Origin of the sequence: Streptomyces daqingensis, assembly GCF_014645895.1 — a bacterium.
GTDB lineage: Bacteria > Actinomycetota > Actinomycetes > Streptomycetales > Streptomycetaceae > Streptomyces > Streptomyces daqingensis.
Map to the genome: position 1 here is coordinate 114,440 of NZ_BMMP01000001.1, position 55,366 is coordinate 169,805.

Here is a 55,366-nt window from a genome sequence, read left to right on the forward strand (position 1 = left end):
GCACGCGGGCGCCCAAGTGCACCCAGGTGCGTACGGGCTCGTCGCTGTCCAGCCTGTCCACGACCACGAGGCCCTGGTCTCCGCTGTAGCTGAGCAGGTGGATCGTCTCGTGGGTGGCGTCCCGCAGCCGGTGCATGGTGGGCAGCGCGGCCTCGCGCAGACCGCCCTCCACCGAGGCGTGTATGCCCACGGAGAGGGCGCGGCCCGTGAGCACCCACTGCGTCCGGTCCGTGCTGGAGGACGTCAGCCAGTCCGCTTCGCGCAGAGTGACGAGGCAGCGGTGCACGGAGCTCTTGGGAATCCCGGTCGCTCTCGCGATCGCCGAGACGCCCACGGGCTGCAGCTCCGCCACGGTCTCCAGGACGCGCAGCGTCGTGATGACGGCGCGCATCGCATGACCGCTCGAAGTCATGGAGGTTCCGGTCCCTTCACGTCAGTGGTCGGTGAACGGCGTATGCACACCCCTTGACAGCGCGGCAACGCTTTCACCAGGGTGAACGCGCAACGTACCGCATGGCGGTACATGTTCCATCTTACGGAACGGGAGCGCTCATGTACGTCGGACGGGCAATGCTGTTCGTCCCCGGCGACCGGCCGGACCGCATCGTCAAGGCCCTCGGCACCGCTGCGGACTCTGTGGCCGTCGACTTCGAGGACGCCGTCGCCGACGCGCACAAGGCGACCGCCCGCGCCCGCACCGCCGAGGTGCTCGACGGGCTGCCCGAGCGTCCTGGCCCCGCCGTGTACGTCCGCGTCAACGCGCTCGGGCACCCGGAGTCGCAGGCCGACCTGGATGCCGTCGCCCGGCTGTCCGGCCGCGGCCGCGTGGACGGGGTGATCCTCCCCAAGGCCGAGTCCGCGGCGCAGATCGAGGAGGTCGACCGGGCGCTGTCTGCCGCCGGAGGTGCCGCCGAGGCCGAAGGCGGACTGCCCCTGGTGCCGATCGTGGAGACCGCCCGCGGCGTGCTCGCCGCCGCCGCCCTCGCCTCGGCGGCGCCGCGCGTGCAGGCCCTGATGTTCGGCACGCTCGACCTCGCACACGAACTGGGCGTGGAGCCCTCCGTCGAAGGGCACGAACTGCTGCACGCCCGTTCGCAGGTCGTGCTCGCCTCGCGGGCAGCCGGTCTCGCGGGCCCGCTCGACGGCCCGTACCAGGCGCTCGACGACGAGGAAGGACTCGTACGCTCCAGCGCCGCCGCCCGCCGGCTCGGATTCACCGGCCGCGTCGTGCTCCACCCCCGCCAGGTGGGCCCCGTGCGGGACGCCTTCGCGCCCGCACCGCACGAACTCGACCGCGCCCGCGAAGTGCTCGCCGCGTACGAGGCGGCGCAGGAGCGGGGCGCCGGGGCGTTGCGGCTGGCCGACGGGACGTTCGTCGACAGGCCGGTCGTCGCCCGGGCCGTCGCGCTGCTCGGCGCCGCCCAGAGCGGCAAGGGCGCCGAGAACGGCCCGCCGGCGAGCGGGGTCCGCGGTGCGGAGGCGGCGCGATGACCGCCCCGGCACGGCTGCCGCTGGAGGACGTGACCGTCGTCGCCCTCGAACAGGCCGTCGCCGCGCCCCTGGCCACCCGGCAGCTCGCCGACCTCGGGGCACGGGTCATCAAGGTGGAGCGGCCCGACGGAGGCGACTTCGCCCGCGGCTACGACCGGGCCGTGCACGGCGGCTCCAGTGCGTTCGTCTGGCTCAACCGCGGCAAGGAGTCCGTCGAGCTCGACCTGAAGGACCCCGGACGGATGGCCGCTCTGCACCGGTTGCTGGAGCGCGCGGACGTCCTCGTGGCCAACCTCGCCCCGACCGCGCTCGAACGGCTCGGACTCGGCGCGGACGCGCTGCGCAGCCGCCACCCCCGGCTCGTCGTCTGCCGGATATCCGGCTACGACCCGGAAGGGCCCCAGCCGGAGAAGAAGGCCTACGACGCGCTGATCCAGGCCGAGGCCGGCGTCATGTCGCTGACGGGCGCCCCCGGGGAGCCCGCGAAGACCGGGATCTCCATCGCCGACATCGCCGCCGGCTCCTACGCCTTCAGCGGCGTCCTCGCGGCGCTGCGCCACCGCGACGCCACGGGCGAGGTGCTTCCCGTGCGGGTCTCCCTCTTCGACTGCCTCACCGAGTGGATGGCGCACCCGCTCTACCAGACCCTCTACGGCGGCACCGCTCCCGTCCCGATGGGCACCTCGCACCCGGCCATCGCCCCGTACGGGGCGTACGTCACGGCGGACGGCGCGTCGGTGATGATCGCGGTGCAGAACGAGCGGGAGTGGGCGCGGCTGTGCGCCGACGTCCTCGAAGAGCCTGCGCTCGCCTCCGACCCGCGCTTCCGCTCCAACTCGGAGCGGGTGGCCGCCCGTTCGGAGATGGACGCGCAACTCGTTCCCCGCATCGGCGCGTTCACCGCGGCCGCCCTGACCGCCCGGCTCGACGCCGCGGGCATCGCGTGGGGCCGTCTGACCGAGCTCGCCGACCTCGCCTCCCACCCCGAACTGGGCCGTCCCGGACGGTGGCTGGACACCCCGACCGAGCACGGAACGGTACGCACCCTCTTCCCGCCCGGAGCGCCGGGCGGACGAGTCGCCGGGGGCGGTGCCGTGCCCGCCCTCGGCCAGCACACCGATTCCGTACTCGCGGAACTGGACTTCGCGGAGGAGAACCGATGACGACGCACACCGGCTGGCAGGGGCGGTACTACGAGGACTTCGTCGTGGGCGACGTCTTCGAGCACCCCCTGGGCCGCACGGTGACCACGACGGACAACATCTGGTTCACCATGCTCACGCAGAACACCGCGCCCCTGCACTTCGACCACGAGTACGCGCGGCGCACCGAGTTCGGCAAGCCGCTGGTCAACTCGACGTTCACGCTCTCGCTCGTCGCGGGGCAGAGCGTCACGGACGTCTCCCAGAACGTCTTCGCCAACCTGGGCTGGGAGGACATCACCCTCCCCCGCCCCGTCTTCGAGGGCGACACCATCCACTCACGCTCCACGGTGCTGCGGACGAGGGAGTCGGCGTCGCGGCCCACGCTGGGCGTCGTCACCGTCCGCACGACCGGCGTCAAGCAGACAGGCGAGGCCGTCATCGAGTTCACCAGGACGCTGCTCGTCTACAAGCGCGGCCACGGCCCGCGCCACACCGCCGGGACGGAGGCGGGGGCCGCCCAGGCGGCCCAGCCGGACGACGCACCGGGCGACGAAGCCGGGAACGCTGTTGCCGGCGGAACGGAGGAGACCGCATGACGTCCGAACTCCGCAAGGACTTGCGGCAGTTGACCGAGCGCATCTGCGCGGACCACCCGGACGAGTACTGGCGGGAGGTGGATGCCGCACGCCGCTACCCGGAGGAGTTCGTCGACGCCCTGACCGCGACGGGCTGCCTCGGCGCCCTCGTACCCGAGGAGTACGGCGGCCTGGGCCTGGGCCTCGGCGACGCCTCGGTGATCCTCGAGGCCATCAACGGCGCGGGCGGCAACGCCGGGCCCGTTCACGCGCAGCTCTACACCATGGGGTCGCTGCTGCGGCACGGCAGCGAGGAGCAGAAGCAGCGCTACCTGCCCGGCATCGCCTCCGGCGAGGTGCGGCTCCAGGCGTTCGGCGTGACGGAGCCGACCGCCGGTACCGACACGACAGCCATTCGCACGACGGCGACGCGCACCGCGGACGGGTACGTCGTCAACGGGCAGAAGGTCTTCATCTCCCGCGTGCAGCACTCCGACCTGATGCTGCTGCTCGCCCGGACGACGCCCCGGGAGGAAGCCGCGAAGAAGTCCGAGGGCCTGTCCCTGTTCCTCATCGACCTGCGCGAGGTCGACGGCGTCGAACTGCGGCCCCTGCGGACGATGGTGAACCACGAGACGAACGAGGTCTTCTTCGACGACGTCCACATCCCCGCCGACAGCCTCATCGGGGAAGAGGGGAAAGGTTTCCGCTACGTCCTGGACGGCATGAACGCGGAACGCATCCTCATCGCCTCCGAATGCATCGGCGACGGCCGCTGGTTCGTGGAGCGAGCGGCCCGCTACAGCAGCGAACGCGTCGTCTTCGGCCGCCCCATCGGACAGAACCAGGGCGTGCAGTTCCCCATCGCCCGGGCCCACGTCAACGTCGAGGCCGCCGACCTGATGCGCTGGCGCGCCTGCGACCTGTTCGACGCGGGCAAACCCTGCGGCGCCGAAGCCAACATGGCCAAGCTCCTCGCCGCGGACGCCTCCTGGGAGGCGGCCAACGCGGCGCTGCAGACCCACGGCGGCTACGGCTTCACCGCCGACTACGACATCGAACGGAAGTTCCGCGAGACGCGGCTGTACCAGGTCGCCCCCGTCTCGACGAACCTCATCCTCTCCTACATCGGCCAGCACGTACTGAAGATGCCCAGGTCGTTCTGAGCCCGTAGAAGCACCGCACGAAAGGGAAGCAGGAGCACAGATGGACGGATCCCCCGAGTACGGCCTCGTGCTGTGCAGCCAGTTCCTGCCCGGCGAGGACACGGTGGCGCGCTTCGACGAGCAGCTGGAGCAGGTGCGCTACGCCCGGGACGCGGGCTTCTCCTCGGTGTGGGCGACGCAGCACTACCTCGCCGACCCGTTCCAGTACCTGCACCCGCTGGCCGTGCTCTCCCGCATCGTCCCCGAGTCCGGCGACATGCGGATCGGCACCGCCATCACGCTCATGGCGCTCGGCAACCCCGTCGACATGGCGGAGGAACTGGCGACGCTCGACATCGTCAGCGGAGGCCGCCTGACGGTCGGCGCCGGACTCGGCTACCGCGACGTGGAGTTCGACGCGTTCGGCGTGCCCAGAACGGGGCGGCTGCGCCGCTTCCTCGACAACCTCGACGTCGTACGCCGCCTGTGGACCGAGGACGAGGTGACCTTCAGCAACGACGCCGTGCGGCTCGACGGCGTGCGCCCCGTCCTGCGCCCCGTGCAGCGGCCCCACCCGCCCGTCTGGCTCGCCGGTCACACCGACCGGGCGCTGCGGCGTACCGCCCGCATGGGATATCCGTGGCTGGCCGCGGCGGCACACGTGGAGAAGGAGTACCTGTACCAGCAGGTGGCGACCTTCCGGAACGCCTGCGCCGAGGCCGGCCGCGACGACGCCGAGGTGCACGTGCTCCAGGAGATCTACGTCGGGGAGACCGACGAGTCGGCCGTCGAGGACGTACGCGCCGCCCTGACGGTCAAGTACGACGCCTACCGCGCCTGGGGCCAGGACCAGGTGCTGCCGCCCTCCCAGAGTTTCGACGTGGAGTTCGACAAGCTGCGCAAGGGGCGCTTCATCCTCGGCAGTGCCGAGTCGTGCCGCGCGCAGCTCGCCGAACTCGTCGACCGCGTGGGTCCCGGGCACATCCTGCTCCGCCCGCAGTGGCCGGGGATGCCGCAGGAGCAGGTCATGGCCAGCTTGGAACGCCTTACAGACGAGGTACTGCGATGAACAGAGACGGAATCGGGCGGCGGGGCTTCCTCGCGGCAGCGGGACTGGGCGGACTGGGCCTGGCGAGCGCCGGGCTGACCGGCTGCGGCGCTCCCGCGAGAGCGGGCGGCGGCCGGGAGTCCACGGTGGCCACCTACATCCCCTCCTCCTACGACGACCTCTACCCCGGCATCCAGAAGTTCGTCGACGTGGCGACGGAGCGCAGCAAGGGCCGGCTCTCGCTGGACCTGTTCGACTCCGGCAGCCTGCTCGGCGCCGAGCAGCTCCTCCCGGGCCTGCTGGGAGGCGTCGCCGACGTGATCTTCCAGACCAGTTCGTACGTCTCCTCGACCTACCCGGTCCTGGGCGCCATGGAGCTGCCGTTCGTCACCGAGGACTACGACAAGCTCCGCCGCGCCATCGCTCCGGGCGAGGAGCCGCACGAACTGATCAACAGGAAGCTGGCTCCGAAGGGCGCCCGCAACCTCGGCGGCATGCCGACGACCTTCGAGTACCTCTGGACCGTCGACAAGCCGATCCGCAGGCCGGAGGACGTGCGCGGGATGCGGCTGCGCGTCGCCGGCGAGATCGAGGGAGAGACCGTCAAGGCCCTCGGAGGCGCGCCGGTCACCATGGGATCCGCGGAGGTCTACGAGGCCATCGAACGCGGCACCATCGACGGGCTCGTCAGCTACATCGGCACGGTGGTCTCCCGCGATCTGCAGAGGATCGTCAAGTACGGCACCGCCGGCCACTTCGGCGCCTACACGGTCGACGCGTACTGCCGCTCCGACTGGTACGAGCAGCAGGATTCCGTGGTGCGGAGGGCTCTCGACGCGGCGGGCGAGGCCCTCTACCGGGACGGCACCGAGACCATGTTCAAGGTCCACACCGAGAAGTACCTGCCCCAGGTCGAGAAGGCCGGCGTGGAGCTCGTCGAGCCCGACGAGGCCGGAATGGCCGCGTTCCGCAAGGCAGTTCAGCCGGTGTACGCCCGGTGGGAGCGCCGCCTCGGCGACGCCCGGACCGCGAGCCGCGCCGTCGAGACCATCCGGAAGGCGTGAGGGCCCCGACATGAAAGCACTCGACCACATCCGCAAGTACGTGCTGGCGTGCTCCCTCGGGCTGGCCGTCGTCTCGATGAGCGTCGTCGCGCTGATGATGCTCACCATCACCTACGACGTCGTCGTCCGCTTCACCTTCGCCGCCCCGACGGACTGGGCCTACCCCGTGAACGCCGCCGGGGTACTGCTGGTCACGGCGCTCTCGGTGCCGTACCTCTACGCCAAGGGCCAGCACATCTCCATGGACCTGCTGTACCGGGCGCTGCCGAAGCGGACGCGCCGCCTCGCGGACGGTGTCACCGCAGCGGCAACGGCCTTCCTCGGCCTGATCCTCGCCGTCACCGCCTACCGGGCGATGGCCGTCGCGATCGAGGGGGGCCTGACCGGGTCCGGCACCTTCAGCATCCCCCTGTGGATCCCCGACGCCGCGCTGCTGGTCACCGGGGTGCTGCTGACCCTCGTCGCGGTGCTCTTCCCGCCGGGCGGCCAGGCGGAGCCCCCCGTCCAGACCGAACCCGAACCGTCGCCGGCGGAGGCCGCGGCCTCCGGAACGGGCGGACGGGACAGTGCCGGAGACGGTGGCGCGGAATCCGCCTCGTCCGGTGAAGGAGAGGCCAAGCCATGATGTCCGACGCCGGTATCGCGATCCTCGCGGTCGTCCTCCTGCTCTTCCTCATCGCGCTGCGCACCCCGATCTTCGTCGCGCTCGCCGTGTCCGGCATCGCCGGCCTGATCGGGCTGCAGGGGCTCCAGGGAGTCGAGCTGGTCCCCCTGTCGCTCGTCGCCCAGCTGCAGAACTACGCACTCGTCGCCGCGCCCCTGTACATCCTGCTCGGTGAAGTGCTCGCCGTCAGCGGCCTCGGGCGTGACCTGTTCGCCGCCGCGCACCGCTGGTTCAACCGGATACCCGGCGGACTCGGGGCGTCGGCCATCGGTTCCTCGACCGTCTTCGGGGCGATGTCCGGAGTGAGCATCTCCTCGGTGGCCGTCATCGGGCGCATGGCCGTGCCCGAGATGCTCAGCCGGGGCTACCGGCCCGCGTTCGCCAGCGGAACGGTCACCGCCTCCGGCGCGCTGGCCATGCTCATCCCGCCCAGCCTCATGTTCATCCTGTACTCGTCGGTGACGGGCGTGAGCATCGCGGAGCTCTTCGCGGGCGGACTGGTGCCGGGTCTGCTGCTGGCCGCTGCGATGATCCTGTACGTGGTCCTGCGGGCGAAGTCCGCACCGGCCAACGCGCCCGTCGTCCAGGAGACCTTCACCTGGGGAGAGCGCCTGAAGGCGCTCGGGAAGATCTCCCCGGCGCTGCTGCTCATCCTCCTCGTGCTCGGCTCGATCTACACCGGCTTCGCGACGCCCACCGAGGCGGCGGCCGTCGGCGCGCTCGCGGCCTTCGGGGTCACGGGAGGGATCTACAAGAAGCTCGGCTGGAAGAACCTGCGGCTGATCTTCGTCTCGACGGCGACGGTGACCGCTTCCGTACTCGCCATCGTCGGTTCGGCGTTCGTCTTCACGCAGATGCTGGTGGCCGCCCGGATCCCCGATGCGGTGACCGGGTTCGTCGTGGGCCTCGACATCTCGCCCTACCTCGTCATCGCGGCGATCATGTTGGTCCTCGTCCTGCTGGGCTGCCTCGTCGACGCCGCCTCGCTCCTGCTCGTCGTCACGCCGATCCTCGTGCCGGCGATCGAGGAACTCGGCTTCGACCCGCTGTGGTTCGGCGTGCTGCTGGTCATCAACCTGGAGATGGCGGTCATCACGCCGCCCGTCGGGCTGAACCTCTACACGATGAAGTCCGTGGTGCCGGAACTCGACCTCGCCGACATCTTCCGCGGCATCCTCCCGTATCTCGCGATCGAGGCCGCGATGCTCGCGCTGGTGACGGCCGTTCCGGAGATCGCGACATGGCTGCCGGGGCTGATCCTGTGATCGCGGACCTGGCGGACTGGGCCGCCTCACTCGAAGTGGACGACGCGGACCGCGACGTCGCGCGCACCGCGCTGGTGGACACCGTCGCGGTGACCCTCGCGGCGGCCGACGATCCCGTCGTCGAGCTGACCGAGGACCTTCCGGAAGCGCTGCGCTGGGCCGCGGTGGGGCACGTCCTCGACTTCGACGACGTCCACCTGCCCTCCACCTCGCACATCAGCGTCGTGTGCGTCAGCGCGACGCTGGCGGCCGGAGGCGGCGCCCGCGCGTACCTGGCGGGTGCCGGCGTCATGGCCCGGCTCGGGACGGCACTGGGGTGGAGCCACTACAGCAGCGGCTGGCACGCCACCTGCACCGCGGGCGCACCGGCCGCGGCCGTCGCCGCGGGCGTCGCTCTGGGCCTCGACGCCGACGGACTCAAGCGGGCCATGGCGCTCGCGGTCCCCGCCGCGGGCGGCGTGCAGCGCGCGTTCGGCACCTCCGGCAAGTGCCTCCAGGTGGGCTTCGCCGCGGACGCCGGCGTACGGGCTGCGCGCCTGGCCGCGGCGGGCGCGTCCGCGGATCCGGCCGCGCTCGACCAGTGGTTCGCGCTGGCCGGCGGCAGCACGGAACCCGATCTGTCGGGTCCGGCCCTGCCGGAGAAGCCGGCGGTGAAGCTGCACCCGTGCTGCTACGCGATGCAGCGGCCCATCAGCGCCGCCCGGACGCTGCGGGACGGCGGCCTCGACCCGGCGGACGTGGAGCGGATCGTGGTGTCCACGCCCGAAGCCGGCATGCAGCCGCTGATCCACAGCTTCCCCCGCACCGGGCTGGAGGCGAAGTTCAGCATGGAGTACGCGGTCGCCACCGCCCTGCTCGACGGCTTCCCGGGCCGCGCCCACTTCACCGACGCCGCTGCCGCCCGCCCCGCCGTGCGGCGGCTGCTGGAGCGTACGGAGGTGCGGACGTCGCCCGGCGGCGGGGACGACCTGATGGCGGGGGAGACCGGCATCCGCGTGGAGCTGGCGGGCGGCGGAGAGGCCGAGACGGCACTGGACCTCCCGCGAGGCCACCCCGGCCGCCCCGCCTCCGAGCAGGAGCTCACCGCGAAGGTGGCCTCGTGCGTCGGAGAGGAACGCGCCGGAGAAGTCGCCGGCATCTCCTGGGAGGAGGCCCCGGGAGTCCTGCGCGCCGCGTTTCCCGCTCCCTGACCGGGAGTTCAGCGGGCACCGTCCGGGCAGCCGCCCCGGCCGGTGCCCGCAGCGCGCGTGATCCACGCGTACGCCCGGTCCGCGTCGAACTCCTCCTGGCCGCCCGCGAAGAGCAACCCCGCCGCGGCGAAGTCCGCGTCTCCGTCCGCCGGCCGGACGTACGGTACCGCCACGCAGCGCATGCCCGCCCGCCGGGCGGCCTCGACCCCGGGCGCCGCGTCCTCGACCACCACGCAGCAGGCCGGGTCGGCCCCCACCAGCCGCGCGGCCTCAAGGAAGACGTCCGGCTCGGGCTTTCCCCGCGCCACCTCCTCCGCCGAGACGCGGACGGGCAGCAGGGCATGCAGGCCTGTAGCCCCCAGCACCGCCTCGACGGCCTTCCTCGACGAGCCCGAGGCGACGGCCAACGGGTGCCCTGCCGCGTCCAGCCTCTCCACCAGGCCCAGCATCGCGGGGAACACACGCGCGGAACGGGTCGCCAGCTCCAGGTAGGCGCGGTCCTTCTCCGCGACGAGCTGCTCGACAGGTGCGTCCAGGCCGTACTCGCGGCGCAGCGCAGCCATCGTCTCCACGGTGCTGATGCCGATGAAGCGGGCATGCTCCTCCCACGTGAACTCGCCCGCTCCGTGCGCGGCGAGCACGCCCCGTGCCGCCTCCCAGTACAGGGGCTCGCTGTCGACGAGAGTGCCGTCGAGGTCGAAGATCACAGGCCTGGCCGCGGAGTTGTCCATGCAGGCCAGCGTGCCAGCACGAGCCGATTGTTGAGCTGCGGGGGGAGGTACGTGCGGAGCGCCCGCGCCGCCGTATCCCCGCTGCTACCGTCGGCCATGATCGCGAAGAGTCCACGGCCGGGTCACCGGCCCCGGCGAAAGGGCGCAGGGCAGTGAGCGGTTATGCAAGCGGCGGTGCGAACAGCGGCTCGGAGAACGGCCGGAGGGACGGCCGGTACGGGGACGCGGCCGAACAGCGGGCGGACCGGGCCTACATCGGGTCGTTCACGTCGGCGGGAGGCCGAGGCATCACGACCGCCGCGATCGACTGGTCGGACGGGGCCCTCACCGAACTGCACCACACCGAGAGCGCCGTACCCGACCCGTCCTACCTCGTCCTCGCCGAAGGACCCCGCGGAGCAGGAGCCCCCGGCGGACACCTCTACGCGGTCAGCGAGCGGGACACGGGCGGCGCCGCGGCTCTCTCCCTCGACGACCGGGACAGACCCGCGCTGCTCGGCGAACCCACACCGGTCAGAGGCGGCGGGCCCACCCATCTCACGCTCGCCCGGGGGCACCTCGTCACCGCCAACTACGGCTCGGGCAGCATCAGCGCGCTGCCCGTCCGCGCCGACGGCACCCTCGGCAGCCGCGCCTCGGTGCACGTGCACACCGGCAGCGGCCCGGAGACGGCCCGTCAGGAAGGCCCGCACGCGCACGCCGTCGTCCCGGACCCGTCGGGCCGCTGGCTGCTGGCCGTCGACCTCGGCACGGACTCGGTGTGGATCTACGACCTGCGCGGCGGCTGCGAGGACGGCGAGCCGCTGCCGCACTCCGAGGTGAGGCTGCGGCCGGGGACCGGGCCGAGGCACCTCGCCTTCCACCCTCGCGGCGGCCTCGCCTACGTCGTCAACGAGCTGGAGTCCTCCGTGACGGTGTGCCGCTGGGACCAGGAGACAGGCACCCTGGAGCGGCTGACGGAGGCGCCGACCATCCCGGGGAACGCCACCCAGGAGCGCAACTACCCGTCCGGACTGGCGGTCTCCGCCGACGGCCGGTTCCTCTGGGCTGCGAACAGGGGCCACGACAGCATCGCCGTCCTGGCGCTGTCGGCCGCCGGCGACTCGATGGAGCTGACGGGCACCGTCCCGTGCGGCGGGCACTGGCCCCGGGACCTGGCGCTGCACCCCTCCGGCCGCTGGCTCTACGCCGCCAACGAGCGGTCGGGGGACGTCACCTGGTTCGGTATCGACCAGGCATCCGGCACCCCGCACCGTGCGGGCAGCCTGGGAGCTCCCGCCGCCAGCTGCGTCGTCTTCGGCTGAGCGGCCTCCGCCCCCGCCGCGCAGTAGTCCGCTGCGGCGGGGCAACGTACCGGCGCGCGCGTACGCGGCGCGGGCACCGGTCAACACGGCCCGGCGCGAGCTGAACGCGCGGGGCGGCCGTGCGGAAGCCACCCGCCCCCACCCTGCCCGGGCGGCGTTCCCGCGCTCTCCCAGAACCGCCGCCCACCGCGTACCGGACGTCGAACGCCGCGTCTTCAGCAGAGGGGCCCTACGACGTGCGCGGGCCGTCCTCCGTCAGCGTGCCGCCATGCCCTGCGGCGCGTTCTGCTGCCCGATGCCCAGCTTGGCGGCGTACGTGGACGCCACGAGCTTGCCGACGGCCGGATAGGCGCCCAGCGGCTCCGCGACCGAGCAGCCCGCCTCCTCCGCGGCGGCGTCCAGCAGGCCCTCGGGAACCTCGGGGCCGATGAGGCAGGGAGCCACGGCCAGTTGCGAGGAACCGGCCTCGCGCAGCTGCTCGGCGATGCGCGCGACGGCGCCCGCCTCGTCCAGCCCCGCCGCCAGCACGGGGACGGCGAGACGCGCGGCGAGCAGCATGCCCGTGATCCCGGCCGCCTGCACCGCCTCCTCGCCGCCCACGGTGGCGAGGATGATGCCGTCAGCGGCCGTCGCGACCGTGAACAGCCGGGCACGGTCGGCCCTGGCCAGCCCGGCCTCCGACAGCTTTACGTGGACGCCCTCGGCGAGGAGCGGGTGGGGCCCCAGCACGTCGGTGAGTTCCGCGCCCGTGCCGCTGGAGAGCACCGCCTGCCGTATCTGCCGCATCTGCGCCGCGTCCGGCCCTGCCAGCAGGGGGACCACGACAGCGACGAGGCGCTCCTCGGAGGTCTGCGGCGGAGGCGTGGCGGCGGCCGCAGGGGCCTCACCGCCCGATTCGTCGTCGGCCTTCGCCTCGGCGGCCTCGGCTGCCTCGAGTTCGGCGAGCTCGGCAGCGCGTGCGGCGGCGGCGTCCTGTTCGGCGGCGGCCTGGGCGAGGACCCCGTCCAGCGTCGGGTACTCCTCGCCGTCGCCCTCCACGAAACCGATCCGCGCATCCATGCCCGGCAACTCCGAACGGGCGATGCTCAGCACCTCTTCGGAGAGGTTGCGGACAGCACTCGACGGGGTGCCGGGAACGGCGAGTACCAGCGCAGGGGCGTTCTCAGGCGCGACGACAGGCTCCGGCCGGCGGTGCCGACCGGGCCTGCGTGGACGCGGCATTCGTACAGGCAGGCCGTGGTCCGGGTCAGTGGGGGAGCTCATGCGCCCGCATGTTAACGCCTTGCGGTGCCCCGCTGTTCAGGCGGGGGAGAGTGGACCTATATGCCCGTTTCCCGGCGGCGCGGCCTATGGCTTTTTGTCCGTTATCTCAGGTCAGCGACAGGAGAGCGGGATCCTGGGGCAGACGCAGCGCATCCGACGAGAGCCGCGCCGCGATGAGCAGCGCGCCGTCCAGCGGGTCGCCGGCCGGCTCGGTGAGGTGCGCGTGGGGCGCGCGGCGGTGCAACTGCTCCCGCAGGGGGGCGAGCAGCGGCTCGCCGATGCGGAAGAGCCCTCCCGTGACGGCGACCGAAACCCCCTCCTCCGCGGGGCAGACGGCGGCCGCCGCCGTGGCGATCTCCTGCGCCGCCGCCCGGAGGATCTCGCTCGCCGCCGTGTCGCGGTCCGCGCAGGCCGCGACCTCGGGCGCGAACGAGGCGAGCACAGCAGGCCTGTCCGTGCGGGGATACAGCTGGGCGGGCAGCCCGCTGAGCGGGGCACCGAAAACGGCTTCCGCACGCTCCCTCAGCGCCGCCGAACCGCCCTCCCGGCCGTCGTAGGCACGCATCGCCGCCTGCAGACCGGCCTGGCCGATCCAGGCTCCGCTTCCGCAGTCGCCCAGCAGATGGCCCCAGCCGTCGGCGCGGCGCCAGTTCCGCAGGTCCGTCCCCATGGCGATGAGGCCCGTGCCGCCGGCGACGACGGCACCCGGCAGCTGCCCCAGCGCTCCCGCGTAGGCGGTCACCGCGTCGGCCGCCAGCGCGATGCGGCGGACGCTGAACTCGCGTGTCAGGGCGGCCGGAAGCTCGGCGCGCAGCTGCCCGCCGAGTGTCGCCATGCCCGCCGCCCCCACGCACACCGACCGCAGGCCCGCGGCCTGTGCCCGCTCGCCCGCCCGTTCCAGCAACTCCCGCGCCGCGGGTACCAGTTGGGCCAGCATGTGCTCCGCGTCGATGCCCTGCGCCCCGGTCCGTACGGGCTCCGTGGACGTCACTGTGCCGACGGTCTGCGGGGCTCCGCCCTCCGGCACCGCGGCCAGCGTGATGCGCAGGCCCGAACCGCCGGAGTCGGCACCCAGCACCCACGCGGAAACCGGGGCGTCCGCCGGCTCGCCGTGCCCGCCCGTTCCGTGCGCCGCCGTGACGCCGTCCGTCATGGGAGCCGCCAGTCCACGGGCTCCGCTCCCTGCTGGGCGAGGAGCGCGTTGACGCGGCTGAAGGGACGCGAGCCGAAGAACCCACGGTCCGCCGACATGGGCGACGGGTGCGAGGACTCCACGACGGGACGGCTGGAGAGCAACGGGCGCAGATTGCGCGCGTCGCGCCCCCACAGCACCGAGACCATCGGGCGGTCACGCTCCACCAGAGCCCTGATCGCCTGCTCGGTCACCTCTTCCCAGCCCTTGCCCCTGTGGGCACCGGGCTTTCGCGGTGCCGTGGTGAGCGCCCTGTTCAGCAACAGGACGCCCTGCCTCGTCCACGGCGTGAGGTCGCCGTTGGACGGCCGGGGCAGGCCGAGGTCGCCGTGCAGCTCGCGGAAGATGTTCTCGAGGCTGCCCGGCAGCGGACTGACGTCCGGCGCCACCGAGAACGAGAGCCCCACCGCGTGGCCGGGAGTCGGATACGGGTCCTGCCCGACGACGAGGACGCGCACCTCGTCGAAAGGCTGCTGGAACGCACGCAGTACGTTCTGGCCGGCCGGCAGATAGGTTCTCCCCGCCGCGATCTCCGCGCGCAGGAACTCGCCCATGGAGGCGACCTTCTCAGCCACCGGCTCCAGCGCCTTGGCCCAGCCCGGTTCGACAATCTCGTTCAACGGTCGTGCAGCCACGGGCCGTTACTCTACTGGCTCCGCCGCACCGCCCCGGGTGTCACGCTCACATCAGTCGATCACCGTCGCCCTCACGCACAGCACGTCCGGGAAGTGCCCTGCGAGCTGCTGCCAGGTCTCGCCCTCGTCCGCGCTGGCGAAGACCTCGCCGTTGCGGTTGCCGAAGTAGATCCCCGCCGGATCGGCGTCGTCCGCACACATCGCGTCCCGCAGAACCGGCCCGTAGTGCGCCGACTCCGGCAGCCCGGAGCCGAGCTCCTGCCACGTCTCCCCGGCGTCCTCCGTGCGGTGGACGCGGCAGCGGCGCCCGGCCGGCACTCTGTCGGAGTCGGCGTTGAGGGGGAAGACGTAGGCGACGCCCGTGCGGTGCGGGTGGCTGACCACGGGGAAGCCGAAGTCCGACGGGAGGCTCTCGCCGATCGGCTGCCAGCTGGTTCCGGCGTCGTCGCTGCGGTAGACGCCCCAGTGGTTCTGGAGGTAGAGCCGGTCGGGGTCGATCGCGTCCCGGGAGATCTTGTGCACGCACTGCCCGTAATCCGGGAACTGCTGGTTCTCCGGCAGGAAGACAGCCTGGACGCCGCGGTTGCAGGGCTCCCAGCTCTTGCCCGCGTCGGCGGTGCGGTACGCCCCGCCGGTGGAGACCGCCACCGTCACCCTGCGGGCGTCCCTCGGGTCCACCAGGACGGTGTGCAGGCCGAGGCCGCCGCCTCCCGGGACCCACTCCTCGCGTGTGGGGTGCTCCCACAGGCCGCGTACCAGCTCGAAGCTGCTCCCGCCGTCCTCCGAGCGGAAGAGCGCGCCCGGCTCGGTGCCCGCGTACACGACGTCCGGCTCGCCCGCGCCGCCCGGCTCCAGCTGCCAGACGCGTTCGAGGGAAGTGCCCGTGTCCTGCGGGAACCTGACGGCGGGCTCGGGCGGCTCCGTCCACGTCGACCCCAGATCGTCGGAGTGGAACACCGACGGGCCCCAGTGCGCGCTGTCGCCGCCGACGAGGATGCGGGGCCCGGAGGGCCGCCTGGTGTCGATCGCGACGGAGTACACCGCCTGGGCGTTGAAGTGCGGACCGTCGAACTCCCAGCCCGGCGCACGCCGTTCGCCCACTCCACGCCTGGCGAGGAAGAGCCCCTTTCGCGTCCCCACCGCAAGAATCACGTCTGCCATGCCGGATTTCGCCTCCCTTGACGTCGTTGTCCGAGGTGGGCATAAGTCTGCACCCGGCCACTGACAATGGCGCCGTGCCGCCGGCGGCGACGGTCAGAAAGGTGCCGGAAGACGACAGGAGTGCTGCCCGCAGCGCCGGGGTCGCCGCACGTCAGGACTCCGCTGCCCCCGCCGCCTCCGCGCTCTCGCGCGTCTCGAACGGCAGCCCGCAGGCCGTGGTACCCCCGCCGCAGCACCCGGCTCCGTGCTGCGGCGGGGGAGCAGGTGCCCGCAGGGTGACCGACGGCTGCTGGACCGGCATCTGGCGCGCCCCGGCGGGCGGCGCCTCCTGCGGTGGGCGGCCCAGCCGCCACTCCAGTTCGTAGCGCGCGAACAGCTCGGCGCGCAGCCTCGCGACGGGCATCGGCGCGCCCGGCAGCAGCACGGCGACGACGGCGCCCATCAGCAGCGCACGGAGCAGCGGGTAGTCGGTGTCCGGATCGGGGGATCCGTACCGTTCGATGGTCTGCTGCAGCAGTACCGCGAGGCGCTGCTGCTCGGGGCACTGGACGAAGCCCTCCTGCTGCAAAATCCCCGCCATGTGCGCCCGCATCAGCACGGGCCTGTCGACGGCCAGGCCGAGAATCGCGTCGATGGCGCGCGCGAGCTGCTCGTTCCCGGCCTCGGTGCCGGCCGGCTCGGGCGCGCGCCCCAGCGCCTCGTCCAGGGTCAGATGCATGAGCCGGTGCACGGCGGACTGGAAGAGCTGCCGCTTCCCCGCGAAGTAGTACGAGATGAGTCCGCGGGCGGAGCCGGCCCGGTCGGCGATGTCGCCGAGGGTCGTCGCTTCGAAGCCGCGCTCGCCCACCAGCTCCACAGTCGCCTGAAGCAATCGTTCGCGTGAGCGTCGGCGCAACTCTTCATTGACCGAAGCGCTCCGAGGGGACATCCTGTAGCTCCTGTTGTTGACTGGCCCACAGCCAATATACTCAGGACGACTTCGGACGCACGCCCCGACCAGGCTGCGCCCGGCTGGCCACCGGTATTGGGCGACACGGGGGATCGCCCAATACCGGTCGCTCTGCCGTCCCTCGCGACTCCTTCTCGGAGTGCGGGGGCCTTTTCGTTCGCCGATCAGGCAGCTGATCGGCTCTACGGGCTCGCCTCAGGGCTTCGGAGCCCTGCCAGGAGTCGGGCCCGCCGCCGGCTGGGGGCACGGCGACGGGCACAGCTCGCGAGGGCCGTCGGGCTATCGGATGGGACCCGTCCAGTTGGGTTCGGCGGCGAACACGTCGACGTCGCCGTCCGACGGCATGTAGGCGAGGGTGACGAGGGCCTGGGTGCCGTACTTCTTGTCGAGGACGCCGTCCTCGGTCTTGTCCGCGGTCACGCCGGGCGCGATCCTGCCGCCCGCCATTTCGGAGGCTCCGTTCTCCCACGTGGTGATCTCGGCGTCGCCGCCCTTGGTGGCGCCGCTGACGAGGACGCTCATGTCGTCGAGGCTGACGGGCTTCTTGCTCCCGTTCGTGATCTTCAGGTGGACGCGGAACGCGTTCTGCGCGGGGGTGGGCTTCGAGTCGTACTCGTGGAAGTCGGCGAACCTCTCCACGCGCGTGACGGTGACCTTGACGCCGTCGTGGAAGCGGAACCCGTCGCCGAACTTCAGCTCCGTGTCGGGGGCTTCCTCTTCGCCGGCGCCCTCTGCGCAGTGCTTCGTCCAGTCGGCCTGGGAGGTCTCCTGGGAGGTGCAGTCGACTTCGTCCTCGTCCGCCTTCGCCGCGGCGGCGGGCTTGTCCGCTGCGCGTTCGGCGGTGCCCTGGCTGCCGCAGGCCGCTGCCAGCGGCAGCGTGACGGCTATCGCCGCAGTGACCGCAATGCTACGGATCTTCATGGGATCCCCCCTTTACATGTGGCCCGGAGCGGATCCGGCGGAATGGTGACTGTCGAGATCACGTAAAGATTGTGGCGGTTTTGTGTTCAACCTTCGTGTGGGGGCGCGGGTTGGGTCGGCAGAAAGCGGCCGCCCCGCCGGCAGGATCTCGGCGGGGCGGCGTCGTCGGTGTCCGGCGGTGCAGGGGTGTTCAGCCCGTCGCGGTCCGGGCGGGCGACTGGGCTGGCGTGCCCTGAGTCCCCCTCAGATGGGCAGGCTCTGGTTGTGCAGAAGGAAGTTGCACAGACCGCCGCCCGCAAGGACGGCGAGCCCGATAGGCGCGGCGGGCAGGTCCGGTCTTCTCCCGGACTTGAGGCACCACAACCCCATCAGGGCGGGTGGAGTCCAGCCGGCGAAATAGACGGCCCAGGCCGCCATATTGCCTCCGTAGTCATGCGGTGAGAGGAAGAGGGAAAGCGAGACGAAGACGAACAGGACCGGAGAGGCCCATATGTTGTCGTAGACGGCCTGGGCGCACGGCGTATCGCTCTGCTTGTTCTGCTCCTGCATGTACCCTCCGGACGGACCTTCGCCTTCGCCGGCAAGAGCCGGTCGGCTCACCCCTGCTGCGCCGCCTCCCCGGGCTGCGATGTGAGTCCGGACAAGGCGGGGCCGTCCTCTGCTGCCTGGTCGCGTACGGTGGCGAACCGCCGCCGCAGTCTCCCCCTGCCGCTGGAATACCCGGCCCCGCAGGAGTGCACCACGCGGGGGTCCGCCGGTATTGAGTAGGACTTACTCAAGCGCGAGTGGCGGGCCCTCGTGTTCCACAGCCTGCGCACGAATACCGGCGGGGACTCGACGGAGATCGACCGCTTTCTGATACGCGGTGGACTTCCGCAATCGGTGTCCGGACGGCGGGCACGCACTCACGTGGTACCGGGATTGTCTCCCTCTCCCGCCTTCTTCACCGCGTTCTTTCGGGGGATCTTTCAGGAGGGCCGCACACGGGGATTACTTCGCCCCGTCCCGCCCCGCTCGCGAGGAGGTCATGAACGCGTCGGCGAACTGCAACATGGGGGAGGTGTCGACGTCGGCAGTGCAGCACGGACCGGGAGCTTCTGCGGGGCGAAGGAGTTCGCCACGTCGCGCGGGATCGCCGGAGCCCATGCGGCCAGCCGCCGCCGCACCTGCTCCGCCAGTCCGAGGACGAGCGCCTCGGCACTGCGGAACCGGCCTGCTCCCGGCCGGTCGCCGCGGATCTCCGCGCTGCGCCTCGCCGCCGAGTCGCGGGCCACGGCATTGTCAGTGCCGGGTGGTTGGGTGGTGCCATGGCTGATGACACGACGCTTGTTCTCGGAGCCACCGGCACGGTCGGCCGTCGGGTGGCGGACGGACTGCGCGCCGAGGGCGTGCCGGTGCGGGCCGCCTCGCGGAGCGGGGCGGTCCCCTTCGACTGGGCGGTGCGCGACACTTGGGAGGGCGCGATCGGCCCGGCCTCCCGGATGTGGCTGATGGCGCCCGAAGACACCGCGGTGGACCCGGAGTTCGTGGAGTGCGCGGTGCGGCGGGGCGTCCGGCGGATCGTGCTGCTCTCCAGCAGAGGGATCGAGGCGATGGGCGACGAACGCCTGCTGGCGGCGGAGCGGACGGTACGCGCGTCGGGGGTCGAGTGGACGATCGTCCGGCCGGACTGGTTCGACCAGAACTTCGACGAGGGCTTCTGCCTGCCGCAGGTCCTCGCGGGTGAGATCGTCCTGCCGCTGGGCGGCATGCGCCAGGTGTTCGTCGACGCGGAAGACATCGCGGCGTCGGCCGTCGCCGTCCTGACAGGCGGCGGGCACGAGGGGCGGAGCTACGAACTCACCGGTCCCGAGGCGCTCTCCTTCGGCGACGCGGCGGCCGTCATCGGCGAGGCGTGCGGCCGCACCGTGCGCTACCGGGGTGGTGACGAGGAGTTCACCGCGGTCCTGGAGGCCGCGGGTACGCCCCGTGAGGTCACCGACGGCATGCTCTCGGCGTTCGCCGCGCTGCGCGCCCAGGGTGATTCCCAACCCAACGGCACCGTGGCCGAGTTGACGGGGCGCGAGCCGAAGAGCTTCGCCCGGTACGCCGCGGAGGCAGCAGCTCGCGGCGTCTGGAACCCCTGAACGGACGTCCGCGGCGGAGCCGGGGCGCCGGCCGTCGTGTACTTCCGGTAAGCGCTGACCGACCGGTGCGCCGTCCCGAGAGGCGGGTCCGGCGCGCGCTCCCCGCACGCCCCGTCCCGTCAAATACCGCTTCGTCCAACGGTGTTGCCTGCCGGCTGCATCCGTAGAATGCTGAACAAAGACGGTGAGACGGGCATGGCCGAAGGCAAGGGCTTGTCCGGACCTGTCGGACAGCGATCCCCATCCGCAGCTCACAGGGAGAGCTCATGTCGTTAGCGGTGGTCTCGCTCATCTGGGACGCGAAGTCCTCCCCCTCCCAGCGCGTGTCGTACGACGACGACGGCTACCACCTGGTCCGCTTCCCGTACGGCGCGGAGTCCTACGACCCCTGGAAGATGCACGACCCCGCCAACGGCGGCGATGACTCCGAGGACTTCCCGCACGCCCGTTCCGGCCTGATCTATCCCAGCCACGAGGGGTGGGGCATCGTCTCCGCGATGGTCCACTGGGAGAAGGACGGCGATCCGCACGAGTACCGCGCCCGCTTCGTGCGCGACCCGCTCGGCGACGGATACGACTCGACGGCGACGACGGACGCGGCCGAGACGGGCGGCGGCCAGTACAAGTCCTACATGTGGCAGTTCTTCGTCCACCCGGGGACGCCGCTGGGGCTGAAGGTCTCGGCCCGGGGCAGGGGCGACAAGAAGATCTCCACCCCTCTGAGGCACGCCCAGTTCAAACTCGCCATCCACACGGACGTGATGAAGCCGTAGGACCTGTCGTGGCAGGCCTTGGGCCGATATCTGACGGACGACGCACCCTAGCCGCGGGCGTCACCCGCCGCGGCAGCGGCATCGTTGTGCCCGTGGGGCTTCCACGAGCGCTGCAGGAGCGTGTACCACGCCCCGATCGCCGCGCCGGCGAGCGCGATGCCCAGCATCGCTCCGACGAGCGTGTCCGTCAGCCAGTGCACGCCCAGCGCGATCCGCGTCACGCACACCCCGAGCACCGACACCGCGGCCAGCACCGCGACGGCCCGCCGCGCGTTCGCCGGAGCGGCGAACTCCCGCGCCAGCCACAGCATCAGCGTGCAGGTGACCGCCGCCGTCATGGCGTGCCCGGAGGGCATGGCCGCGTAGTGCGCGACGTCGACGGGCTGCTCCCACTGAGGGCGTTCCCGGTCTAGCGCTGCCTTGAGGCCCTGCTGAACTCCCGTACCCGCAGCGGACGTCGCCACGCACCACACAGCGAGCACCTTCTCCCCCCGCCGCAGCCACAGCCACACTGCGGCGGCGAGGACCAGCAGCCGCATCGTGACCGTGTCCCACACCCAGTCGGTGAGAACCCGGTTGGTCTCCGTCCAGGCGGGATGGGCGAGGGCCCGTGCGTGCGTCCAGTCCGCGACGTCCTCGTCGAGGTCGAGCAGCGGCTGCCACCCCAGCGCGACGAGCGCGACGAGAGTCGCCGAGGCCGCCGTCAGTCCGAGGGCGCTCCACAGCCACGGTGCCCGGGAGGGACGGCAGTCCGACGGGCCGGGGCCGGAAGAGGAGGAGCCGGACGAGGGGAGGGGGGACGGTCGCATGCCTCGATCTTCACCTGCCGGAGGCCCGTTGGGCTATCGAAGCGCGGAGAGTCCTGGCACGAAGGCCACGAGCAACGGCACTGCCGGAACCACCGCCGCGGCCGCGGTCATCCGCAGCCTGCGGGCCACCGGAAGCCTGGGCGGCGCCGTGAGCAGGCGGTGCACACGGTGCGGCACCTCGGCCAGCGGCGTGGGGCACGGACCGAACACGCCCCGCTCCTCGTTGAGTTCGACGAGTGCGAGGGCGATCGTGAGCCGCCCGAAGCGGCGTGACGCGGTGTCGTCGGCCGCCATCTCGACCAGGGTGTGCACCTGGTCGCGGAAAGCGGCGAACACCGGGACGCGCGGGAAGCCCGCCGCCAGCGCCGACGAGCAGTGCATCAGCCAGTCGTGCCGGGCCCGGGCGTGCCCCTGCTCGTGCTCCAGGACCGCATCGAGCTGCCGCCCCTTCAGGCGGCGCAGCGCGGCCGTCGTCACCACCAGCTGGGGCGCGTTGCCCGGCAGCCACCACGCGTCCGGCTTGGCGCCTTCCAGGACGACGAGACGGTCGCCCTCGGACGGCTCCTCGCCGGGCAGGCGGGGCGCGCGCTCGCGCAGCTCGGCGCGGCGCCGGCGGCGGCGCACACGGGCCTCGTGCACCTCGCGCAGGAGCATCGCCCCGGTCCAGGCGCCGCCGCAGGCGAGCAGCACCGCCAGAAGCCCGGCCCACGGCCCGGGCGAACCCAGGGCATACGCCTCTTCGACGCCGCTCGGGGCGGGCGCGAAGACGTGTGAGCGCACGGCCTGCCAGGCGGCCGCCGCGGAGAAGGCCATCGCCAGCGCGCAGCACAGCAGTACGGCGGCGATCACGCACTGCCACATCCACAGCCCGAGCACGGGTTCCCTCTCGGGCCAGGAGGAGCGCGCCAGCACGCGGGGCGCCACGGCGGCGGCGAGACCGGCCAGTACGAGCAGCGCCAACGGGAGCGTCATGCGTCTCACACTATGAGCCGACCGCTACGGAGCGGTACGTCTGCCTGCGGGAAGTGACGGACGCCTCACGTCCGAAGAGGGACGCCTCACATCAGAAGCAGCATGGCCAGCATGCCCGTGCCCATCGCCACGCGGCACGCGCTGACCAGCTCCCCGGGGCCGTGCGCGGCACACGACGGCGGCTGCTGCCCCCGGCCGGCGGCAGTACCGGCAGGGAGGGCGAGACCGGGCGGGCCCGGCAGCAGACCGAGGCCGGTGCGCAGCACGTATGCGGCGAAGTACGCGAGGAGCATTCCGCTGAGCAGGGGCGTCGCGGCGAGGGACGCTCCGGGCGCCGCGTGGGCGTGGCCCCCTCCCGCCTGCGCTCCCGGCGCCGCGAGCGCCATGGAGAGCATGGCCAGGGCGCCGAGCAGGTGGTGGAGGTGGTGCGCGCTGCCGTGTGCGGGGCGCTCGCCGCGCTCCCGAAGACGTGTCAGCAGCAGCCGCAGCTCCCAGACCGCCACCGCCCCGAAGAGCGGCCCCAAGAACGCTGCGAGGACGAACGGGGGGACGGCTGCCGCGGGCAGGCTGCCGGCCAGCGCCATCACTGCCATCCCCCACCCCATCAGGGCCTCGCTCCAGGCAGTGCTCCGCTGCATCCCCCCGGCCCGCCGCGCCCGCAGCAGACACGCGCCCCCCGTCACGGCGCAGAGCGCCGCCAGCAGCAGGCCGACCGCCGCCGAGCTGTGCATCGCCGCCCTCCCCGTTCGTCCAGGGGGAGGCTGCCCGGCTCGTCACTTCCGTACGGGAGCGCACGGTCGCACAGGGGAGCGCCCGGCTGCGCTCGTGAGGGGTTCAGGGGGCGGCCCCAGCCCGCCGTCGGGGCCAGGCCGCGCGGTCGCACGCCCCGTGCGGGGGAGGGCCCTCAGATGCCCGGCCGGTAGCGCATCGGGTGGTCCTCGGGGATCTCGACGACGCAGATGCGGACTCCGTCCGGATCGGCGATCCACATCTCGATGAGGCCCCACGGCTCCCGCACCGGCGGTCGCAGCACCTTCGCGCCCGCCGCGGCGAGTTCGCGGTGCGCGGCTTCGGCGTCCTCCACCTGGAGCCACAGCTGGAGGCCCGGTGACGGCGGGGCGTCGGAGCGGCCGGAGACCTCCAGGAACCCTCCGCCGAGGAAGTAGACCGTGCCGCGTTCCGTGCCCGTCCCGAACTCGCGGTGGACGGCGAGGCCCAGCGTCCGTCCGTAGAAGGCCCGCGTGCGCTCGGGATCGGTGGGCCGCAGGAGGACCCGGCTGCTCAGTACGTGCACCATGCCTGCCGACTCTATTGCCGCCGGCGCCGTATTAAGGTCGCTCACCATGGAGAACGTCAAGGAGTTCGCGCCCGCGGCCGGTGAGCTGACCTTCCGCGCCGCCACAGAGGAGGACGTCCCCGCTCTCGTGGCGCTCGTGGAGTCCGCCTACCGGGGCGAGGCGAGCCGCGCCGGATGGACGACGGAGGCGGACCTGCTGGGCGGTCAGCGCACCGACCCGGAGGGCGTGTCCGCCGTCGTCGCCGACCCGGGCAGCATCGTGCTGACGGCGGAGCGCGCCGGCCGGCTGGTGGCGTGCTGCCATCTCGAACGGCGAGGCGGAGAGGCCTACTTCGGCATGTTCGCGGTGAGCCCCGCTCAGCAGGGCGCCGGTCTGGGGAAGGCCGTGCTCGCAGAGGCGGAGCGCATGGCGGGGGCCGAGTGGGGTGCCCGCCGGATGCAGATGACGGTGATCCGGCAGCGGGACGACCTGATCGCCTGGTACGAGCGCCGCGGCTACTCCCGGACGGGCGAGCTCAGCCCCTTCCCTTACGGCGACGAGCGGTTCGGCATCCCGCGCCGCTCCGACCTCGCCTTCGAGCTGCTGGTCAAGCCTCTCGCGCCGCAGCCCTCTTGATCTCCGGCATATCGGTCACCACTCCGTCGAGGCCCAGTTCGCGGACGCGGGCGAGGTCGTCGTCGGTGTTGACCGTCCAGCTGATGACCTTGATGCCGTGTGCGTGGCACCGGTCGACCGTCTCCCGCTCCAGCCACCGCAGTTCGCAGGAGACCATCTCCGCGCCGAGTTCGAGCGCCCGCTCGGGCGCCGTGGGCGTGGAGCGGCCGGTGACCAGGACGAGCGGCATCTCCGGCAGCAGGGCGCGCACTTCGCGCAGGGCCTCGTCGTGGAAGGAGATGACGGTCACCCGGTCGTGCAGCCCGAGCTCCCCGATCACTGCGACGAGGACGCGTGCGGCGGCCTTGTCCTTGATCTCCGCCTGCAGCGGCGACCGCACCGCCTGCACGACCTCCTGGAAGGCGGGGATGCGCTCGCCCTGCCCGGCGTCGAGCTGGCGGAGTTCGGCGAGCGTGAAGTCGCCGATGGCACCCGAACCGTCCGTGGTGCGCGCGACGTCGGCGTCGTGCATCACCACCAGTTCCCCGTCCTTGCTCAGATGCAGATCGAGTTCGATGACGTCGAGGCCTTCTTCCTCGGCGCGGACGAAGGACCGCAGGGTGTTCTCGGGCTCCACGCCCATCACCCCGCGGTGGCCGACGGTGAGCAGTGACACGGCGCGCTCTCGCTTTCCTGTGGTGACGGCGCACGGGGCACGTGCGCGCCGCACAGACTAACTGCCCGGCCGCTGCTGCCAGGGCGCACGTCCGCGCGCGGGAGGCGCACGTCCGAGGACCGCTCTGGCGCGACCGGCAGCCGGGCGGCCTACCCGAGGAGAAGGAGCAGACACGTGACCGGAGTCGCGTCACCCGGCCCGGCCGGACCCGAGCGTCTCGCGCCCGGGGCCCGCCCCCTGATGGAGGCGATGGCCGCCGTCTTCCCGGACGTGGGGGTGACGGTGACGGACGCCGCGGAGGCGCGGCGGATACTCGCCCGCATGATGCCGCCGCCGACGGGCAACCCCGCCGTGGGGCAGGTGGAGGACCGCACGGTCCCCGGCCCCGAGGGCGCACCGCAGCTGCCCGTGCGGATCTACCGTCCGCCCGGCGGGAGCGTCGCGGCGGTGCCGACGGCCGTGTTCTTCCACGGCGGCGGCTGGGTCCTCGGCGGTCTCGACAGCCACGACGCGACGGCGAGGAGTCTGTGCCTCGCCTCGGGCGCCGTCGTGGTCTCCGTCGACTACCGGCTCGCTCCGGAGGCCCGGTTCCCCGAGCCCGCCGAGGACGCGTACGCGGCCGTGTCCTGGGCCTCGGAGCACGTCGGGGAGCTGGGCGGGGATCCGCGGGCCCTGGTGGTCGCCGGGGACAGCGCGGGCGGCAACCTCGCGACGGTCTGCACGCTGATGGCGCGGGAGCGCGGCGGCCCGCGCATAGCCCACCAGTCGCTGATCTACCCGTCCACCGACACCGAGGCGCGCACGCCGTCGCGAGCGGCCAACGCGCGGGGCTACTTCCTCACCGAGGAAGCCATGCGCTGGTTCGGCACCCAGTACTTCGGACCGGACGCGGACCTCTCCCACCCCCACGCGGCGCCGCTGCGGGCGGACCTTCGGGGTCTGCCGCCCGCGCACGTCGTCACGGCCGGCTGCGATCCGCTGTGCGACGAGGGCCGGCTGTACGCCGCCAGGCTCTCGGAGGCCGGGGTGCCCGTGACCGAGGCGCACTTCCCGGGGATGTTCCACGGCTTCCTGGGAGCGGGCCGTCTGCTTCCGGACGCTCAGGAAGCCATGGCAGGACTGGGCAAAGTCATTGCCGCGACAGCTTCTGACAGGAAGATCGACGGCGATGAGGGGGGTTCAGAAGGATAATTTGCGGCGCCTCCACTTGAGAGGGGGATCGGGTGCGGCTACCGTTTAGTCACGCCAGGTTCTTTCGTGGAGGGGTAGTCATGACGGAAATTCTTTCGTCCGAGACCGAGGCCGGCGGGGGTACGTCCGACGAGCGCGTGGTCGAACACCCGGCGTGGGCCGTACTCAAGGACGCGGTGGAGGCGATCCGTCCGGCCCAGTCCAAGGACGGCTCCATCGACTTCGACGCCGAAGACGCACCCTCGCGCACCGCGGTGGAGGGCGAGGTCGCGCAGATATGCAACGCGGTACGCGACCTCTCCGCGCTCCTCCCGCACGACGCCGAATACCACGAAGCGCTCGTCGCCGACCTGCGCCGCTGGGCCGAGGACGGCTTCGGCGTGCCCGACTTCCTCGACTCCCTGCTCGCCTTCCAGCCCGCACAGGACCGCCGCGACGGGCTGCAGCACCTGGTCGTCTTCCCCATGTACACCCAGAACGGCAACCCCGACCGCAACCTGGAAGCGGTCGTGCTGCGCATGGTCTGGCCCGACTGGCTCGCCGAGCTGGAGCGCACGCGCTACGACAACCCCCTCTTTTGCGGCATCACCTTCGAGGACTTCACCTCCGGCTACGACACCAACTCCGCGGTGCTCTTCCCCGAGACGGTGGCCGTCCGTCAGGCGCCCGAGCGCTTCTCCTGGGGCGGCATCTTCTGCGACCGCGAGGCCGCCCGCTTCCGCCGCGTCATCGACGCCGCCTGCGACGTGACCAGCCTCAGCCTCCCCGACGACGCCAGGGGACTGGTGTCCGACCAGGCGCGCTGCCAGCAGACCTTCGTGCTCTGGGACATGATCCACGACCGCACGCACAGCCACGGCGACCTGCCCTTCGACCCCTTCATGATCAAGCAGCGCCAGCCGTTCTGGATGTACGGGCTGGAGGAGCTGCGCTGCGACCTGACGGCCTTCCACGAGGGCGTGCGCCTGGAGGCGGACGGCTACCCGCAGGGCCGCGACGTGCAGTTCGCGGTCCTCCTCGACCGGCTCTTCCGCTTCCCCGTCACCGGCGAGCGCAACCGCAACTACGACGGGCTGGGCGGCCAGCTCCTCTTCGCCTACCTCCACCAGCACGACGCGCTGCGCTGGAGGGACAACAAGCTCTCCATGGACTGGGACCGCGCGCGGGAGGTGACGGTGCGTCTCCGGGAAGAGATCGAGACGCTCTACCGCGCGGGCATCGACCGCCCGAAGATCGTCCACTGGTTCAAGGCGTACGAACTCGTCTCCACCTACCTGGCCCCGCACCCCGGTTCGAAGTGGGCCCGCGGCCCGGAGGCGCTCGACCTCAGCCTGCCGCCCCGCAAGCTCGTGGACGATGTGCTTCCGGATGAGTTTCCGCTGAGCATGTTCTACGAGGCCCTCGCGAAGAAGCTCCGTTCCGTGATCGCATCGACCAAGGGCATCACGGCGGAGGCCCCAGCCCTCGCCGCCGCCTGACCGGCGGCCCGGTGCGCCTCCCGGACCCGGGGCGGCGCACCGGGGCCCGGCAGGCGCACACGACAGCACAACGCACGCGGCACCACGGCGGCGCGGGGCGTCCATGACCAGGAGGCAGCAGGCATGACCAGCACGACGGCACGTGGATACCAGGGCAACGGGAACGGCAGCCTCGAGGGCTCTGTCGTCGCCGTCGCCGGTGCGGCGGGCCCCGCGGGAGCGGCGGCGGTCCTGCACCTCGCCGAAGAGGGAGCCACGGTGGTCGCCGCCGACGCGGACGCCGAACGCCTCGCGCAGGCCGTCGACGCCGCCCGGTTCGCCCACGGCGGCGCGAGCGTCACTGGCGACACCGTCGACCTGCTGGACCTGGGCGCCGCCCAGGAGTGGGCCTCGCGGACGGAGAAGGAGTTCGGACGCGTCGACGGCCTCGTGCACCTCGTCGGCGGCTGGCGCGGCTCCCGCTCGTTCGCGGAGACGGACCTCGCCGACTGGGACGCGCTGCACAGCCTGCTGATCCGCACCGTCCAGCACACCTCCCTCGCCTTCGAGGGCGCCCTCAAGCGCAGCGGGAACGGCCGCTTCCTCCTCGTCAGCGCGGCCGGCGCGACCAAGCCGACGGCCGGCAACGCCGCCTACTGCGCCGCCAAGGCCGCCGCCGAGGCATGGACCCTGGCCCTCGCCGACTCCTTCCGCAAGGCCGGGGGCGACGCGGGCCCGTCGGCGGCTGCTGCCATCCTTGTGGTGAAGGCGCTGGTGAGCGAGCAGATGCGCGCCGACCGCCCGAACGCGAAGTTCGCGGGCTTCACCGACGTATCGGAGCTGGCGGAGGCCATCGCCGGGACATGGAGCACGCCCACCGAGGAAGTGAACGGAAACCGCCTGTGGTTGACTCCGAAGCCGTGACCACCGACGCCAGGCGCCGCCACGACCCAGGGGTCCGCGGTTTTGCCAGCGACAACTACGCGGGCGTCCACCCCGAGGTCCTGGCGGCACTGGCCCTGGCCAACGGCGGCCACCAGTCCGCGTACGGGGACGACGACTACACCGCCCACCTGCAGCAGACCGTCCGCAGCCATTTCGGCGCGCGTGCCGAGGCCTTCCCCGTCTTCAACGGGACGGGCGCGAACGTCGTCGCGCTGCAGGCGCTCACCGACCGATGGGGTGCGGTGGTCTGCGCCGAGAGCGCCCACATCAACGTCGACGAGTGCGGGGCGCCCGAACGCGTCGGCGGCCTCAAGCTGCTGACGGTCCCCACCGAGGACGGCAAGCTCACCCCGGAGCTCATCGACCGCGAGGCGCACGGCTGGGAAGACGAGCACCGGGCGATGCCGCAGGTCGTCTCGATCACACAGAACACCGAACTCGGCACCTGCTACACGGTCGAGGAGGTGCGGGCCATCTGCGAGCACGCCCACGAGCGCGGCATGAAGGTCCACCTCGACGGCGCCCGCATCGCGAACGCCGCGGCGTCGCTCGACGTGCCCATGCGGGCCTTCACCAACGCGGCGGGCGTCGACGTGCTCTCCCTGGGCGGCACCAAGAACGGGATGCTCTTCGGCGAGGCCGTGATCGTCCTCGATCCCGGGGCGGTCGGCGCCATGAAGCACCTGCGCAAGCTGTCGATGCAGCTCGCCTCCAAGATGCGCTTCATATCCGTGCAGTGGGACGCCCTGCTCTCCGGCGACCTGTGGCTGCGCAACGCCCGCCACGCCAACGCGATGGCGCAGCGCCTCGCGGAGGGCGTGAAGAGCGTCGACGGGGTCGAGATCCTCTACCCCGTGCAGGCCAACGCCGTCTTCGCGCGCCTCCCGAACGAGGTCAGCGAACGCCTGCAGAAGCGCTTCCGCTTCTACTTCTGGGACGAGGCGGCCGGCGACGTGCGCTGGATGTGCTCCTTCGACACCACGGAGGAGGACGTCGACGGGTTCGTCGCGGCGCTGCGCGAGGAGATGGGCCGTTAGACAGGCGCGGCGGCACAGGAACGAAGAAGGGCGCACCGCTTGAGCGATGCGCCCTTCCGTCGTCCGCGCTACATGGACTGCGCCTCCGAGGCCGTCGGGGCCGTTCCGCCCATGTGCGCCGGCAGCCACCACCTGTCGCTGTCGTCCTTCGGCACCGCGGGATAGGCGCGCTGCGCGGCCTCCAGCAGCTCCTGGACACGCTCACGCAGCCTGGCCGTCAGCCCCGCGGCGGACTCCTCCGCGGGAGCTTGCATCGGCTCACCGACGCGGATGTTCACGGGGAAGTGGTTGCGTCCGAAGTCCCGCTTGCGGCCCTTGGTCCACAGCCGCTGCGTGCCCCACAGGGCCATGGGCACCAGCGGCACACCCGCTTCCTGCGCGAGCCGGGCCGCGCCCGACTTGAAGTCCTTGAGCGTGAAGGAGCGGGAGATCGTCGCCTCCGGGAAGACGCCGATGATCTCCCCGGACCGCAGGGAGTCCAGCGCGTGGCTGTAGGCGCCCTCGCCCTTCGAGCGGTCCACCGGTATGTGCTTCATCGCCCGCATCAGCGGTCCGGAGACCTTGTGCCGGAAGACGGAGTCCTTGGCCATGAAGCGCACCAGCCGCTTCGAGGGCAGGGCCGCCAGGCCGGAGAAGATGAAGTCGAGATAGCTGATGTGGTTGCTGACCAGGACGGCTCCGCCCCGCTGCGGCACATGCTCGGTCCCGTCGATGTCGAAGCGCAGGTCCAGTGCCTTGAACCAGGCCCGCGCCGTGGCGATCACCGGCGGGTAGACGAGTTCTGCCATGTCGGGAGACCTTCCTGTCGCTGCCTGGGGAGGGAGTCTCCGGCCAGGGGGTGCCCATTACCTACGGACGCGTAACTTCGGCCCGCGCCAGATGGTTCCCGAAGGGCAGGCCCCTGGCTACCCCGCAACGTGGTCCGGGGGAGGCCCGCGGGGAGATCCTCGTCACCGGCTGCCGGGAACGGACGGGAATGCCCGTGCGTACCGTGCATGCTGCACACTTCGGACGGCCCGCACCGCGAGGACCCGAGCGGCGGGCGCCCAGGACGGCCGGCGACAGCGGGCGGGAACCACCCGGCCGCGGCCTTGGCAGAGGCACGAACGCGCGACGGGAGAGAGCAGTGGACGAGGGCGGGAGCGACGGCGGACGGCCCGCGGGCGAGGACGTGCTGCTCGAACCGGCGGTCCTCGGCCTTCCGCGCCTGGGGGAGCGTGCCACGCTCGTGCACTTCTCCAGCGCCTTCTGCCAGCCGTGCCGCGCTACCCGGCGCGTCCTGGCCGAGGTCGGAGGCATGGTCGAGGGCGTGGCCCACGTCGAGATCGATGCGGAGGAGCACCTCGGACTCGTGCGCCGGCTGGGCATCCAGGGGACGCCGGCCGTGCTCGTCCTCTCCGCCGGAGGGCGCGTGGTGCGCCGTGCGTACGGGCAGCCCCGCACGGCTGACGTCATCGCCGCTGTCGGCGAGGCAGCGGAGGCGGCGGAACGGTGAGAGGGGGCGGCGTTCGCGCCGGTGGAAGGCGTGCCGTGATTGATCTCGCATCGCCTGAGCGCTTGCTTGACGCTCGGAGCGCCGTGTCGGCACCGTGACGGTACGCGCTCGCCCGTTCCGGCGCCGCGCGGCGGCCGTGATTGAGTTGGCCGTGTGCCCGGTGCGACAGGCGTTGGCAAGGTCACAGTTCCCGGCCTTGAGTACGGGGTACGCGCTGTGTGTACTGACGAGTAATATTTGAACGGGGTCCGGACCAGTGACGGACCGGAACCGTAGGACAAGCAGTAGGAGAGCCGGCGTGAGCTTGAGGATCGTTGTCTGTGTGAAGTACGTGCCCGACGCCACCGGCGACCGGCAGTTCGCCGATGACCTGACCACCGACCGCGAATCGGTGGACGGTCTCCTCTCGGAGCTGGACGAGTACGCCGTGGAGCAGGCGCTCCAGATCGGCGAGAACTCCGACGACGACGCCGAGATCACCGTGCTCACCGTCGGTCCCGAGGACGCGAAGGACGCCCTGCGCAAGGCGCTCTCCATGGGTGCCGACAAGGCCGTCCACGTGGAGGACGACGACCTGCACGGTACCGACGCCCTCGGCACCTCCGCGGTCCTGGCCAAGGCCATCGAGAAGACCGGTTACGACCTGGTCATGTGCGGCATGGCCTCCACCGACGGCACCATGGGCGTCCTTCCGGCCCTGCTGTCCGAGCGTCTCGGCGTGCCGCAGGTGACCCTGCTGTCCGAGGTCTCGGTGACCGACGGCAAGGTCAACGGCCGCCGCGACGGCGACGCCGCGACCGAGCAGCTCGAGGCGTCGCTGCCCGCCGTCGTCTCCGTCACCGACCTCTCCGGCGAGGCGCGTTACCCCTCCTTCAAGGGGATCATGGCGGCCAAGAAGAAGCCGGTGGAGTCCCTGGACCTGGACGACCTGGACATCGACGCGGACGAGGTCGGACTCGAGGGCTCCTGGACGAAGGTCGACGAGGCCACGCCGCGTCCGGCTCGCACCGCGGGCACGGTCGTGACGGACGAGGGCGAGGGCGCCAAGCAGCTCGCCGAGTACCTCGCGGGCCAGAAGTTCATCTGAGCGGCCGCCCGAGCCCACGTCCTCCCGCCCGCAGAACCGTCACGATTCCCGCAGGAGCAACCCCATGGCTGAAGTCCTTGTCTACGTCGACCACGTGGACGGTGCCGTCCGCAAGCCGACCCTCGAACTGCTGACCCTGGCCCGCCGCATCGGCGACCCCGTCGCCCTGCACCTCGGCGCCGGCGCCGAGGAGGCCGCCAAGACCCTCGGCGAGTACGGCGCGGTGAAGGTGCTGGCCGCCGACGCGCCCGAGTTCTCCGACTACCTCGTCGTACCGAAGGTGGACGCGCTGCAGGCCGCCTACGAGGCCGTCTCCCCGGCCGCGGTGCTGGTGCCCTCCTCCTCGGAGGGCAAGGAGATCGCCGCCCGCCTCGCGGTGCGCATCGGCTCCGGCCTCATCACCGACGCCGTCGATCTGGAGGCGGGGGACGAGGGGCCGGTGGCCTCCCAGTCCGTCTTCGCCGCCGGTTTCACGACCAAGTCCCGCGTCACCAAGGGCACTCCGGTCATCACCGTCAAGCCCAACTCGGCCGCGCCCGAGGCGGCTCCGGCCGCCGGCGGCGTGGAGCAGCTGCAGGTTGCCTTCGGCGAGAAGTCGACCGGGACGAAGGTCGTCTCCCGCACGCCGCGCGAGTCGACCGGACGTCCGGAGCTGACCGAGGCGGCGATCGTCGTCTCGGGTGGCCGCGGCGTCAACGGCGCGGAGAACTTCCACGTCATCGAGGGCCTCGCCGACTCGCTCGGTGCGGCCGTGGGCGCCTCCCGCGCCGCGGTGGACGCCGGCTGGTACCCGCACTCCAACCAGGTCGGGCAGACCGGTAAGACGGTCTCCCCGCAGCTGTACGTCGCGACGGGTATCTCCGGTGCGATCCAGCACCGGGCCGGGATGCAGACGTCCAAGACCATCGTCGCGATCAACAAGGACGCCGAGGCGCCGATCTTCGACCTCGTCGACTACGGCGTCGTCGGCGACCTTTTCGACGTCGTCCCCGCGCTGACGGAAGAGATCAACTCCCGCAAGGGCTGAGGAACTTCCGCGAGCGCCGAGCTCCGCACCACCCTCGCCCCAGCACACCGCCCGGTGTGCTGGGGCGAGGTGTTTCACGTCGTCGGCGGGTCCGCCATGCGGGTGCGATTCTGCTGACAGCAGGACGGGGCCCCGAACCGGCCGGCGGCCGGGGAGGGTTGGGGCATGAGACTGCTGATGCTGGGAGGAACAGGGTTCGTCGGGCGGGCGATCGCGCAGGCCGCCGCGGGGCGTGGCTGGCAGGTCACCGTCTTCCACCGAGGCCGGCACGAGCCGCCGCCCGGCATGGCGCGCGTACTGCACGGGGACCGGAGGGCCGACGGAGGCCTGGCGGCCCTCGAAGGCGGTGAATGGGACGCCGTCGTGGACACCTGGTCGGGAGCCGCGGACGCCGTACGCGCCTCGGCCCGCCGCCTAGCCGAGGGCGGGTGCGCCGAGAGGTACGCCTACATCTCCAGCCGGTCGGTCTACGCCGGGCCGGTCGCCGCTGGGCTGGACGAGACGGGCCCGGTCGTCGCCGCGTCCGTCGAGGACACCGCCGAGGAGACCGCGGGCGACTACGCGCGGGAGAAGCGCGGCGGCGAACTCGCCGCGTGCGAGTCCTTCGGCGACCGCGCCCTGCTCGTACGCGCGGGGCTGATCCTCGGGCCGGGCGAGGATGTCGGACGGCTGCCGTGGTGGCTGCTGCGCATGGCGCGCGGCGGGGCGGTACCGGCACCGGGGCCGCGTGAGCTGCCGGTCCAGTACATCGACGTCCGGGATCTGGCGGAGTGGGTGCTGGACGCCCTGCCCGCCGGCCTCTCGGGCCCGTACAACCTGGTGTCCCCGCCGGGGCACACCACGATGGGCGGGTTCCTGGAGGCGTGTGCGCGCGTCACGGGCGGCGGGGCCGAACTGCACTGGAGGAGCCCGGAGTCGGTCCTCGCCTCGGGGGCCGAACCGTGGACCGGCCTGCCCGTGTGGCTGCCGCCGGGCGCCGACTACGACCACATGCACCGGGGCGACGTCTCCAAGGCCCTCGCCGCGGGACTGCGCTGCCGCCCGGTGGGGGAGACGGTGGAGGACACCTGGGAGTGGCTCCGGCAGCTGGGAGGCGAGGCTCCGCTGCGGCCGGACCGCTCGCCGAAAGGGCTGGACGCGGAGACGGAGGCGAGGTTGCTGGCGATGCCGGGCTGACCGGTCCGGGATGCACGGTTGACCTGCTCCGGTGGCCGTGGATAGCTTCGTTCTACGAATTGTTGATTCCGTCATGTGGAAAGTAGGGAGTCAGGGCTTGAGCGAGGAAGCGGCCGTAGCCACGAGCCTGCCGGGCAGGGTGACCGAGGACCTTGCCGCCCGGCTGGCCCCCGTCGACGCGGAACTCGCACGTCGCTACCCGGGCGAGCCGGGCACGCGCCAGCCCGTCCACACCGTCTACGTGCCCGCGGACGCCTACTCGGCCGGCACCGTCGCCGAATGGGGAGGGCAGGCCCTGGAGCTCTTGGGCCGGCACGCCCCGAGTGCAGGGGAGTTCGCGGACGTCCTGGGCCTCCCCGACGAGCTCGCCGGGCCGGTGCACGAACGGGTGCTGGCCAAGCTGGAGCGCGAGCCCGTCGAGGACCTGCGCATCGATTTCGAGGACGGCTACGGCGTGCGTCCCGACGCGGAGGAGGACGCCGACGCCGCCAAGGCCGCCCGCCTCCTGGCCGGCTCCTGGGAGGCGGGAGGCGCGCCGCCGTACGCGGGCATCCGCATGAAGTGCATGGAGGCCGCCGTCCGCGACCGCGGCGTCCGCACCCTCGACATCTTCCTCACCGGCCTGCTGGAGGCCGGGGACCTGCCCGAGGGGCTGGTGCTGACGCTGCCGAAGGTCAGCTTCCCCGAGCAGGTCGACGCCATGGCCGGGCTCTGCGGGGAGTTCGAGGAGGCCCGCGGACTTCCCAGGGGCCGTATCGGCTTCGAGATCCAGATCGAGACCACCCAGTCCATCCTCGGCCCCGACGGCCGCGCCACCGTGGCACGCATGATCGAGGCAGCCGGCGGGAGGGCCACGTCCCTGCACTACGGCACCTTCGACTACAGCGCCGCATGCGGCGTGAGCGCCGCCTACCAGGCCATGGACCACCCCGCCGCGGACCACGCCAAAGCGGTCATGCAGGTGGCCGCCGCGGGCACGGGGGTGCGCCTGTCGGACGGCTCGACGAACGTCGTGCCGAGCGGGTCGCGGCAGCAGGTCCACGAGGCGTGGAAGCTCCACCACGGCCTCGTGCGGCGCTCGTTGGCCCGCGCCTACTACCAGGGCTGGGACATGCACCCCGGCCACCTGCCCACCCGCTACGCCGCCACCTACGCCTTCTACCGCGAGGGCATGGAGCGCGCGGCGTCCCGACTCGCCGCCTACGCGGGCCACTTCGGCGGTGAGAGCGCGGTGATGGACGAGCCGGCGACGGCCCGCGCGCTGAGCAACTACCTGCTGCGCGGCCTGGACTGCGGTGCGCTGACGAGCAGTGAGGTCGCCCGCTACTCCGGCATGACACGGGCCGACCTCGACCGGCTGGCGGGCCGGAGCGCACCCACCGGGCAGACCGGCGCGACCTGACGGAGCCGTAGGCTGTCCTCCTCGGCACGCGGAAAAGGGGACGGCCTGTGCAGACACCGGGGGAGCAGCCGAAGGGCAACGGCGGCGCGGCGCACGGCAGTTCGGGCGGTGATCCGTCCGCCCCGGAGGCGGCCGGCACCGCCGGCGACGCCGTAGGCCGCGTCCTCGCCGGCCGCTACCGCGTGACCGGGCGGCTCGGCCGCGGCGGCATGGGCGTCGTCTGGCGGGCCACCGACGAGCGGCTGGGCCGGGAGGTCGCGGTCAAGGAGCTGCGCACCTGGACCGATGCCGCGAGCAGCGAACTCGGCGATCTCCGCACCCGGATGGAGCGCGAAGCGCGCGCGGCAGCACGCGTCCGGCACTCCGGCGTGATCGCCGTGCACGACGTCGCCCAGCACGAGGGGCGCCCCGTCATCGTCATGGAACTCATCGAGGGCCCCTCGCTGGACGACGTGCTGCGTGAACGCGGCTCCCTGGAGCCGCGCGAGGCCGCGGCCATCGGCGCCAAGGTCATGAAGGCGCTCGACGCGGCGCACCGCGCCGGCGTGCTGCACCGTGACGTCAAACCGGGGAACGTGCTGCTGGAGGGCGACGGCGAGCGCGTCGTCCTGACGGACTTCGGGATCGCGACGATGGAGGACCCGGACGACGGGTCCAGCACGCGCCTGACGGGCAGCGGCGAACTCGTCGGATCGCTGGACTACCTCGCGCCGGAGCGGGCGCGCGGAGAGCAGCCGCGTGAGGCGTCCGACGTGTGGGCGCTGGGGGCGATGCTCTACGCCGCCGTCGAGGGCGCCGCGCCCTTCCGCCGCACGTCCACGTGGTCGACGCTCAACGCGATCGTGGTCGAACCGCTCCCCGAACCCCGTCGTGCGGGCCCCCTCGCGCCCGTCCTCGCCGAGCTCATGGCCAAGGACCCCGGACAGCGGCCGGACGCGGCTCGGGCGACGGCGCTGCTGATGGCCGTAGCGGAGGGGGCCGACACGCCTCCCGCCTCGGAGACGGTGAGGCTGCGCACCGCCGGCGCCCCGTCACCCGGGCAGGCCCAACCGCCGGGCGGGGAGGGCGTGTTCGGGGCTGGGCAGGCCGGCGGTCCGCAACCCCCGTACGGCTCCGCGCAGCCGCCGGGCGGGGCGTACGGGCCGCAGCCGGAGCGGGACACCGTCCGTACCGGGCCGGGCCGCTCCCGCAGGCGCGCGCTGGTGGCCGCGGCCGCGGCTGCCGTGGTGCTGGCCGGTTCCGGGGTGGCGTACGCGCTCGCGGGCGCTGACGACGACGGTACGCGGGCGGCCGGCAGCCAGCAGGAGCGTGCGGGAGCATCCGGCGGCAAAGGCGCCAGGAGCGAGGACCCCTCGAAGAGCGACGAGCGCACCGGCGGAGGCGGCGAAAGGCCCGACTCCCGCCCGGAGGGGGACGGTTCGGCGGACGACGCCGAAGGCGGCAGTCGCGCCGGGGACGGCGGCGGCGACCGCAAGCCGGGAGGCTCAGGAGGCAGTCCGACGACGGGCGGTCTCCCCGGGGGCGACGGCGGGGACGCGGGGAGCGGCGGCAGCGGGGGAGGCGCCGCCGTTTCGGGCGGTGGCGGGCAGGGGCCCGGCCCCGCCTGCGCTCCCAGGGGCGGCGGCAAGTTCGACTGCTCCGTGTGGAAGAAGGCGACGTCCTTCAACTCGGCGCACAAGCCCGTCGGCGAACTCAACGCCGGCGCCAACTACTTCTTCTGCCAGAAGAAGCTCAACCACCGAGAGACCTCCGGTCGCTGGACCAACGTCTGGTGGGCGAAGACGGACGACGACAGCGGCAACAGGAAGGTGTGGGTGAGCGTCGTCTACATCCGGGGCGGGCACAACGACGGCCCCGTGCCGGGCCTGCCCACCTGCTGAGCCTCCCGGCGTCTCGCCATGACTCCCGCCGAACGTTAGGTGGCGGGCGGGAGTTCGCCCGAACCGCGGGCGATCAGGCGCGTCGGGTGGGTCATCCGCCGGGGCGGGTCGTTAGCCCCTTCCAGGCGCCTGAAGAGCAACCCGGCAGCAGTGCGGCCCAGTTGGGCGGGGTCCTGCGCGACGACCGTCACCGGTGGTACGAGCAGATCGGCCAGTTCGAAGTCGTCGAAGCCCACCAGGGCGACGGGGCGGTCGAGTTCGGCGAGCACCCGCACGAGGGTGACGGTCACCCGGTTGTTCCCGGCGAAGAAAGCGGTGACCCCGTCCGGTCCGGAGAGCATCCGCTCTGCGTCGGCCCGCACGCGCTCCGGGTCGGTGGTCCCGGCCGCCACCCATCCGTCGTGGACGGGGAGTTGAGCCGCCTCCATCGCCGCGAGGTAGCCCCGCTGCCGCTCGTGGGCGGTGTGGATGCCGGGGCGGTCGCCGATGAACCCGATGCGCCTGTGCCCGTGGGCGATGAGGTGGGCGACGCCGTCGCGGGCGCCGGCGAAGCTGTCGGCGAGGACCTGATCGGCCTCGATGTGACCCGGGGGGCGGTCGACGAAGACGGTGGCGACGCCGGCCGCTATCTCCGGTTCGAGGTAGCGGTGGTCGCCGCTGGCGGGGACGATGACCAGGCCGTCCACGCGCCTCGCACACAGAGCCAGCACCAACTCCTGCTCGCGGGCCGGGTCTTCGGCGCTCGAACCGTTGATCAGCAGCGCTCCGTGGGCGCGTGCGACCTCTTCGACGGCGCGGCTGAGCGGAGCGTAGAAGGGGTCGGCGAGGTCCTCCAGCACGAGCCCGATGCTCGCGGTGCGCCCCTTGCGGAGGATGCGGGCGCTGTCGTTGCGCCGGAATCCCAGTGCGGTGATCGACTCCTGTACGCGGCGCTCGGTGTCGGGGGAGACGCCGGCCTCGCCGTTGACCACCCGGGAGACCGTCTTCAGGCCGACCCCCGCCCGGGCCGCGACGTCCTTCATGGTGGGACGGTTCCCGTAGCGGCGTTCGGGGGTAGGGCCTGCGGCAGCGCGTGCGGTGTCGGGCACTGGGGCGGCTTCCCTCTCAGGGTCTCTTTCAGTGGCAGCGAGCAGCATAGCTCTACGCCGCACACCAGTCTGGACAACGTTGTCAAGTAGCGCCAGACTGAACGCGCTCACCGTTCCCGGCCCGGGACGGATCGCCCGCACCGTCCTCAGGAGAACATCGCCCATGCACCAGGACCTCGTCGCCGCTCTCGACATCGGCGGCACCAAGATCGCGGGCGCCCTGGTGGACAGTACCGGCGGGCTGCTCGTGCGGGCCCAGCGCCCCACCCCGTCGCGGGCCCCCGCGGAAGAGGTGATGGCGGCGCTCGCGGAGGTGCTCGGGGAGCTCGCCGCGTCCCCCGAGTGGTCCGGCGTGCGCGCCGTGGGGATCGGCAGCGCCGGGCCCGTGGACGCCAAGGGGGGAACCGTCTCCCCGGTCAACATCCCCGGCTGGCGCGACTTCCCACTCGTGGGCAACGTGCGTGAGCGCACGGGCGGGCTGCCCGTCACCCTCGTCGGCGACGGCGTCGCGATGGCCGCCGCCGAGCACTGGCAGGGCGCGGCACGCGGACGGGCGGGCGCCCTGTGCATGGTCGTCTCGACGGGGGTGGGCGGCGGCCTCGTCCTCGGCGGGGAGCTGCACCCCGGCCCCAGCGGAAACGCCGGCCACATCGGGCACATCAGCGTCGACCTCGACGGCGACAGCTGCCCCTGCGGGGGCCGCGGCTGCGTCGAACGCATCGCGAGCGGCCCCAACATCGCCCGCCGGGCCCTGGACGGGGGCTGGCGACCCGGCCCGGACGGCGACGTCAGCGCGGCCGGCGTGGCCGCGGCCGCCGCCGCCGGCGATCCCGTCGCCCTCGCCTCCTTCGAGCGGGCGGCGCGGGCGCTGGCGGCCGGTATCGCCGCCACCGCCACGCTCGTCGAGATCGAGATCGCCGTGGTGGGAGGCGGAGTGGCGAAGGCGGGTGAGGTCCTCTTCGCGCCCCTGCGGCGTGCGTTGGCGGAGTTCGCGACGCTGTCCTTCGTGCAGGGCCTGGAGGTGGCCCCGGCCCAGACGGGTACCGACGCGGGTCTCGTCGGGGCTGCCGCGGCCTGCTGGAACCTGGAGGGCCGCTGAGGACCGTCACGCCGGTGCTCCGAAGGCTCGGCGCGGGACGCGGATGCGGATGCGGACCGTGCTGCGAGTGGCGACCCCGCCGCACCCTCACCCGGCGGGCGGCCCCGGCGACCCGGAGGCGGCACGGGCGACCGCCCGGGCGTAGTCCGTCGGCGGCAGGCCCACAGTGCGTGTGAAGTCCCGTACGAGATGGGCCTGATCGCTGTAGCCCAGCTCGGCCGCCAGCCGTGCCCAGTCGGTGCCCCGCTGCGAACCAGCGGCCTCCAGCGCCTCGTGGATCCGGTAGCGCAGGATCACCCACTTCGGGCTGACGCCGACGCACGAGGAGAACAGCCGCTGCAGCGCGCGCATCGACAGGCCGCCCTCGCGGGCGAGTTGCTCGACGCGGGTGATGCCGCGGTCGGTCCGTACGCGGTGCGCCAGCGCCATGGCGCGCTCGGCGGCCGGGTCGGGCGACGGGCCGGAGCGCAGCAGCAGGGAGTCCAGCGCCGCGACCCTCTCGTCCTCCCGCTCCGGCGAGACGACACGCGCCGCCGCACCCTCCCCGGCGTGGGGGAAGACCTCCGGAAGCGGCAGGCTCCGGCCCGTCAGCGCGGCGACGTCACACGGGCCGGGAGCCCCGCCCGCTGCGGCCAGGAAGGGCCGGAACCCGCCGGGGCGGAACTGCACGCCGCACACGCGGCCCGTCTCCCGCAGCGTGATGGAGAAGAGTCCGAGTCCCACCCCGGCCACCTCCGCGCCGGGCGGCTCGTCGCCGTAGCGGTGGAAGACGAGGTTCACCGACGGATGCGGCACGAGCTGGGAGACGTAGGGCTCCTCCAGCTCCCAGTCGATCAGCCAGTAGTGCTCGACGTACGGGCGCAGCGCGTCGGCGGCCGGGCGGCGCCGGAAGCGGACGTGCGAGAAGAGCTCCGCGGCGTCGAGGATGCCCCTGGTGTCGGCGCGCGGCCCGTCCGGCCCGTACTGCCCGGGCTCCGGCGGCGCCGGGCCCTCCTGGCCGTTCCCACCTGCCATGACGGCGATCCTATGCCCGGCGGTGTCGCATTTCTTCAAGCCCGCGGCGGCCGGGCCGCCATAGCGTTCCGGGCATGACGAACACGTACGACCTCACCGATCTGCTGAAGGGCGCCGCCGAGCGCGCGGAGCCCGTGGTGCGCGGGGTGAAGGAGTCCGACCTCGGCTCCGCCACGCCCTGCTCCGAGTACGACGTGCGGGACCTGCTCAACCACTCCCTCCACGTCGTGATCAGCTTCCAGGCACTCGCCGCCAAGGGCACAGCCGACTTCTCCACGACCCCCGACTACCTCCTTGAAGACGGCTGGCGGGAGCGTTTCGGGCGGGAGACCGGCCTTCTCGTGACGGCCTGGTCGCAGCCGGGAGCGCTGGAGGGGACCTCGCAGGGAATGGGACTGCCGCAGCGCACCGTGGGGGAGATGGTGCTGGGCGACCTGACGTTGCACGCCTGGGACCTGGCGCGCGCGACGGGGCAGGACTTCGTCCCGTACGAGCCGAGCCTGCCCGTGCTGCGGGAGGGCCTGGCGGCGCTGGCGCCCACGGGGCGGAAGATGAACGTTTTCGCGGAGCCCGTACCGGTCGGCGCGGACGCTCCCGACTTCGACAAGCTGCTCGCCCTCACGGGGCGCGATCCCGCGTGGCGGGCGCCTGTCGCGCAGTGAGCCCGGGAGCTGCGGCCGGTTCTCGCGGGCCCGCCCTGCCGGCCGCCCACCGCCGACGTCACATTCCCGGCGATCGCCCTCACATCCCTCCCAACTGCTCCCCGTGCGAGCCCGGTTCTCCGCACGCACCGTAGGGGAATCCGCCGCGTGCGCCCGCCTTTTGCGACGGCGCCGCCCCCGCGCGTTTCCGTGGCAGGGTGGAACGGGCAGCGTCAAACGGGGGGCGACGGATGAGGGGGAACCGATCGTGATCGTGTGGCTCAACGGCGCCTATGGCGCGGGCAAGACCACCGTGGCGCACGAACTGGCGGACCTGCTTCCGGGAAGCATGCTCTGCGAACCGGAGCTCATCGGTGCCGGACTGAGATGCGTGCTCCCCAAGGAGCGCCTCGCCCAGATCGACGACTTCCAGCAACTTCCGTCCTGGCGGCGGCTGGTGGCCGACACGGCTGCCGCGCTTCTCACGGAGGTCCCGGGCCCTCTGATCATTCCGATGACCCTGCTGCGGCAGGACTACCGGGACGAGATATTCGGCGCGCTCGCCGCCCGCCGCATTCCGGTCCAGCACGTGCTGCTCCACGCGGACGAAACGATCCTTCGGACCCGTCTGGAGCAACGCACGTACACGGACGGCCAGTCGGACACGGTCTGGTGCAGGGAGCAACTGCCCGCGTACCGAGCCGCACTCGACTGGCTCGGCGAGGACGCCCACGCCGTGGAGACCTCCGGCCTCACGCCCCGCCAGACCGCCGAACGTGTCGCCGGCGCTCTGGACGAAGGCGCCGGGAGCCTGGACATCGTCCAGACACCGGAGCCGACGGCCGAGACCGTCGCGGCGGGGGTTCTCCTCTTCGACGAGCAGGGGCGGGTGCTGCTCGTCGACCCCACCTACAAGCCGTGCTGGGAGTTCCCCGGCGGCGTCGTCGAGCCCGGAGAGGCGCCCGCGGGGGCCGGAGTCCGCGAGGTGGCCGAGGAGTTGGGCCTCCAGCTGCGCATCGATCCCAGCCTGCTCGTCGCGGACTGGGAACCCCCGAAGCCGCCCGCCTACGGCGGACTGCGGCTCCTCTTCGACGGCGGGTCGCTCTCCGCCGACGAGATACGGCAACTGCTGCTGCCCAGTGCCGAGTTGAGGGCGTGGCGGTTCGTCACCGAGGAGCAGGCGGCCGAACTCCTGCCGCCCGCGCACCTGGAGCGGCTCAAGGGTGCGCTGCGTGCCCGCGAGACGGGGCATCCGCTCTACCTGGAGGCCGGCATCCCGGTCGGCGGCACGGCAGGCCGGGCCGCCGGGTAGCGGCCGCCACACGCAGAAGCCCTGCGGGCGGTGCGCAGCCGTTGCCCGCACCGCCCGCAGGGCCTTCGCCCGGCGCAACGCCGCCCCGCCCGCAGCACCGCCGCCGGCGGCAGGCGGCTCAGACGCGCTGCGCGTACCTCAGCAGGAACAGCGCCTCCGCGACGGACAGCCGCTCCAGCTCCTCGGGCGAGACGCTCTCGTTGACCGCGTGGATCTGCGCCTCCGGCTCGCTCAGGCCGATGAGCAGGAACTCCGCCCGCGGATAGAGGGAGGCGAGCGTGTCGCACAGCGGGATGGAGCCGCCCTGTCCCGCGATCTGCATCTCCTCGCCGTCGTAGGCGGCCCGCATCGCCTCGGCCATCGCCCGGTACGCCGGGCTCGACGTGTCGGCGCTGAACGGCTGCCCCTGGCCCGCCACTTCGATGGAGACCCGGGCGCCCCACGGCACGTGCGCCTCCAGATGGGAGACGAGCAGCGACGTCGCCTTCACCGTGTCCATGCCCGGCGGCACCCGCAGGCTCACCGCCGCCCGCGCGCTCGCCTGCACGGAGGCGGTGGCCGTGGCCACCGATGGGCAGTCGATTCCCAGCACCGTCACGGACGGGCGAGCCCAGATGCTCTCCGCGACGCTCCCCGAACCCGTCAGCCGCACCCCGTCCAGGACGCGGGCGTCCTTGCGGAAGTCGTCGGCCGGGTACTCCAGTCCGTCCCATCCGGCGTCCACCTCCATGCCGTCGATGACGGTGTTGCCCTCGGCGTCCCGGACGGAGTCGAGCATGCGGATCAGAGCGGCCAGCGCGTCGGGTGCCGCACCCCCGAACTGGCCGGAGTGCAGGTTGCCTTCGAGGGTGTCCACCCGGACGTGCAGCATCGCCATGCCGCGCAGCGACGCGGTGACGGTCGGAAGGCCCACGCGGAAGTTGCCCGTGTCCCCGATGACGATCGTGTCGGCCGCCAGCAACTCCGGGTGCGCTTCCGCGTATTGCTGCAGCCCCTCGGTGCCCTGCTCCTCGGAGCCCTCAGCGATGAACTTCACGGTGACGGGCAACTCGCCCTGGGCGCGCAGCGCACGCAGCGCCAGCAGATGCATGACGATGCCGCCCTTGCAGTCCGCGGCGCCTCGCCCGTACCAGCGTCCGTTCCGTTCCGTTAGCTCGAACGGAGGCGTTTCCCAGGCGGATTCGTCCAGCGGCGGCTGCACGTCGTAGTGCCCGTAGAGCAGCACCGTGGGGGCGCCCTTCGGGCCCGGGATCATCCCGTAGACGCTCTGCGTGCCGTCGGGAGTGTCGAGCAGGGCGACGTCCTGGAAGCCTTCCTGACGCAGCGTGGCGGCGACCCAGCTCGCGGCGCCCTCGCACTCGCTGACCGGGAACTGCGACGCGTCGGCCACCGAACGGAACGCCACCAGCTCGGCCAGCTCCGCCCTGGCCTGCGGCATGAGAGAGGCGACGGTGGCGGCCACGGCGTCCGTGTACGCGGCGTGCTCGTCGGCACCGGGGGCCGGCGTGAGTGTCATGGAAGGCTCCTTGTGGGGGCGGTGTCGGACTCCCGGATGCGCGGTCCGTGTGCGGTGCGCGCGCACGAGAAGTCAGAAGCCGATCCTCCCACAGGGGGACGCGCCGGGGCCGAGCCGTAGGATGCGGTCGGCAACGCAAAGACGAGGTCGAGCGGAGCGGAAGGACATCGTGAGCAGCGAGGACGCAGCCGGGGCAGAGGGCCGGGGCGGGAACGGGCGCGCGGAGGAGGTCCCGGGCTCCGGGGAGCCGGCACCGGAAGGCGGCCAGGACGCACGGAGCACGGACGCGGCGGCCGCCCCGGACGGCGGGGACGAACCCGTCTGGGACGTGGTCGTCGTCGGTGCGGGACCCGCCGGTGCCTCGGCCGCGTACGCGGCCGCGGTCGCGGGACGCCGGGTGCTGCTGCTGGAGAAGGCGGAGCTGCCCCGCTACAAGACGTGCGGCGGCGGCATCATCGGCCCCTCGCGCGACGCGCTGCCTCCCGGCTTCGAACTCCCCCTGCGGGACCGCGTGCACGCGGTCACCTTCTCGCTCAACGGCCGCATGGCCCGCACCCGCCGCTCCCGGCACATGCTCTTCGGGCTGGTCAACCGCTCGGACCTCGACCACAGGCTGGTCGAGCACGCGGTCAAGGCGGGCGCCACCGTACGCACGGGCGTGAGCGTCTCGCGCGTCGAGCAGCACGGGCCGGCGGTGCCGGACCGCCGCACGGTGGCCGTCGTCCTGTCCGGCGAGGAGCGGCCGGTACTGGCCCGCGCAGTGGTCGGAGCGGACGGAAGTGCCAGCCGCATAGGGGCACATGTCGGCGTGAAGATGGAACAGGTCGACCTCGGCCTGGAGGCGGAGGTGCCGGTCCCCGAGAGTGTCGCCGAGGACTGGGCGGGACGGGTGCTGATCGACTGGGGCCCCCTGCCCGGCAGTTACGGCTGGGTCTTCCCCAAGGGCGACACCCTCACCGTCGGTGTCATCTCGGCACGTGGTGAAGGGGCCGCGACCAAGCGGTACTTGGAGGACTTCGTGGGACGGCTCGGGCTCGCCGGCTTCGAACCCCACATCTCCTCGGGCCACTTGACCCGCTGCCGCGCCGATGACTCTCCGCTCTCCCGCGGCCGGGTGCTGGTCTGCGGGGACGCGGCCGGGCTGCTCGAACCGTGGACGAGGGAAGGCATCTCCTTCGCCCTGCGTTCCGGACGCCTGGCCGGAGAGTGGGCGGTGCGCGTCGCCGAGGCGCACGACGCGGTGGAGGCCCGGCGGCAGGCGCTGAACTACGCGTTCGCCATCAAGGCGGGGCTGGGCGTGGAGATGGGCGTCGGACGGCGGATGCTCAACGTCTTCGCCCGCCGCCCCGGAATGCTCCACGCGGCGCTCACGGGGTTCCGTCCGGCGTGGAACGTCTTCGCACGGTTCGCGCGAGGAGCGACGTCGCTGGCCGAGGTCGTACGGACGAACGCGGTGGCGCGGCGGGCTCTGGAGACGCTGGACCGGTAGTCCGGGGTTCTTCAGTCAGGGGCTCGGCCGCCTGTGCGGCCGACTTCGTTCAGCCGGTGGCCGGAAGACGGGCAGCGCCGTATCCCCGGGGGGAGCACCGGGGGTGGGGCGTCGGGAAGTGGTGCCTCCGGGGCGGGCAACCGAGGGCGGTGCGCGCTCTGCTGACGCACAGCCGGGGAGGCCGCCCCCTCCGCGCACTGAGCGCCGTCGGGGCCGGCCCTCGTGGGCACGGCGGGGCGGCGTCGAGCTCCGGGCATCGCCGGCACGGCAGCCGCGCGGGGGGCCACGCATCGGGGGCCCTGCCGCGTTGCGGGGCCGCCGTCCGTACCGGTGCAGGCGGCCCCGTCGGGCTCAGTCCGCGGTGATGCGGAATACGGGGTACTTCGGGGCGGCGGCGAGGAGTTCGGCGTCCGACGACTCGGCGCTGAGTCCCTTGAAGAACGCGCCGACCTCCCAGCTCCACTTCTTGATGTAGGCGCGCAGCACCACGGGCTTCTCCTCGTCGCGGAGCTCGACGGCCCGGAAGGTCTCGACGCTCTTGCCCTTGCGCAACTCGCCCCCGCCCGCGGCACGCATGTTGTGCGTCCACTGCACGTGACCGCGGGGAGCCACCAGGTACCGCTCGCCGTCGAGGGGGAGCGGGTTGACGGGGGTCGTGCGCCACTCGCCGGTCTTGCGGCCGCGGACGGCGAGGACGCGGGAGCCCGCGAGGCTTACGTTCCGCCGGGCCAGCCAGGCGACGGTGGGGTTGAGGACCTTGCGCGTGAAGCCGTCCGGCTTGACGAAGTGGGCAGTGGTCATGGCGGTTTCCTTCGTGCATGAGGGCTGCCGGTGGCGGCGGCTGACGAGGTCTAGGCGGAGCTGGGCGAGCCGGCTCGAGCCGGCGAAGCACTGAACCGATTCGAGAGCACTGCTCTCATTCAAGAGCAGTGTTGCACGGGCGGTGCACTAAAACAAGAGCAGTGCTCTCGTTCTTGGTCAGTGCTCCGCCAAGCTGGCACACTGACCCCCATGACCAAGATCCAGGGCGCGCGGGAGCGGGCACGCGGTGAGATCACCACAGCCATCAAGGACGAGGCACGTCGGCAGCTCGCGGCGCACGGCGCGGCCAAGCTCTCCCTGCGCGCCGTGGCACGCGAGTTGGGCATGGTCTCCTCGGCGCTCTACCGCTACTTCCCCAACCGGGACGACCTGCTCACCGCACTGATCACCGACTCCTACGACGCCCTGGGCGCCGCCGCGGAGGCGGCCCTCGCTCATTCTGCCGAGCAAGGCGACGCCCACCTCGCCCGCTGGCAGGCGGTGTGCCGCGCCGTCCGCGGATGGGCTCTCGACCACCCGCACGAGTACGCGCTCATCTACGGCTCACCCGTCCCGGGCTACGCGGCGCCCGAGACCACCACCGGCCCCGCGGCACGGGCGGCCCTGACCCTCATCACGATCGCGGCGGACGCGTATGCGGCCGGCGCCCTGCGCGTCCCCGGCGCGACGGAAGACCGCTGTGCCGGCCCTGGTGCCGGCTTCCCCGCCGCATCCGCCGGTCCGGGGCCTGACCCCTCGGTGCCCCTCCCTGCCGCACCCGCGCCCGTCCTGGTCGACACCCGCGACCTGACGGAGCGGCTCGACGTGGCCCTCCCTGCTGCGGCCATGGCCCAACTAGCCGCGGTCTGGGCCCAGTTGTTCGGCCTGCTGAGCTTCGAGCTGTTCGGGCAGTTCGACGGCGTCATCGCGGCGAGGGACGAGTTCTTCGATCACGCGGTGGTGGGACTGGCAAGGACGGCCGGCCTCGTCTGAACGGTCCCGGCCGGCCCTCCCGCCCGGATACCACCGGCACCGGGTCGAGGCTTCTTCCCGGAGCGGCCGGACCAGGGTGCCCCAACCCCCGCCCGCCCACCGGCCCCTTTCCGGCCGCGCCCCAGCCCCTACCGTGACCGCTCGCCGGGGGCAGGGAGGACGCCCTCTCGCGGCTGACTCGACCACGGCCGCTCCCGGCTAACGGTGCGAGGCATTGAACGTTCCCCGTCTGCTCCGCGGCCGAGGCCTCCCCGGTGCTTCGAGCGGCGGCGCGAGAGGGGCGCACACGGCCCCCGCGCACGGCGCTGACATCGGCGGGAAAGAAATGTATGCGCTTCCAATTTTCTGGGCACGTTTGCTCTCGATGCATCCGCCGTCAGTGTGGCCGGGGCTCCGCGCCCCGTACGGCCAGGCGGCCGGTGCACCGGTCGTCACGTCCGTCGAAGGAGCCATCGAGTGGCCGAAAACCTCAGCCGTCGCAGCGTGTCCAGGGCATCCGCGGGTGCCTCAGCCCTCGCTACGTCCGCGTCCGTCCCACCGCTCACGGCCACTCCCGCGGCGGACGCCCCCGCCACCGGAGGGGCTGCCGCCGACGGAGGCCCCGCGCCCCGGCCGGCAGGCCCCCAAAGCGCCGAGAGCCACGAGAGGACCGAGCAGCGCGTCCGCGAGCTGCTGGCGCGGATGACCGTCGAGGAGAAGTTCGGGCAGCTCCAGCAGCTGACCTGGAATCCCGACACCGGCCCCGGCGAAGGGCAGAACGAGCAGGCTACCGTGGCCGCGGCCGAAGGACGGCTGGGCTCCGTCCTCAACATCACCGGCGCCAAGGAGTGCAACGCCCTCCAGCGTCACGCCGTCGAGGAGTCCCGCCTGGGCATTCCGCTCATCTTCGGCCTCGACGTCATCCACGGTTACCTGACGACGTTCCCCGTGCCCCTCGCCCAGGGCGCGAGCTTCGACCCCGAGGTCGTCACGCGCGACGCCGAGGTGAGCGCACGGGAGGCCGCCTCCTGGGGCGTGCACTGGACCTTCTCGCCGATGGCGGACGTCAGTCACGAGCCGCGCTGGGGCAGGGTCGCCGAGGGAAACGGCGAAGACCCTTACCTGACCGCGCAGTTGGCGGCCGCCAAGGTGCGGGGCTACCAGGGCGAGGACTACTCGGCCGACGGACGGCTGGCAGCGTGCGTCAAGCACTTCGTGGGCTACGGCTTCCCCGAGGGCGGCCGGGACTACAACACCGTCGACATCTCCGAACGGCGCCTCAGGGACGTGGCGCTGCCGCCGTTCAAAGCCGCGGTGGACGCCGGTGTCGCTACTGTGATGGCGGCCTTCAACACCGTCAACGGCGTGCCGGCGCACGCCAATCCGCACACGCTCACCCGCATCCTCCACGAGGAGCTGGGTTTCGACGGCTTCGTCGTCGGTGACTACAACGGCGTGCAGGAGCTGATCCCGCACGGCGTCGCCGCGGACGGTGCCGACGCGGCACGCCTCGCGCTGGGCGCCGGTGTCGACATGGAGATGGTCAGCACGACGTACGCCGAGCACGGCAAGGAGCTCCTGGAAGCGGGCAGGATCGACCCGCGGCGGCTGGACGACGCCGTCGCCCGCATCCTCCGCGTCAAGGTGCGGCTGGGGCTCTTCGAGAACCCCTACACAGACGAGGACGGGCAGATCGCCGAACCGACCGCGGCGGCCCGCCGTCACGCACGGGAGACGGCGGCGTCCTGCGCGGTCCTGCTCAAGAACGAGGGCCGCACCCTGCCCTTGAGCAAGGACACGCCCTCCCTTGCCGTCGTCGGTCCCCTGGGCGACGACACCAAGGAGTTGCACGGCACGTGGGCGGGACCGGGATCCAGGATGTTCCCCGCCGTCTCCGTGCTGGAGGGGATCGAGAAGGCGGCTCCCGGTGCGAAGGTGACGTTCGCGAGCGGCTGCGACGTCACCGGCAGCGGGACCGGCGGACTCGCCGAAGCGGTGGCCGCGGTGGAGGCGTCGGACGCCGCGGTCGTCGTCGTGGGGGAGAAGGCAGGTCACAGCGGTGAGGCGGCGGTCCGCAGCGACATCGCGCTGCCCGGCGTGCAGGAGGAGCTGATCCGGCGGGTCGCGGAGACGGGCAAGCCGTTCGCCGTCGTGGTGCTCGCGGGGCGGCCCCTCGCTCTTTCGGGAGTGGCCGAGCAGGCCCCGGCGCTCCTCTACGCCTGGCATCCCGGCATCGAGGGGGGCAACGCGGTGGCGGACCTGCTCTTCGGCGACGTGGCTCCCGGCGGCAAACTCCCCGCCACGCTGCCGCGGACGGTGGGCCAGACCGCCGTGTACTACGGGCACGAGAACACCGGACGCCCCTATTCACCGGACGACCCCTACACCTCCAAGTACCTCGACCTGCCCCACGGCCCGCTGTTCCCCTTCGGGCACGGCCTGGCCTACACCACTTTCCGCTTCTCGGGCCTGGAGTTGAGCGAGAAGAGCGTGAGCGCCCGGGCCGTGCGGGAAGGACGTGCCACGGTCATGGCCTCCGTGACGGTCGAGAACACCGGGGACCGTAAGGGCGACGAGGTGGCCCAGCTGTACGTCCGCGACAAGGTCGCCAGCCTCGCCCAGCCCGTCCGGCGGCTGCGGGGGTTCGAGCGGATGACGCTCGAAGAGGGCGAGCGCCGGACCGTCACCTTCGAACTCGGAGCGTCGGACCTCGGCTTCCACACCAACGATCCGCGCGGCGAACTGCTCGTCGAACCGGGCGAGTTCGAGATCTACGCGGGCGGCAGCTCGGAGGCGGAACTGCACACGACGCTGACGCTCACCTGAGACGGCGGGCCGCGCTGTCCACCCCTGACCGGACCCGGGGCGTGGACAGTGCGGCGCCGCGGCCCGCCCGCGCCTCCGGCGCTCGCCCCAGGCCCCGGCAGCGCTGTCCGCCTCTCCCGCTAGCGGCCCGGTTTCCTGCGTACGTACAGCTGCTTGCGTACGCGTGCCACGACCGTGCCGTCGGCGGCGGTCACGGTCGACTCGAACCAGGGAAGGGCCTTGGAACCGTCCGCCGTCGCCTGCCGTATCTCCGCGACTCTCTCCTCGCTCAGCCGGAACTCGCTGTAGACGGTGCCGCGGCCCGGGGAGACGAATTCGATCTCGCCGGTCTTGTCCCACACGACGTAGTCGCGTCCCAGCCGGTTGACGGCCAGCAGCACCCAGAAGGGATCGCTCATGGAGTAGAGCGAGCCGCCGAAGTGCGTGCCGAAGTAGTTGCGGTTGAACATGCCGAGGCGCAAGCGGATGCGCGCGCTGCTCCAGTCGTCCGCGATGTGCACGACCTTGATCCCCGCGCAGCGGTACGGCGGCCACCAGGCCAGCGTGCGGCGCAGACCGCGGGGATTGGAGATCAGCTTGGCGAGCTTGGGCATACGGGGAAGCTACCACGGTGCGTACTGGCGAGTAACTCAGCGCCCCGCGGCGCCTCGTGCCCCCCAGGCGACCGCTCCGGCCACCGCCGCGAGCAGGGCGACCGTCGTGAGAGCCGCCGGCAGGGAGATCCACTCGGCCAGGAACCCGATGGCGACGGGGCCGACGAGCATGCCGCCGTACCCCAGGGTCGAGGCGGCGGCCACGCCGCGGGGCCCCGCGAGTGCCCCGGCGTGCGCGACCGCGACGGGGAAGAGGTTGGCCAGGCCCAGGCCCGTGATCACGAAGCCGGCCAGTGCGGCCCACGTCCACGGCGCCAGGGCGCCGAGCGTCATCCCCGCCCCCGCGCTGAGCCCTCCCACCGTCAGCAGGCGGCGCTGGCCCAGCCGTTCGAGCAGAGCCGTCCCCGTCAGCCGTCCGACGGTCATGGCCAGCGCGAAGACGGAGTACCCGGCCGCTGCGAGAGACGCGCCCGCTCCGAGGTCCTCGGCCAGGTGCAGAGCGCTCCAGTCGGCCAGGGCGCCCTCGCCGTACGCCGTACACAGTGCGATCAGCCCCATGACGAGGACCAGGCACCGGGTGCTCCCGGAACGCTTCCCCGCCGCTCCGGCCGGTCCGTCCGCCGACGCGGCCTCGGTCCCCGCTTCGCCGGGGGGTGCCGCGAGGGCCGGCTGCCTCAGCAGGGCCCGTCCGGCCACTGCGGTGACGCACAGGCCCAGCGCGGTGAGCGCCAGCAGATGGCGGGCGGGGTCCCAGTGGCCTGCCACGAGACCGCCCAAGCCGGCGCCGAGCATGCCGCCGAGGCTGAACGCCGCGTGGAAACCGGGCATGACGGGACGGCCCAGTGCGGCGATCAGATCGACCGCCGCGGCGTTCATCGCGACGTTCAACGCCCCGTAGGCTGCCCCGAACACGGCGAGTACGAGACCGAGGGCGAGGGCGGAGTGGGTGAGCGGGGGAAGCGCCACACCGGCCGACAGCAGCACTGCCGCCGCGACGGTCACCGTGTGGCCCCCGAAGCGGTCGCAGAGCCGCCCGGTGAGCATCATGGTGATCACGCCCCCGGCGGAGACGCCGAGCAGTGCGAGCCCCAGTGCGCTGGGGGAGGCGCCGGTCTGCTCCTTGATCGCCGGGATGCGCACGACCCAGCCGGCGAAGAGGAATCCGTCGACGGCGAAGAAGGCGGTGAGCGCTGCGCGGAGGCGGGGCAGGGCCGCCGGGGTCCCGGACGCGGAGGCGTCCCGGGAACCGGTCTGGCGCCCCTTCGCGCCGGCGAGCGCCGACCGTATTTTGTTCAGTGTCGACACAAAGCGAGAATAGAGGGGTGACCCCGACGCGTACAAGCAAACTGGAGAGAGGCCGCAGCGCCCTCGGCCCGGCACTGGAACTCGTCCACACGGGAAGGGCGCCCACACGCGCCGTCCTGACCGCCGAACTCGGCGTCACCAGGGCGACGGCGGGAGCGGTCGCGGCCGAACTGGAGACGCTCGGCCTGATCACGGTCGACTCCAGCCCGGGCGCCGCGTCCGGCACCCAGGGACGTCCCTCGCACCGCCTCTCCGTCAACGGCGACGGCCCCGTCGTACTCGCCGCACAGGTGCACGCCGACGGATTCCGCGCGGCACTCGTCGGACTCGGGGGACGGCTCATCGCCACGGCGCCCGGCGCGGGAACGGCGTCCGCCGACCCCGCGCACGTCCTGCGAGAGGTCGTCGAAGCGGGCGCCGGCCTGCTGAAGGAGACCGGACGCAGGTGCGTGGGAGCGGGGCTGGCGGTGCCCTCCGCCGTCGCCGAGCCCGAAGGAACGGCCCTCAATCCGCTGCACCTGGCGTGGGAGGCGGGCGCCCCGGTGAGGGAGATCTTCACGCGCAGCCTGGCGCGGGCGCGTATCCCCGGCATCGCGGGCGAGACGGCCGCACGCGGCTACGCGGCCAACGACATCAACCTCGCCGCACTCGCGGAACACCGCCACGGCGCCGGCCGGGGAGCCGAGCACCTTCTCGTCGTCGGCACCGGCCACCGCGGTGTCGGCGGTGCCCTCGTGCTCGACGGCCGCCTCCACACCGGGAGTTCGGGCCTGGCCCTGGAGGTCGGGCACCTCACCGTCGACCCCGGCGGACGGCCGTGCCACTGCGGCAGCCGGGGATGCCTCGACGTGGAGACCGACCCGCTCGCGTTCCTCGAAGCGGCCGGACGGGAACCCGGCCCCGAGGTCTCCCTGCTGAAGCAGGCCAAGGAGCTGATCCTCTCCGACTACGAGTCGGACCCCGCCGTGCGCACCGCCGTGCACACGCTCAACGAGCGGCTAGGCCTGGGGATCGCGGGACTGGTGAACATCCTCAACCCCGACCGCGTCATCCTCGGCGGTCTGCACCGTGCCCTACTCGAAGCCGAGGGCGAGCATCTGCGCGCCGTGATCGCCGACCGCAGCCTGTGGGGGAGGAGCGGGAGCGTGCCGGTGCTGCCCAGCTCGCTGCAGCACAACAGCCTCGTCGGAGCCGCGGAGCTGGCCTGGCAGCCCGTGCTCGACGATCCGCTCGGAGCTCTGGCGTCATGACGGCGGCGATCTCGGTCCGGCCCGGACGCGAGGAGGACCTGCGGGACCTTCAGGACATCGAACGTGCCGCCGGCCGCGTCTTCCGGGACCTGGGCATGGACCTCGTCGCCGACGACGCCCCGCCCGCGCTCGCCGTGCTGCGCCGCTTCCGCCGCGGCGGCGGGCTGTGGGTCGCCGCCGCCCCTCCGGACGACCGTCCCGTCGCCTACGCCCTGGTCGAACCCGTGGACGGCAACGCGCACATCGAGCAGATCTCCGTCCATCCCGACCACGCGCGGCAGCGCATCGGGCAGGCCCTCATCGAGCATGTGGCGGAGCGCGCGGAAGCGGTCGGCATCCCCGCTCTCACGCTCTCCACCTTCACCCGGGTCCCCTGGAACGCGCCCTACTACGAGCGCCTCGGCTTCCGCGCGCTGGAACCGCGGGAGCTGACACCCGGCCTGCTGCGGATCCGGGAGGAGGAAACCCTCGCCGGCCTGGACCGCTGGCCGCGTGTCTGCATGCGCCGTCCCCTGCGGGCGCGCTGAACCGGCGGCCGTATCGACGGCAGAAGAGGGGGAGCAGTGGCCGCGACGCTCATCGACGAGCTCCGTGCTTTCGCCCGCGCGGCGGTTGAGGCCGGGAATCCGGAGGGCATGACCGCAGACGAAGCGGACGTCCTGGCCGACCGTTCCGACGGCACCGTGCTCGGCTACGGCGCAGTCGTCGCCAAGGCCCATCCGCCGCCACGCCCCGGGCGTGGTGCGCCGGCACGCCGGGACGACCGAGCAGGGGGCGAACACTCCGACGGTGACGTGGAGTTGACGGTACGTCTGGGCATCGCCGCCCACCCGTGTCTCACCGGCATACTGCTCCCGCCGATTGGCGCCGCCCGTGGCGTTCCGCAGCCACGGCGTCTGCCCGGCGGACGGCTCGCCACGCTCTGGCCGCGCGGCACACCCGTCAGCCCGGACGCGCCGGACGCCGTCCCCTGGGAGGCGGCCGGCGTGCTCCTCGCCCGGCTGCACGCCGTGCGGCCCGGAGACCTGGCGGGAGATCTGCCCGCCCCCGTACCGGCGATGCGGGGCCCCGCCAAGGCGGCCCGGGCGATGCGGCGTCTGCGCTCGGCACGTGGCGCCGGCGAGGGCGCAGCCACCGGCACCGCCTCCCCCGGAAGCCTCGCGCCCGAACTCGCCGCGGCCGCCGACGCCGTCGAGACGGCCTGGGCGCTGCTGCCGCCCTGGTGCCGAGACGAAGCCCCGCCCCCGGCGTCACGGGCCGGATCGCTCTGCCACGGCGACTTCCACCTCGGCCAGCTGATCAGTCACCCGCGCTGCGGGGGCAGTTGGCTGCTCATCGACGTCGACGACCTCGGACTGGGGGACCCCGCGTGGGATCTCGCCCGCCCGGCGGCCTGGTACGCGTCAGGGCTGCTGGACCCGGCCGACTGGGAGCGCTTCCTCGGCGCCTACCGGCACACAGCCGGCGAGCACTGCCGGGACCCCTGGCCCCTCCTGGACGCGCCCGCCCGGACGCTCACCGCGCAGACGGCCGCGCTCGGGATCGTCAAGGCCCACGCCGCCGGGCGGCCGCTGGACGAGGCGGAGTCGGCATGCGTCGAAGCATGCGTGCGGATGGCCCACGTCGACACCACCAGCACCACCCGCACCATCTCCACCGGTGGACGTGAGACGAACACCTAGTCTGTAGACGCAGAGCCGACTGGTGAATCCACTTTCGTGGAGAGGGAGTTGACCATGCAGTGTCCCAAGTGCGGTGCCCCGATGCAGACG

Annotated in this window: 54 protein-coding genes (2 of these 54 cut by a window edge); 33 read left to right on the plus strand and 21 right to left on the minus strand. The window is 72.6% G+C overall.

Features of this window, described 5'->3' with window-relative positions:
• On the minus strand, positions 1–412 hold the 5' portion of the coding sequence (locus IEY56_RS00490) for an IclR family transcriptional regulator (RefSeq protein ID WP_189035022.1). Its footprint begins 356 nt before the window's first position; the window shows 412 of its 768 coding nt (coding positions 1–412); its start codon is at positions 410–412; its stop codon lies off the left edge, out of view.
• Positions 413–552: 140 nt separating this feature from the next.
• On the opposite strand from IEY56_RS00490, the gene IEY56_RS00495 reads away from it, so the two are divergent.
• From IEY56_RS00495 to IEY56_RS00535, 9 genes are read left to right on the plus strand one after another with little or no spacing between them, the layout of a single operon-like run.
• Positions 553–1,491: an HpcH/HpaI aldolase/citrate lyase family protein gene (locus tag IEY56_RS00495; protein WP_189035023.1), complete on the plus strand. Its 939-nt coding sequence runs from the start codon at positions 553–555 to the stop codon at positions 1,489–1,491.
• Positions 1,488–2,654: a CaiB/BaiF CoA transferase family protein gene (locus tag IEY56_RS00500; protein WP_189035024.1), complete on the plus strand. Its 1,167-nt coding sequence runs from the start codon at positions 1,488–1,490 to the stop codon at positions 2,652–2,654. The genes IEY56_RS00495 and IEY56_RS00500 overlap by 4 nt, the downstream gene beginning before the upstream one ends.
• The gene (locus IEY56_RS00505; protein WP_189035025.1) at positions 2,651–3,232 is read left to right on the plus strand and encodes a MaoC family dehydratase; all 582 of its coding nucleotides are present in this window, start codon (positions 2,651–2,653) and stop codon (positions 3,230–3,232) included. Before IEY56_RS00500 ends, IEY56_RS00505 begins: the two co-directional genes overlap by 4 nt.
• Positions 3,229–4,377, plus strand: a complete 1,149-nt coding sequence (locus tag IEY56_RS00510; RefSeq protein WP_189035026.1) for an acyl-CoA dehydrogenase family protein — start codon at positions 3,229–3,231, stop codon at positions 4,375–4,377. The genes IEY56_RS00505 and IEY56_RS00510 overlap by 4 nt, the downstream gene beginning before the upstream one ends.
• A gap of 40 nt (positions 4,378–4,417) precedes the next feature.
• A complete protein-coding gene (locus IEY56_RS00515; protein WP_189035027.1) occupies positions 4,418–5,425 on the plus strand; it encodes an LLM class flavin-dependent oxidoreductase in 1,008 nt (335 codons plus the stop codon).
• The gene (locus IEY56_RS00520; RefSeq protein WP_189035028.1) at positions 5,422–6,468 is read left to right on the plus strand and encodes a TRAP transporter substrate-binding protein; all 1,047 of its coding nucleotides are present in this window, start codon (positions 5,422–5,424) and stop codon (positions 6,466–6,468) included. The genes IEY56_RS00515 and IEY56_RS00520 overlap by 4 nt, the downstream gene beginning before the upstream one ends.
• A 10-nt stretch (positions 6,469–6,478) precedes the next feature.
• A complete protein-coding gene (locus tag IEY56_RS00525; protein ID WP_189035029.1) occupies positions 6,479–7,093 on the plus strand; it encodes a TRAP transporter small permease in 615 nt (204 codons plus the stop codon).
• The gene (locus IEY56_RS00530) at positions 7,090–8,397 is read left to right on the plus strand and encodes a TRAP transporter large permease (RefSeq protein ID WP_229711428.1); all 1,308 of its coding nucleotides are present in this window, start codon (positions 7,090–7,092) and stop codon (positions 8,395–8,397) included. Before IEY56_RS00525 ends, IEY56_RS00530 begins: the two co-directional genes overlap by 4 nt.
• Positions 8,373–9,587 (plus strand): MmgE/PrpD family protein, encoded by a 1,215-nt coding sequence (locus IEY56_RS00535; protein WP_189035030.1) that lies wholly within the window; start codon positions 8,373–8,375, stop codon positions 9,585–9,587. The genes IEY56_RS00530 and IEY56_RS00535 overlap by 25 nt, the downstream gene beginning before the upstream one ends.
• A gap of 8 nt (positions 9,588–9,595) precedes the next feature.
• On the opposite strand, the gene IEY56_RS00540 is transcribed toward IEY56_RS00535, so the two are convergent.
• On the minus strand, positions 9,596–10,318 hold the full coding sequence (locus IEY56_RS00540; RefSeq protein WP_189035031.1) for an HAD family hydrolase: 723 nt from the start codon (positions 10,316–10,318) through the stop codon (positions 9,596–9,598).
• Positions 10,319–10,572: 254 nt separating this feature from the next.
• Between IEY56_RS00540 and IEY56_RS00545 the strand changes: the two genes are divergently transcribed.
• Complete coding sequence (locus tag IEY56_RS00545) at positions 10,573–11,622, plus strand: lactonase family protein (RefSeq protein ID WP_229711495.1); 1,050 nt, start codon at positions 10,573–10,575, stop codon at positions 11,620–11,622.
• A gap of 255 nt (positions 11,623–11,877) precedes the next feature.
• Here IEY56_RS00545 and IEY56_RS00550 read toward each other — a convergent pair whose 3' ends face one another.
• The 7 genes from IEY56_RS00550 to IEY56_RS00580 form a co-directional block, all read right to left on the minus strand.
• Positions 11,878–12,885 carry a sirohydrochlorin chelatase family protein gene (locus IEY56_RS00550; protein WP_189035033.1) on the minus strand — a complete coding sequence of 336 codons (1,008 nt, stop codon included), beginning with the start codon at positions 12,883–12,885 and terminating at the stop codon, positions 11,878–11,880.
• A gap of 106 nt (positions 12,886–12,991) precedes the next feature.
• Positions 12,992–14,038: an N-acetylglucosamine kinase gene (locus tag IEY56_RS00555; protein ID WP_189035034.1), complete on the minus strand. Its 1,047-nt coding sequence runs from the start codon at positions 14,036–14,038 to the stop codon at positions 12,992–12,994.
• Positions 14,035–14,712 carry a uracil-DNA glycosylase gene (locus IEY56_RS00560; protein ID WP_189035035.1) on the minus strand — a complete coding sequence of 226 codons (678 nt, stop codon included), beginning with the start codon at positions 14,710–14,712 and terminating at the stop codon, positions 14,035–14,037. The genes IEY56_RS00555 and IEY56_RS00560 overlap by 4 nt, the downstream gene beginning before the upstream one ends.
• 51 nt (positions 14,713–14,763) lie before the next feature.
• Positions 14,764–15,873 carry a WD40/YVTN/BNR-like repeat-containing protein gene (locus tag IEY56_RS00565; RefSeq protein WP_189035036.1) on the minus strand — a complete coding sequence of 370 codons (1,110 nt, stop codon included), beginning with the start codon at positions 15,871–15,873 and terminating at the stop codon, positions 14,764–14,766.
• A gap of 151 nt (positions 15,874–16,024) precedes the next feature.
• The gene (locus IEY56_RS00570) at positions 16,025–16,801 is read right to left on the minus strand and encodes a TetR/AcrR family transcriptional regulator (RefSeq protein ID WP_189035037.1); all 777 of its coding nucleotides are present in this window, start codon (positions 16,799–16,801) and stop codon (positions 16,025–16,027) included.
• Between the two features lie 300 nt (positions 16,802–17,101).
• Entirely contained in the window at positions 17,102–17,743 is a 642-nt protein-coding gene (locus IEY56_RS00575; RefSeq protein ID WP_189035038.1) for a hypothetical protein, read from the minus strand.
• A 243-nt stretch (positions 17,744–17,986) separates the two neighbouring features.
• Positions 17,987–18,292 (minus strand): hypothetical protein, encoded by a 306-nt coding sequence (locus IEY56_RS00580; protein WP_189035039.1) that lies wholly within the window; start codon positions 18,290–18,292, stop codon positions 17,987–17,989.
• A gap of 758 nt (positions 18,293–19,050) precedes the next feature.
• Here IEY56_RS00580 and IEY56_RS00585 point away from each other — a divergent pair.
• Complete coding sequence (locus IEY56_RS00585) at positions 19,051–19,869, plus strand: Rossmann-fold NAD(P)-binding domain-containing protein (protein ID WP_189035040.1); 819 nt, start codon at positions 19,051–19,053, stop codon at positions 19,867–19,869.
• A 266-nt stretch (positions 19,870–20,135) separates the two neighbouring features.
• Positions 20,136–20,642 (plus strand): hypothetical protein, encoded by a 507-nt coding sequence (locus IEY56_RS00590; protein ID WP_189035041.1) that lies wholly within the window; start codon positions 20,136–20,138, stop codon positions 20,640–20,642.
• 47 nt (positions 20,643–20,689) lie between these two features.
• Here IEY56_RS00590 and IEY56_RS00595 read toward each other — a convergent pair whose 3' ends face one another.
• From IEY56_RS00595 to IEY56_RS00610, 4 genes are all read right to left on the minus strand, one after another.
• On the minus strand, positions 20,690–21,451 hold the full coding sequence (locus IEY56_RS00595; RefSeq protein ID WP_189035042.1) for a phosphatase PAP2 family protein: 762 nt from the start codon (positions 21,449–21,451) through the stop codon (positions 20,690–20,692).
• Positions 21,452–21,484: 33 nt separating this feature from the next.
• The gene (locus tag IEY56_RS00600) at positions 21,485–22,423 is read right to left on the minus strand and encodes a M56 family metallopeptidase (RefSeq protein WP_189035043.1); all 939 of its coding nucleotides are present in this window, start codon (positions 22,421–22,423) and stop codon (positions 21,485–21,487) included.
• An 86-nt stretch (positions 22,424–22,509) separates the two neighbouring features.
• Complete coding sequence (locus tag IEY56_RS00605) at positions 22,510–23,154, minus strand: DUF5134 domain-containing protein (RefSeq protein ID WP_189035044.1); 645 nt, start codon at positions 23,152–23,154, stop codon at positions 22,510–22,512.
• 173 nt (positions 23,155–23,327) lie between these two features.
• Positions 23,328–23,720, minus strand: a complete 393-nt coding sequence (locus IEY56_RS00610; protein WP_189035045.1) for a VOC family protein — start codon at positions 23,718–23,720, stop codon at positions 23,328–23,330.
• Positions 23,721–23,766: 46 nt separating this feature from the next.
• On the opposite strand from IEY56_RS00610, the gene IEY56_RS00615 reads away from it, so the two are divergent.
• Positions 23,767–24,336, plus strand: coding sequence for a GNAT family N-acetyltransferase (locus IEY56_RS00615; RefSeq protein WP_189035046.1), 570 nt, complete (start codon positions 23,767–23,769; stop codon positions 24,334–24,336).
• Here IEY56_RS00615 and IEY56_RS00620 read toward each other — a convergent pair.
• Positions 24,308–24,991: a glycerophosphodiester phosphodiesterase gene (locus IEY56_RS00620; protein ID WP_189035047.1), complete on the minus strand. Its 684-nt coding sequence runs from the start codon at positions 24,989–24,991 to the stop codon at positions 24,308–24,310. The two genes, IEY56_RS00615 and IEY56_RS00620, sit on opposite strands and share 29 nt — an antisense overlap.
• Before the next feature lie 174 nt (positions 24,992–25,165).
• Between IEY56_RS00620 and lipP1 the strand changes: the two genes are divergently transcribed.
• From lipP1 to IEY56_RS00640, 4 genes are all read left to right on the plus strand, one after another.
• Complete coding sequence (gene lipP1 / locus IEY56_RS00625; RefSeq protein WP_229711429.1) at positions 25,166–26,182, plus strand: LipP1 family hormone-sensitive lipase; 1,017 nt, start codon at positions 25,166–25,168, stop codon at positions 26,180–26,182.
• 80 nt (positions 26,183–26,262) lie between these two features.
• The gene (locus IEY56_RS00630) at positions 26,263–27,660 is read left to right on the plus strand and encodes a DUF6421 family protein (protein WP_189035048.1); all 1,398 of its coding nucleotides are present in this window, start codon (positions 26,263–26,265) and stop codon (positions 27,658–27,660) included.
• Positions 27,661–27,783: 123 nt separating this feature from the next.
• Complete coding sequence (locus IEY56_RS00635) at positions 27,784–28,563, plus strand: SDR family NAD(P)-dependent oxidoreductase (protein WP_189035049.1); 780 nt, start codon at positions 27,784–27,786, stop codon at positions 28,561–28,563.
• Positions 28,542–29,621 carry a threonine aldolase family protein gene (locus tag IEY56_RS00640; RefSeq protein ID WP_373292008.1) on the plus strand — a complete coding sequence of 360 codons (1,080 nt, stop codon included), beginning with the start codon at positions 28,542–28,544 and terminating at the stop codon, positions 29,619–29,621. Before IEY56_RS00635 ends, IEY56_RS00640 begins: the two co-directional genes overlap by 22 nt.
• Positions 29,622–29,689: 68 nt before the next feature.
• Here the strand turns inward: IEY56_RS00640 and IEY56_RS00645 are convergent, their stop codons facing one another.
• Positions 29,690–30,409 (minus strand): lysophospholipid acyltransferase family protein, encoded by a 720-nt coding sequence (locus tag IEY56_RS00645; protein WP_189035051.1) that lies wholly within the window; start codon positions 30,407–30,409, stop codon positions 29,690–29,692.
• A 338-nt stretch (positions 30,410–30,747) separates the two neighbouring features.
• Between IEY56_RS00645 and IEY56_RS00650 the strand changes: the two genes are divergently transcribed.
• The 6 genes from IEY56_RS00650 (at position 30,748) to IEY56_RS00675 (ending at position 37,688) form a co-directional block, all read left to right on the plus strand.
• Positions 30,748–31,116 carry a thioredoxin family protein gene (locus IEY56_RS00650; protein WP_373292009.1) on the plus strand — a complete coding sequence of 123 codons (369 nt, stop codon included), beginning with the start codon at positions 30,748–30,750 and terminating at the stop codon, positions 31,114–31,116.
• Between the two features lie 298 nt (positions 31,117–31,414).
• Complete coding sequence (locus IEY56_RS00655; protein ID WP_189035052.1) at positions 31,415–32,203, plus strand: electron transfer flavoprotein subunit beta/FixA family protein; 789 nt, start codon at positions 31,415–31,417, stop codon at positions 32,201–32,203.
• 64 nt (positions 32,204–32,267) lie between these two features.
• Positions 32,268–33,230 carry an electron transfer flavoprotein subunit alpha/FixB family protein gene (locus IEY56_RS00660; RefSeq protein ID WP_189035053.1) on the plus strand — a complete coding sequence of 321 codons (963 nt, stop codon included), beginning with the start codon at positions 32,268–32,270 and terminating at the stop codon, positions 33,228–33,230.
• Positions 33,231–33,395: 165 nt separating this feature from the next.
• Positions 33,396–34,406 (plus strand): NAD-dependent epimerase/dehydratase family protein, encoded by a 1,011-nt coding sequence (locus tag IEY56_RS00665; RefSeq protein WP_189035054.1) that lies wholly within the window; start codon positions 33,396–33,398, stop codon positions 34,404–34,406.
• A gap of 97 nt (positions 34,407–34,503) precedes the next feature.
• A complete protein-coding gene (locus IEY56_RS00670; protein WP_189035055.1) occupies positions 34,504–35,808 on the plus strand; it encodes a DUF6986 family protein in 1,305 nt (434 codons plus the stop codon).
• Positions 35,809–35,855: 47 nt separating this feature from the next.
• Positions 35,856–37,688: a serine/threonine-protein kinase gene (locus IEY56_RS00675; protein WP_373292010.1), complete on the plus strand. Its 1,833-nt coding sequence runs from the start codon at positions 35,856–35,858 to the stop codon at positions 37,686–37,688.
• 35 nt (positions 37,689–37,723) lie between these two features.
• Here IEY56_RS00675 and IEY56_RS00680 read toward each other — a convergent pair whose 3' ends face one another.
• Positions 37,724–38,776 (minus strand): LacI family DNA-binding transcriptional regulator, encoded by a 1,053-nt coding sequence (locus tag IEY56_RS00680; protein ID WP_229711431.1) that lies wholly within the window; start codon positions 38,774–38,776, stop codon positions 37,724–37,726.
• Positions 38,777–38,939: 163 nt separating this feature from the next.
• Here IEY56_RS00680 and IEY56_RS00685 point away from each other — a divergent pair, with 163 nt between their 5' ends.
• Positions 38,940–39,875, plus strand: a complete 936-nt coding sequence (locus tag IEY56_RS00685) for an ROK family protein (RefSeq protein ID WP_189035057.1) — start codon at positions 38,940–38,942, stop codon at positions 39,873–39,875.
• Positions 39,876–39,962: 87 nt separating this feature from the next.
• Here the strand turns inward: IEY56_RS00685 and IEY56_RS00690 are convergent, their stop codons facing one another.
• On the minus strand, positions 39,963–40,889 hold the full coding sequence (locus IEY56_RS00690; protein ID WP_189035058.1) for a helix-turn-helix domain-containing protein: 927 nt from the start codon (positions 40,887–40,889) through the stop codon (positions 39,963–39,965).
• A gap of 74 nt (positions 40,890–40,963) precedes the next feature.
• Here IEY56_RS00690 and IEY56_RS00695 point away from each other — a divergent pair, with 74 nt between their 5' ends.
• Positions 40,964–41,551 (plus strand): TIGR03086 family metal-binding protein, encoded by a 588-nt coding sequence (locus tag IEY56_RS00695; RefSeq protein WP_189035059.1) that lies wholly within the window; start codon positions 40,964–40,966, stop codon positions 41,549–41,551.
• A 247-nt stretch (positions 41,552–41,798) separates the two neighbouring features.
• Complete coding sequence (locus tag IEY56_RS00700; RefSeq protein ID WP_189035060.1) at positions 41,799–42,842, plus strand: NUDIX hydrolase; 1,044 nt, start codon at positions 41,799–41,801, stop codon at positions 42,840–42,842.
• Positions 42,843–42,960: 118 nt separating this feature from the next.
• Here IEY56_RS00700 and IEY56_RS00705 read toward each other — a convergent pair whose 3' ends face one another.
• Entirely contained in the window at positions 42,961–44,358 is a 1,398-nt protein-coding gene (locus tag IEY56_RS00705) for a dipeptidase (protein WP_189035061.1), read from the minus strand.
• Positions 44,359–44,527: 169 nt separating this feature from the next.
• On the opposite strand from IEY56_RS00705, the gene IEY56_RS00710 reads away from it, so the two are divergent.
• On the plus strand, positions 44,528–45,847 hold the full coding sequence (locus IEY56_RS00710; protein WP_189035062.1) for a geranylgeranyl reductase family protein: 1,320 nt from the start codon (positions 44,528–44,530) through the stop codon (positions 45,845–45,847).
• A 351-nt stretch (positions 45,848–46,198) separates the two neighbouring features.
• On the opposite strand, the gene IEY56_RS00715 is transcribed toward IEY56_RS00710, so the two are convergent.
• Positions 46,199–46,648 carry a nitroreductase/quinone reductase family protein gene (locus IEY56_RS00715; RefSeq protein ID WP_189035063.1) on the minus strand — a complete coding sequence of 150 codons (450 nt, stop codon included), beginning with the start codon at positions 46,646–46,648 and terminating at the stop codon, positions 46,199–46,201.
• A gap of 210 nt (positions 46,649–46,858) precedes the next feature.
• Between IEY56_RS00715 and IEY56_RS00720 the strand changes: the two genes are divergently transcribed.
• A complete protein-coding gene (locus tag IEY56_RS00720) occupies positions 46,859–47,641 on the plus strand; it encodes a TetR/AcrR family transcriptional regulator (protein ID WP_189035064.1) in 783 nt (260 codons plus the stop codon).
• Between the two features lie 681 nt (positions 47,642–48,322).
• The gene (locus IEY56_RS00725) at positions 48,323–50,446 is read left to right on the plus strand and encodes a glycoside hydrolase family 3 N-terminal domain-containing protein (RefSeq protein WP_189035346.1); all 2,124 of its coding nucleotides are present in this window, start codon (positions 48,323–48,325) and stop codon (positions 50,444–50,446) included.
• Positions 50,447–50,565: 119 nt separating this feature from the next.
• On the opposite strand, the gene IEY56_RS00730 is transcribed toward IEY56_RS00725, so the two are convergent.
• Together IEY56_RS00730 and IEY56_RS00735 are read right to left on the minus strand one after the other, a co-directional pair.
• Complete coding sequence (locus tag IEY56_RS00730; RefSeq protein ID WP_189035065.1) at positions 50,566–51,039, minus strand: DUF4442 domain-containing protein; 474 nt, start codon at positions 51,037–51,039, stop codon at positions 50,566–50,568.
• 36 nt (positions 51,040–51,075) lie between these two features.
• Complete coding sequence (locus IEY56_RS00735) at positions 51,076–52,344, minus strand: MFS transporter (RefSeq protein WP_189035066.1); 1,269 nt, start codon at positions 52,342–52,344, stop codon at positions 51,076–51,078.
• Positions 52,345–52,361: 17 nt separating this feature from the next.
• On the opposite strand from IEY56_RS00735, the gene IEY56_RS28195 reads away from it, so the two are divergent.
• The 4 genes from IEY56_RS28195 to IEY56_RS00750 form a co-directional block, all read left to right on the plus strand.
• Complete coding sequence (locus IEY56_RS28195) at positions 52,362–53,594, plus strand: ROK family protein (RefSeq protein WP_229711433.1); 1,233 nt, start codon at positions 52,362–52,364, stop codon at positions 53,592–53,594.
• Complete coding sequence (locus IEY56_RS28200) at positions 53,591–54,121, plus strand: GNAT family N-acetyltransferase (RefSeq protein WP_229711435.1); 531 nt, start codon at positions 53,591–53,593, stop codon at positions 54,119–54,121. Before IEY56_RS28195 ends, IEY56_RS28200 begins: the two co-directional genes overlap by 4 nt.
• Positions 54,122–54,229: 108 nt before the next feature.
• Positions 54,230–55,276: a phosphotransferase gene (locus tag IEY56_RS00745; RefSeq protein ID WP_189035067.1), complete on the plus strand. Its 1,047-nt coding sequence runs from the start codon at positions 54,230–54,232 to the stop codon at positions 55,274–55,276.
• A gap of 54 nt (positions 55,277–55,330) precedes the next feature.
• Positions 55,331–55,366 carry the 5' end (the start) of a TFIIB-type zinc ribbon-containing protein gene (locus IEY56_RS00750; RefSeq protein ID WP_189035068.1) on the plus strand. It continues 279 nt past the right edge of the window, so only the first 36 of its 315 coding nucleotides appear in the window; its start codon is at positions 55,331–55,333; its stop codon lies off the right edge, out of view.

Coding starts and splice junctions, on each gene's coding strand:
- IEY56_RS00715 (WP_189035063.1), bottom strand. CDS start 46,648: ATGACCACTGCCCACTTCGTCAAGCCGGACGGCTTCACGCGCAAGGTC.
- IEY56_RS00725 (WP_189035346.1), top strand. CDS start 48,323: ATGACCGTCGAGGAGAAGTTCGGGCAGCTCCAGCAGCTGACCTGGAAT.
- IEY56_RS00595 (WP_189035042.1), bottom strand. CDS start 21,451: ATGCGACCGTCCCCCCTCCCCTCGTCCGGCTCCTCCTCTTCCGGCCCC.
- IEY56_RS00660 (WP_189035053.1), top strand. CDS start 32,268: ATGGCTGAAGTCCTTGTCTACGTCGACCACGTGGACGGTGCCGTCCGC.
- IEY56_RS00550 (WP_189035033.1), bottom strand. CDS start 12,885: ATGAGCTCCCCCACTGACCCGGACCACGGCCTGCCTGTACGAATGCCG.
- IEY56_RS00635 (WP_189035049.1), top strand. CDS start 27,784: ATGACCAGCACGACGGCACGTGGATACCAGGGCAACGGGAACGGCAGC.
- IEY56_RS00695 (WP_189035059.1), top strand. CDS start 40,964: ATGACGAACACGTACGACCTCACCGATCTGCTGAAGGGCGCCGCCGAG.
- IEY56_RS00510 (WP_189035026.1), top strand. CDS start 3,229: ATGACGTCCGAACTCCGCAAGGACTTGCGGCAGTTGACCGAGCGCATC.
- IEY56_RS00645 (WP_189035051.1), bottom strand. CDS start 30,409: ATGGCAGAACTCGTCTACCCGCCGGTGATCGCCACGGCGCGGGCCTGG.
- IEY56_RS00580 (WP_189035039.1), bottom strand. CDS start 18,292: ATGCAGGAGCAGAACAAGCAGAGCGATACGCCGTGCGCCCAGGCCGTC.
- IEY56_RS00525 (WP_189035029.1), top strand. CDS start 6,479: ATGAAAGCACTCGACCACATCCGCAAGTACGTGCTGGCGTGCTCCCTC.
- IEY56_RS00575 (WP_189035038.1), bottom strand. CDS start 17,743: ATGAAGATCCGTAGCATTGCGGTCACTGCGGCGATAGCCGTCACGCTG.
- IEY56_RS00555 (WP_189035034.1), bottom strand. CDS start 14,038: ATGACGGACGGCGTCACGGCGGCGCACGGAACGGGCGGGCACGGCGAG.
- IEY56_RS00515 (WP_189035027.1), top strand. CDS start 4,418: ATGGACGGATCCCCCGAGTACGGCCTCGTGCTGTGCAGCCAGTTCCTG.
- IEY56_RS00730 (WP_189035065.1), bottom strand. CDS start 51,039: ATGCCCAAGCTCGCCAAGCTGATCTCCAATCCCCGCGGTCTGCGCCGC.
- IEY56_RS00745 (WP_189035067.1), top strand. CDS start 54,230: ATGACCGCAGACGAAGCGGACGTCCTGGCCGACCGTTCCGACGGCACC.
- IEY56_RS00690 (WP_189035058.1), bottom strand. CDS start 40,889: ATGGCAGGTGGGAACGGCCAGGAGGGCCCGGCGCCGCCGGAGCCCGGG.
- IEY56_RS00495 (WP_189035023.1), top strand. CDS start 553: ATGTACGTCGGACGGGCAATGCTGTTCGTCCCCGGCGACCGGCCGGAC.
- IEY56_RS00610 (WP_189035045.1), bottom strand. CDS start 23,720: ATGGTGCACGTACTGAGCAGCCGGGTCCTCCTGCGGCCCACCGATCCC.
- IEY56_RS00535 (WP_189035030.1), top strand. CDS start 8,373: ATGGCTGCCGGGGCTGATCCTGTGATCGCGGACCTGGCGGACTGGGCC.
- IEY56_RS00570 (WP_189035037.1), bottom strand. CDS start 16,801: ATGTCCCCTCGGAGCGCTTCGGTCAATGAAGAGTTGCGCCGACGCTCA.
- IEY56_RS00565 (WP_189035036.1), bottom strand. CDS start 15,873: ATGGCAGACGTGATTCTTGCGGTGGGGACGCGAAAGGGGCTCTTCCTC.
- IEY56_RS00615 (WP_189035046.1), top strand. CDS start 23,767: ATGGAGAACGTCAAGGAGTTCGCGCCCGCGGCCGGTGAGCTGACCTTC.
- IEY56_RS00705 (WP_189035061.1), bottom strand. CDS start 44,358: ATGACACTCACGCCGGCCCCCGGTGCCGACGAGCACGCCGCGTACACG.
- IEY56_RS00665 (WP_189035054.1), top strand. CDS start 33,396: ATGAGACTGCTGATGCTGGGAGGAACAGGGTTCGTCGGGCGGGCGATC.
- IEY56_RS00585 (WP_189035040.1), top strand. CDS start 19,051: ATGGCTGATGACACGACGCTTGTTCTCGGAGCCACCGGCACGGTCGGC.
- IEY56_RS00630 (WP_189035048.1), top strand. CDS start 26,263: ATGACGGAAATTCTTTCGTCCGAGACCGAGGCCGGCGGGGGTACGTCC.
- IEY56_RS00685 (WP_189035057.1), top strand. CDS start 38,940: ATGCACCAGGACCTCGTCGCCGCTCTCGACATCGGCGGCACCAAGATC.
- IEY56_RS00605 (WP_189035044.1), bottom strand. CDS start 23,154: ATGCACAGCTCGGCGGCGGTCGGCCTGCTGCTGGCGGCGCTCTGCGCC.
- IEY56_RS28200 (WP_229711435.1), top strand. CDS start 53,591: ATGACGGCGGCGATCTCGGTCCGGCCCGGACGCGAGGAGGACCTGCGG.
- IEY56_RS00600 (WP_189035043.1), bottom strand. CDS start 22,423: ATGACGCTCCCGTTGGCGCTGCTCGTACTGGCCGGTCTCGCCGCCGCC.
- IEY56_RS00520 (WP_189035028.1), top strand. CDS start 5,422: ATGAACAGAGACGGAATCGGGCGGCGGGGCTTCCTCGCGGCAGCGGGA.
- IEY56_RS00505 (WP_189035025.1), top strand. CDS start 2,651: ATGACGACGCACACCGGCTGGCAGGGGCGGTACTACGAGGACTTCGTC.
- IEY56_RS00720 (WP_189035064.1), top strand. CDS start 46,859: ATGACCAAGATCCAGGGCGCGCGGGAGCGGGCACGCGGTGAGATCACC.
- IEY56_RS00500 (WP_189035024.1), top strand. CDS start 1,488: ATGACCGCCCCGGCACGGCTGCCGCTGGAGGACGTGACCGTCGTCGCC.
- IEY56_RS00540 (WP_189035031.1), bottom strand. CDS start 10,318: ATGGACAACTCCGCGGCCAGGCCTGTGATCTTCGACCTCGACGGCACT.
- IEY56_RS00590 (WP_189035041.1), top strand. CDS start 20,136: ATGTCGTTAGCGGTGGTCTCGCTCATCTGGGACGCGAAGTCCTCCCCC.
- IEY56_RS00530 (WP_229711428.1), top strand. CDS start 7,090: ATGATGTCCGACGCCGGTATCGCGATCCTCGCGGTCGTCCTCCTGCTC.